Origin of the sequence: Variovorax sp. V35 (assembly GCF_041154465.1) — a bacterium.
GTDB classification, from domain to species: Bacteria; Pseudomonadota; Gammaproteobacteria; order Burkholderiales; family Burkholderiaceae_C; genus Variovorax; species Variovorax boronicumulans.
Window position 1 is genome coordinate 4,450,294 of sequence record NZ_AP028666.1, and the last position, 56,254, is coordinate 4,506,547.

The 56,254-nt window shown below is 69.8% G+C and carries 48 protein-coding genes and 1 riboswitch (2 of these 49 running past the window's edge); of the genes, 19 read left to right on the forward strand and 29 right to left on the reverse strand.

The features are described 5' to 3' along the window. Positions 1-1,052: the 3' portion of a PLP-dependent aminotransferase family protein gene (locus ACAM42_RS20690; RefSeq protein WP_369629212.1), read on the forward strand. The gene continues 370 nt to the left of window position 1, outside the view; the window shows 1,052 of its 1,422 coding nt (coding positions 371-1,422); its start codon lies off the left edge, out of view; its stop codon occupies positions 1,050-1,052. A gap of 3 nt (positions 1,053-1,055) precedes the next feature. On the opposite strand, the gene ACAM42_RS20695 is transcribed toward ACAM42_RS20690, so the two are convergent. Further along, a complete protein-coding gene (locus ACAM42_RS20695; protein ID WP_369629213.1) occupies positions 1,056-1,868 on the reverse strand; it encodes an ankyrin repeat domain-containing protein in 813 nt (270 codons plus the stop codon). A 338-nt stretch (positions 1,869-2,206) separates the two neighbouring features. Between ACAM42_RS20695 and ACAM42_RS20700 the strand changes: the two genes are divergently transcribed. From ACAM42_RS20700 to ACAM42_RS20720, 5 genes are read left to right on the forward strand one after another with little or no spacing between them, the layout of a single operon-like run. Continuing rightward, on the forward strand, positions 2,207-3,307 hold the full coding sequence (locus ACAM42_RS20700; protein WP_307635555.1) for an N-acetyltransferase: 1,101 nt from the start codon (positions 2,207-2,209) through the stop codon (positions 3,305-3,307). Further along, positions 3,304-4,155: a PA4780 family RIO1-like protein kinase gene (locus tag ACAM42_RS20705; protein ID WP_369629214.1), complete on the forward strand. Its 852-nt coding sequence runs from the start codon at positions 3,304-3,306 to the stop codon at positions 4,153-4,155. Before ACAM42_RS20700 ends, ACAM42_RS20705 begins: the two co-directional genes overlap by 4 nt. Before the next feature lie 22 nt (positions 4,156-4,177). After that, on the forward strand, positions 4,178-5,104 hold the full coding sequence (locus ACAM42_RS20710; RefSeq protein ID WP_369629215.1) for an ABC transporter substrate-binding protein: 927 nt from the start codon (positions 4,178-4,180) through the stop codon (positions 5,102-5,104). A 13-nt stretch (positions 5,105-5,117) separates the two neighbouring features. Further along, positions 5,118-5,984, forward strand: a complete 867-nt coding sequence (locus ACAM42_RS20715; protein ID WP_369629216.1) for a GNAT family N-acetyltransferase — start codon at positions 5,118-5,120, stop codon at positions 5,982-5,984. Further along, complete coding sequence (locus tag ACAM42_RS20720; protein ID WP_307693206.1) at positions 5,981-6,535, forward strand: SET domain-containing protein; 555 nt, start codon at positions 5,981-5,983, stop codon at positions 6,533-6,535. The genes ACAM42_RS20715 and ACAM42_RS20720 overlap by 4 nt, the downstream gene beginning before the upstream one ends. A gap of 22 nt (positions 6,536-6,557) precedes the next feature. Here ACAM42_RS20720 and ACAM42_RS20725 read toward each other — a convergent pair whose 3' ends face one another. From ACAM42_RS20725 to ACAM42_RS20770, 10 genes are all read right to left on the reverse strand, one after another. Next, entirely contained in the window at positions 6,558-6,854 is a 297-nt protein-coding gene (locus ACAM42_RS20725; protein ID WP_083259199.1) for a DUF1090 family protein, read from the reverse strand. Positions 6,855-6,944: 90 nt separating this feature from the next. After that, positions 6,945-7,352 (reverse strand): RidA family protein, encoded by a 408-nt coding sequence (locus tag ACAM42_RS20730; RefSeq protein WP_369629217.1) that lies wholly within the window; start codon positions 7,350-7,352, stop codon positions 6,945-6,947. A 133-nt stretch (positions 7,353-7,485) separates the two neighbouring features. After that, positions 7,486-8,040 (reverse strand): VWA domain-containing protein, encoded by a 555-nt coding sequence (locus ACAM42_RS20735; protein ID WP_369629218.1) that lies wholly within the window; start codon positions 8,038-8,040, stop codon positions 7,486-7,488. A gap of 83 nt (positions 8,041-8,123) precedes the next feature. After that, a complete protein-coding gene (locus ACAM42_RS20740) occupies positions 8,124-9,182 on the reverse strand; it encodes an ATP-binding protein (RefSeq protein ID WP_369629219.1) in 1,059 nt (352 codons plus the stop codon). Beyond that, on the reverse strand, positions 9,179-12,991 hold the full coding sequence (gene cobN, locus ACAM42_RS20745; RefSeq protein ID WP_369629220.1) for a cobaltochelatase subunit CobN: 3,813 nt from the start codon (positions 12,989-12,991) through the stop codon (positions 9,179-9,181). The genes ACAM42_RS20740 and cobN overlap by 4 nt, the downstream gene beginning before the upstream one ends. 4 nt (positions 12,992-12,995) lie before the next feature. After that, on the reverse strand, positions 12,996-14,060 hold the full coding sequence (gene cobW / locus ACAM42_RS20750) for a cobalamin biosynthesis protein CobW (protein WP_139703081.1): 1,065 nt from the start codon (positions 14,058-14,060) through the stop codon (positions 12,996-12,998). 113 nt (positions 14,061-14,173) lie between these two features. Continuing rightward, a complete protein-coding gene (locus ACAM42_RS20755; protein ID WP_369629221.1) occupies positions 14,174-14,851 on the reverse strand; it encodes an energy-coupling factor ABC transporter permease in 678 nt (225 codons plus the stop codon). Between the two features lie 73 nt (positions 14,852-14,924). Next, entirely contained in the window at positions 14,925-16,463 is a 1,539-nt protein-coding gene (locus tag ACAM42_RS20760; RefSeq protein ID WP_369629222.1) for a PepSY domain-containing protein, read from the reverse strand. 10 nt (positions 16,464-16,473) lie between these two features. Continuing rightward, complete coding sequence (locus ACAM42_RS20765) at positions 16,474-18,657, reverse strand: TonB-dependent receptor (RefSeq protein WP_369629223.1); 2,184 nt, start codon at positions 18,655-18,657, stop codon at positions 16,474-16,476. Positions 18,658-18,787: 130 nt separating this feature from the next. Continuing rightward, positions 18,788-19,072: riboswitch (cobalamin riboswitch) on the reverse strand. Between the two features lie 80 nt (positions 19,073-19,152). Further along, positions 19,153-19,374 carry a hypothetical protein gene (locus ACAM42_RS20770; protein ID WP_062480886.1) on the reverse strand — a complete coding sequence of 74 codons (222 nt, stop codon included), beginning with the start codon at positions 19,372-19,374 and terminating at the stop codon, positions 19,153-19,155. 151 nt (positions 19,375-19,525) lie between these two features. On the opposite strand from ACAM42_RS20770, the gene ACAM42_RS20775 reads away from it, so the two are divergent. Next, positions 19,526-19,933 (forward strand): hypothetical protein, encoded by a 408-nt coding sequence (locus ACAM42_RS20775; RefSeq protein ID WP_070061115.1) that lies wholly within the window; start codon positions 19,526-19,528, stop codon positions 19,931-19,933. Here ACAM42_RS20775 and ACAM42_RS20780 read toward each other — a convergent pair. After that, positions 19,903-20,781, reverse strand: coding sequence for an EI24 domain-containing protein (locus tag ACAM42_RS20780; RefSeq protein ID WP_369629224.1), 879 nt, complete (start codon positions 20,779-20,781; stop codon positions 19,903-19,905). The genes ACAM42_RS20775 and ACAM42_RS20780 overlap by 31 nt on opposite strands. 105 nt (positions 20,782-20,886) lie before the next feature. After that, positions 20,887-22,590: a YbaL family putative K(+) efflux transporter gene (gene ybaL / locus ACAM42_RS20785; protein WP_369629225.1), complete on the reverse strand. Its 1,704-nt coding sequence runs from the start codon at positions 22,588-22,590 to the stop codon at positions 20,887-20,889. Positions 22,591-22,772: 182 nt separating this feature from the next. Between ybaL and katG the strand changes: the two genes are divergently transcribed. Beyond that, complete coding sequence (gene katG / locus ACAM42_RS20790) at positions 22,773-25,031, forward strand: catalase/peroxidase HPI (RefSeq protein ID WP_369629226.1); 2,259 nt, start codon at positions 22,773-22,775, stop codon at positions 25,029-25,031. A gap of 119 nt (positions 25,032-25,150) precedes the next feature. Beyond that, positions 25,151-25,750, forward strand: a complete 600-nt coding sequence (locus ACAM42_RS20795; protein WP_369629227.1) for a tetratricopeptide repeat protein — start codon at positions 25,151-25,153, stop codon at positions 25,748-25,750. Positions 25,751-25,817: 67 nt separating this feature from the next. On the opposite strand, the gene ACAM42_RS20800 is transcribed toward ACAM42_RS20795, so the two are convergent. Together ACAM42_RS20800 and phbB are read right to left on the reverse strand one after the other, a co-directional pair. Further along, the gene (locus ACAM42_RS20800; RefSeq protein ID WP_369629228.1) at positions 25,818-27,161 is read right to left on the reverse strand and encodes a dicarboxylate/amino acid:cation symporter; all 1,344 of its coding nucleotides are present in this window, start codon (positions 27,159-27,161) and stop codon (positions 25,818-25,820) included. 156 nt (positions 27,162-27,317) lie between these two features. Next, positions 27,318-28,055 carry an acetoacetyl-CoA reductase gene (gene phbB, locus ACAM42_RS20805; protein WP_062480872.1) on the reverse strand — a complete coding sequence of 246 codons (738 nt, stop codon included), beginning with the start codon at positions 28,053-28,055 and terminating at the stop codon, positions 27,318-27,320. A 204-nt stretch (positions 28,056-28,259) separates the two neighbouring features. Between phbB and ACAM42_RS20810 the strand changes: the two genes are divergently transcribed. The 3 genes from ACAM42_RS20810 (at position 28,260) to ACAM42_RS20820 (ending at position 29,943) form a co-directional block, all read left to right on the forward strand. After that, positions 28,260-28,907: a DJ-1/PfpI family protein gene (locus tag ACAM42_RS20810; protein ID WP_369629229.1), complete on the forward strand. Its 648-nt coding sequence runs from the start codon at positions 28,260-28,262 to the stop codon at positions 28,905-28,907. Between the two features lie 80 nt (positions 28,908-28,987). Then, positions 28,988-29,500 carry a CinA family protein gene (locus ACAM42_RS20815; protein ID WP_369629230.1) on the forward strand — a complete coding sequence of 171 codons (513 nt, stop codon included), beginning with the start codon at positions 28,988-28,990 and terminating at the stop codon, positions 29,498-29,500. After that, a complete protein-coding gene (locus ACAM42_RS20820; RefSeq protein ID WP_369629231.1) occupies positions 29,497-29,943 on the forward strand; it encodes a GNAT family N-acetyltransferase in 447 nt (148 codons plus the stop codon). The genes ACAM42_RS20815 and ACAM42_RS20820 overlap by 4 nt, the downstream gene beginning before the upstream one ends. A gap of 27 nt (positions 29,944-29,970) precedes the next feature. Here ACAM42_RS20820 and ACAM42_RS20825 read toward each other — a convergent pair whose 3' ends face one another. From ACAM42_RS20825 to ACAM42_RS20845, 5 genes are read right to left on the reverse strand one after another with little or no spacing between them, the layout of a single operon-like run. Continuing rightward, the gene (locus tag ACAM42_RS20825; protein ID WP_369629232.1) at positions 29,971-30,975 is read right to left on the reverse strand and encodes a tripartite tricarboxylate transporter substrate binding protein BugD; all 1,005 of its coding nucleotides are present in this window, start codon (positions 30,973-30,975) and stop codon (positions 29,971-29,973) included. Between the two features lie 30 nt (positions 30,976-31,005). Further along, the gene (locus ACAM42_RS20830; protein ID WP_369629233.1) at positions 31,006-31,896 is read right to left on the reverse strand and encodes a CoA ester lyase; all 891 of its coding nucleotides are present in this window, start codon (positions 31,894-31,896) and stop codon (positions 31,006-31,008) included. After that, positions 31,893-33,074 carry a CaiB/BaiF CoA transferase family protein gene (locus ACAM42_RS20835; RefSeq protein ID WP_369629234.1) on the reverse strand — a complete coding sequence of 394 codons (1,182 nt, stop codon included), beginning with the start codon at positions 33,072-33,074 and terminating at the stop codon, positions 31,893-31,895. The genes ACAM42_RS20830 and ACAM42_RS20835 overlap by 4 nt, the downstream gene beginning before the upstream one ends. Before the next feature lie 24 nt (positions 33,075-33,098). Continuing rightward, complete coding sequence (locus ACAM42_RS20840; RefSeq protein WP_369629235.1) at positions 33,099-33,989, reverse strand: MaoC family dehydratase N-terminal domain-containing protein; 891 nt, start codon at positions 33,987-33,989, stop codon at positions 33,099-33,101. 35 nt (positions 33,990-34,024) lie between these two features. After that, the gene (locus ACAM42_RS20845) at positions 34,025-35,035 is read right to left on the reverse strand and encodes a tripartite tricarboxylate transporter substrate binding protein (protein WP_369629236.1); all 1,011 of its coding nucleotides are present in this window, start codon (positions 35,033-35,035) and stop codon (positions 34,025-34,027) included. 92 nt (positions 35,036-35,127) lie between these two features. On the opposite strand from ACAM42_RS20845, the gene ACAM42_RS20850 reads away from it, so the two are divergent. Beyond that, positions 35,128-36,039 (forward strand): LysR substrate-binding domain-containing protein, encoded by a 912-nt coding sequence (locus tag ACAM42_RS20850; RefSeq protein ID WP_095745803.1) that lies wholly within the window; start codon positions 35,128-35,130, stop codon positions 36,037-36,039. A gap of 532 nt (positions 36,040-36,571) precedes the next feature. After that, positions 36,572-36,757, forward strand: coding sequence for a hypothetical protein (locus ACAM42_RS20855; RefSeq protein ID WP_369629237.1), 186 nt, complete (start codon positions 36,572-36,574; stop codon positions 36,755-36,757). Between the two features lie 107 nt (positions 36,758-36,864). Here the strand turns inward: ACAM42_RS20855 and ACAM42_RS20860 are convergent, their stop codons facing one another. After that, entirely contained in the window at positions 36,865-38,043 is a 1,179-nt protein-coding gene (locus ACAM42_RS20860; RefSeq protein WP_095745805.1) for an acetyl-CoA C-acetyltransferase, read from the reverse strand. 61 nt (positions 38,044-38,104) lie between these two features. Further along, the gene (gene phaC, locus ACAM42_RS20865) at positions 38,105-39,877 is read right to left on the reverse strand and encodes a class I poly(R)-hydroxyalkanoic acid synthase (protein WP_369629238.1); all 1,773 of its coding nucleotides are present in this window, start codon (positions 39,875-39,877) and stop codon (positions 38,105-38,107) included. Positions 39,878-40,003: 126 nt separating this feature from the next. Here phaC and ACAM42_RS20870 point away from each other — a divergent pair, with 126 nt between their 5' ends. Next, positions 40,004-40,312 (forward strand): hypothetical protein, encoded by a 309-nt coding sequence (locus ACAM42_RS20870; protein WP_095745806.1) that lies wholly within the window; start codon positions 40,004-40,006, stop codon positions 40,310-40,312. Here the strand turns inward: ACAM42_RS20870 and pgeF are convergent. Genes pgeF through ACAM42_RS20885 form a run of 3 tightly spaced genes read right to left on the reverse strand, consistent with a single transcriptional unit; the run spans position 40,244 to position 42,584 of the window. Beyond that, positions 40,244-40,999 carry a peptidoglycan editing factor PgeF gene (pgeF, locus tag ACAM42_RS20875; protein WP_369629239.1) on the reverse strand — a complete coding sequence of 252 codons (756 nt, stop codon included), beginning with the start codon at positions 40,997-40,999 and terminating at the stop codon, positions 40,244-40,246. The genes ACAM42_RS20870 and pgeF overlap by 69 nt on opposite strands. A gap of 14 nt (positions 41,000-41,013) precedes the next feature. After that, on the reverse strand, positions 41,014-41,652 hold the full coding sequence (maiA, locus tag ACAM42_RS20880; RefSeq protein WP_095745808.1) for a maleylacetoacetate isomerase: 639 nt from the start codon (positions 41,650-41,652) through the stop codon (positions 41,014-41,016). 23 nt (positions 41,653-41,675) lie between these two features. Further along, positions 41,676-42,584, reverse strand: coding sequence for a tetratricopeptide repeat protein (locus ACAM42_RS20885; protein WP_369629240.1), 909 nt, complete (start codon positions 42,582-42,584; stop codon positions 41,676-41,678). A 166-nt stretch (positions 42,585-42,750) separates the two neighbouring features. Here ACAM42_RS20885 and ACAM42_RS20890 point away from each other — a divergent pair, with 166 nt between their 5' ends. The 4 genes from ACAM42_RS20890 (at position 42,751) to ACAM42_RS20905 (ending at position 45,144) form a co-directional block, all read left to right on the forward strand. Continuing rightward, on the forward strand, positions 42,751-43,452 hold the full coding sequence (locus ACAM42_RS20890) for a fumarylacetoacetate hydrolase family protein (RefSeq protein ID WP_070061132.1): 702 nt from the start codon (positions 42,751-42,753) through the stop codon (positions 43,450-43,452). 20 nt (positions 43,453-43,472) lie between these two features. Then, positions 43,473-44,024 (forward strand): NUDIX hydrolase, encoded by a 552-nt coding sequence (locus ACAM42_RS20895; protein WP_062480276.1) that lies wholly within the window; start codon positions 43,473-43,475, stop codon positions 44,022-44,024. A gap of 11 nt (positions 44,025-44,035) precedes the next feature. Further along, the gene (locus tag ACAM42_RS20900) at positions 44,036-44,524 is read left to right on the forward strand and encodes a CreA family protein (protein ID WP_062480278.1); all 489 of its coding nucleotides are present in this window, start codon (positions 44,036-44,038) and stop codon (positions 44,522-44,524) included. 113 nt (positions 44,525-44,637) lie between these two features. Further along, entirely contained in the window at positions 44,638-45,144 is a 507-nt protein-coding gene (locus ACAM42_RS20905) for a murein hydrolase activator EnvC (RefSeq protein WP_062480281.1), read from the forward strand. Between the two features lie 12 nt (positions 45,145-45,156). On the opposite strand, the gene ACAM42_RS20910 is transcribed toward ACAM42_RS20905, so the two are convergent. The 4 genes from ACAM42_RS20910 to ACAM42_RS20925 form a co-directional block, all read right to left on the reverse strand. Beyond that, positions 45,157-46,782, reverse strand: a complete 1,626-nt coding sequence (locus tag ACAM42_RS20910; protein WP_369629241.1) for a phospholipase D family protein — start codon at positions 46,780-46,782, stop codon at positions 45,157-45,159. 138 nt (positions 46,783-46,920) lie between these two features. Further along, positions 46,921-47,148, reverse strand: coding sequence for a hypothetical protein (locus ACAM42_RS20915; protein WP_070061133.1), 228 nt, complete (start codon positions 47,146-47,148; stop codon positions 46,921-46,923). Between the two features lie 60 nt (positions 47,149-47,208). Further along, entirely contained in the window at positions 47,209-47,766 is a 558-nt protein-coding gene (locus tag ACAM42_RS20920; RefSeq protein WP_095745813.1) for an RNA polymerase sigma factor, read from the reverse strand. A 13-nt stretch (positions 47,767-47,779) separates the two neighbouring features. Continuing rightward, a protein-coding gene (locus ACAM42_RS20925; RefSeq protein ID WP_369629242.1) for a filamentous haemagglutinin family protein crosses the window boundary here: on the reverse strand, positions 47,780-56,254 show its 3' portion. 4,137 nt of this gene lie beyond the right edge of the window; 8,475 of the gene's 12,612 nt are visible here — the last part of the coding sequence; its start codon lies off the right edge, out of view — the gene reads right to left on this strand; the stop codon is at positions 47,780-47,782.

Below are 56,254 nucleotides of genomic sequence, written 5' to 3' on the forward strand. Positions count from 1 at the left end.
CCTTTCCGCGCAAGCTCTGGGCGCGGCTGATGGCCCGCCGTGCGCGCGCCATGGGCGCGGCCGACCTGTTCTACGGCGACCCCGCAGGCCATGCGCCGCTGCGCGAGGCCATCGCGGCCTACCTGCGGGTGTCGCGTGGCGTGGCCTGCCAGCCGGCGCAGGTCTTCGTCACTGGCGGCTACCGCGCGTCGCTGGCGCTGGTGGCGCGCACCTTGCTCGTCAGGGACGACCGCGTGTGGATCGAAGACCCGGGGTACGCGCCCACGCGCGACGTGCTGCACAGCGCCGGCCACCGCGTGGTGCCCGTGCCGGTGGACGACGAGGGCCTGATGGTCGCGCGGGGCGTGCGCCGCTCGCCGAAGGCGCGCATGGCGGTCGTCACGCCCTCGCACCAGGCGCCGCTGGGGGTGTCGATGTCGCTGGCGCGCCGGCTGCAGCTGCTCGACTGGGCCTCGCGTGCCAAGGCCTGGATCGTCGAGGACGACTACGACGGTGAGTACCGCTATGCCGGCGCGCCGCTGCCCGCGCTCAAGAGCCTCGACGGACACGACCGCGTGCTGTACGCAGGCAGCTTCTCGAAGGTGCTCTACCCGGGCCTCGCGCTGGGCTACCTGGTGGTGCCCGAATCGCTGCGCGAACGCTTCGAGGACGCGTCGCGCATCGCGTCCAACGGCTGCCCGCAGATCACGCAGGCCACGGTGGCCGACTTCATGCGCGACGGCCATTTCTCGCGCCACCTGAAGAAGATGCGCCTGCTCTATGCGCGCCGCCGCGCCCTGCTGGTCGAGGCCTTGCACAAGGCCTTCGGTGACGGCGTGCGCATCGACCTGCAGGCCGGCGGCATGCACCTGATCGCGCGCTTCGAAGGGCACCGCGACAGCGACGTGGTGCTGGCCCGCCGCGCGCAGGCGGCCGGCCTGAACTGCCAGCCGCTGTCGGCCCGGGGCACCACGGCCGTTGAAAGCCAGGGGCTGCTGATGGGCTTCACCAACGTCGCCTCGCCCACCCAGGCGCGACAGCTCGCGACCCGGCTGCGCGCAGCGCTGGGCTGAAGCTCAGGCGCGCAGATCGACTTCGGGCCGCATCGACGACGCGCCGTTCCAGCGCACCTCGAAGCCCGCGCCGCGAAACTGGCCGACCACCAGTTCGCCGACGCGCTGCATGTCGGCATCGCCGCCTTCGGGTGCGCCCCAGAACGCGAGCGAGAGCTGGCTGGTGCGCTTGGCACGGTTCTGGTCCTGCCGCGTGTAGAAGCAGAAGCCGTGCACGCCGGCCTTCTTGCCGCCGCGCTCGCGGAACGCTTCGGAGCAATCGGAGAAGCCGTCGGACTGCGTGTCGCCCGCGTCCTGCAGCGCGACCAGGCCCGCCTGCGTCAGCGCGGCGAACACCTCGGCAATGCGTGCCTCGGCGGCGCGCCACTGCGCGGTGCTCATCTTCACCGGGTCGGGCTCAGGCGGCGGCGGTTCGGGCAGCGCGTGGCCGGTGATGCGCGAGAGCAGCTCGGCCACCTCTTCCTCCATCGCGTTCTCCGTGATGTGGTTGCCGTGGCTGTCGCGCACGTCGGGGTTGGCGCCTGCGTCGATGAGCAGTTGCACCGGCTCCGTGGTCGGCGAGAACTCGGCCGTGAGGTACAGCGCGGTGCGGCCGTCGGTGCCGGTGTATTCGAGCGGGCTGCCGGCCTCGAGCAGCAGTTGCAGCACGGCGAGGATCGGTTCGAGCTCGGATTCGTTCGTGCCCATCGCGGCGCACTGCAGCGCGGTGAAGCCCTGCTTGTTCACGGCGGCCATATCGGCCCCGGCCGCGATGCAGGCGCGCACCGTGTCGACATCGGCTTCGCGCGCCGCGTCGAAGATCTTCTTCGGATTCATGGCATCTCCCTGTTGGTTTTTGGATTCTGCCGCAGGCGCCTTGCACTTCACAGACCGCGCGAACCTCGCTACATTCGACGCCTCGATCAACAAACCGGACTGGAGGTGTGCGATGGAAGACACTGCTATTCACTCTCCCTCCCACGTACGGTTCGTCGGGTCGCATCCGAACTGCTGCTGAAGCGCTTTCCACGCTCCAGGTGCCGCTGAAGGCACCACCAGCCAGCCCGTTCGACCCTCGCGGTGTCCTGCCGCGACACGCCGTCCGATTCAGACAACGCCACGCCGGCACATGAGTGCCGCGCGCGGTCCGTTCCCTTTTCGAATCAAGGCTCACCATGCTTGAAACCCGTGCCGCCGATGCGCGGCAGTTCACGACTTCTTCTTTCGATCCGCAGCGGGCGTCCGCTGAAGAATGGGCGCAGGCGCTGGCCTACTGGCGCCAGCGCCACGACGAAGACTTTCCGGGCGAGCCGCAGCCCGACGACGCCCACACCCAGCAGGACGTGCGCCAGCACACGCCGCTGCATGTGGTGCACCGCGCCTTCGCGCGGGACGCACAGGGGCGCATCGTCGGCAGCCTCAACATGGGCGTGCGCCGCGAAGGCTCGCCCGACTACGCGACCTTCGCGCCTTTCATCGACGTGTGGGGCGGCGTACTGCGATCGCACCAACGCCAGGGCGTGGCCAGCACCTTGCTGCACCGGCTTCTGGCGCTGATGGAAACGCGCGCCCCCACCACCGCGACCTTCAAGGCCCACTTGCCGGAAGGCCGGGCGTTCCTCGCGGCCATCGGTGCGACCGAAAAGCACCGCAGCATCGAGAACCGCATGGCCTTCGCCGGCCTCGACTGGGCGGCGCTCGCGCGCTGGCGCGCCGACGCCCTCGCGCCCACGCACGGGCTGCGCCTGGAGATCCACGCAGGCCGCGTGCCCTTCGATCGGCTGGCCACGCTGATGGCGCCGCTGTCCGCGCTGCTCGAAGACGCGCCCACCAGCGCGCTGGAACGCGCGCCCCTGCGCTTCGAGCTGGAAGGCTTCCACGCCTGGTACGCCGAAATCGACCGGCGCGGCGGCGAGCACTTTCTCGTGCTGCTGCGCGATGCCAATGACGAGGTGGCCGCCGTGTGCGACGCCAGCTGGAACCAGCTGTACCCCGACCGCATGTTCCAGCGCCTCACAGGCGTGGCCCGCCATTGGCGCGGCAAGGGACTTGCCAAGGGCGTGAAGGCGATCATGCTGCAGCTCGTGCGCGAGCGGCATCCCGAGGTGGCGATCGCCGTCACGCAGAACGCGGAGGTCAATGCGCCCATGCTCGCCATCAACCGCCAGCTGGGCTTTGCCCCGCACAGGCATGATGGCGCCTACCAGATCGGCACGGAAAGCCTGAGGGCCTTCCTCTCGACCCGCCCCCTGGCTGTGCCGGAGGCGCGCGCATGAAGACACCCCAAAGACTGCAATCCCTCGTCGACGAAGGGCTGATCGACAGCGTCGTGCGCCAGCTCATGAGCGGCAAGGAGGCCATGGTCTACGTCGTGCGCTGCGGCGAGGAAACGCGCTGCGCCAAGATCTACAAGGAAGCCGACAAGCGCAGCTTCCGCCAGGCCGTCGACTACACCGAGAACCGGCGCGTGAAGAACACCCGCGAGGCGCGCGCCATGGCCAAGGGCACGCGCTTCGGCCGCAAGGTGACCGAGGCCATCTGGCAGAGCGCCGAGGTCGATGCGCTCTACCGCCTGGCCGCGGCCGGCGTGCGCGTGCCCACGCCGCACAACTTCCTCGAAGGCGTGCTGCTGATGGACCTGGTGACCGACGCCCACGGCGACGCCGCCCCGCGCCTGAACGACGTGGCCTTCTCGCCCGACGACGCGCTGCACCACCACGCGAGCCTGCTCAAGGAAGTGATGCGCATGCTCTGCGCGGGCATCGTGCACGGCGACCTGTCGGAGTTCAACGTGCTGCTGGCCGAAGACGGTCCGGTGATCATCGACCTGCCGCAGGCCGTGGACGCGGCGGGCAACAACCACGCCAAGCGCATGCTGCTGCGCGACGTGGAGAACCTGCGCAACTTCTTCGGGCAGTACGCGCCCGCGCTGCTGAAGACGCACTACGGCGACGAGATCTGGCAGCTCTACGAGCGCGGCCTGCTCCGGCCCGAGACCGAGCTCACGGGCACCTTCGTGCGCGAGACCGGCCCGGTCGATCTCCGCAACGTGCTGCGCGAAGTGGACGACGCACGGGCGGAAGAAGCGGCGCGCCAGCTGCGGATGCAAGCGCCGCGACAATAGCGGGCTGACTCCGCCCGCCCCGATGACTTCCAACGCCCTGCCCCAGCGCCCACCCTTTTCAACCGCTTTCCGCCACATCGCCCGCGCCGCGGCCTTCGTGGCACTGGGCCTCGGCCCGGCCGCGCACGCCGGCGCCATCCGGCTGGAAGACGACCGTGGCCGGGTGCTCGAGCTGCAGGCGCCCGCCAGGCGCATCGTGTCGCTGATGCCCTCGCTCACCGAGACGGTCTGCGCGCTCGACGCCTGCGACCGGCTCGTGGGCATCGACCGCCACGCCAACTGGCCGGCGGCGGTGAAGGGCCTGCCGCAGGTGGGCGGCATGGACGACGCGAACATCGAGCGCATCGTCGCGCTCAAGCCCGACCTCGTGCTGCTGCGCCCGCGCAGCCGCGCCGCCGAGGCGCTGGAGCGCCTGGGCATCAAGGTGCTGGCGCTCGACGCCAAGACCCATGCCGACATGCGCCGCGTGATGGAAACCGTGGCCCGCGCCACCGGCAAGCCGGGAGCGGGCGAGGTTTTCTGGCGCAGCCTCGATGCCCGGCTGAACGCGGCGCGCGCCCGCGTGCCTCTGAACTGGCAGGGGCGGCGCGTGTACTTCGAGGTGCACGGCGGCGTGGCGGCGGCGAGCGAAAGCTCCTTCATCGGCGAGACCCTGGCGCGCCTGGGCCTGGCCAACGCGGTGCCGGGCTCGCTCGGCCCCTTCCCCAAGATGAACCCCGAGTTCGTGGTGCGCGCCAACCCCGACGTGCTGATGGTCTCGGCCCTGGGCGAAATCTCGGCCATGGCGGGGCGCCCCGGCTGGTCGGCCATGTCGGCCATCCAGCGTGGGCGCGTCTGCAGCTTTGCCTCGGCGCGCTTCGACCTGATGATGCGGCCGGGCCCCCGGCTCGACGAGGCAGCCGACGCCATCGTGAACTGCCTCGCGTCGCTGGACGCGCCGCGCAACTGATCTTCGGCACGCCATGAACTTCGACATCGTTCCCGCCGCGAACTTCGGCACCGACGAACTCACCGCCCTGTGGAACCGTTCGTACGAAGACTACTTCGTGCCGATCGCGTTCGACCGCGCGATGTTCGAGCGGCATGTGCGGCGCGCCGAAGCCGACCTCGGGCTCTCGCGCGTGATCGTCGCAGGCGGCAACGCCTGCGGCCTCTCGCTCGTCGGCCGGCGCGGACCGCGCGCCTACCTCGCGGGCTTCGGCATCGCGAGCGCACAACGGCGCCAGGGGCTGGCGAAGCAGCTCATCGAGGCACAGCTGCGCGACCTGTCGGCAGCCGGCATCGCGCAGGTGCAGCTCGAAGTGATCGAGCAGAACCCGGCGCGGCAGCTCTACCGGCAGGCGGGTTTTGTTGAAAGCCGCACGCTCGAGGTACTCGAAGGCAGCTTCGAACCTCGTGCCGATGCAGCTTCGACGGCGCCCGATACCGACGCGCTCGCCGCCCTGCATGCGGCCTGCACGGCCGTCTCGCGCCCCACCTGGCGCCGCGAGTGGCCGACCGTGCAAGGCGCGCTCGCCCACGACGGTGCCGCGGCCCTCGGCGCGGCCACGGGCGGCTACGCCATCCTCCTGCCGCCGGCCTTGCCGCTGCACATGCTGCTCGATGCCGCCGCACCCGACGAAGCCTCGGCCCATGCCTTGCTCGACGCGCTCGCGCAGGCACGCCCCGGCGCGCGCTGGCGGCTGGTCGACGAGCCCGAGGGCAGCCCGCTGCACCGCGCCCTGACCGCACGCGGCGCCACCCTTGTCATACGCCAGATCGAGATGACCGCCACACTCCAGCCCCAGCCCACCTTTTCTTCCGATTCCTCGCGCCCCGTCCGTTCATGAAGTCCCCCAAGCGAACCTCGTCCACCCCTTTCATTCGCGTGGGCCCCAGCGGCGTGCATGGCCTCGGCGCCTTCGCCACGCGCGACCTGCCGGCCGAAGCCTTCCTCGGCTTGTACGAAGGCCGCCGCTACACCAAGCAGGAAGTCGCCTCCAAGCTCTGGGATGACCAGCTCACCTACCTGTTCACGCTGACGACCGGCGAGACCATCGACGGCGCCAAGGGCGGCAACGCCACGCGCCACCTGAACCATTCCTGCGAGCCGAACTGCGAGGCGGTCGAGGAGTACGACGAAGCAGGCGAGATGGTGCTGCGCTTCCAGACGATGGAGGCGGTGGAAGCCGGCGACGAGCTCTTCATCGACTACTCGCTCACGGCCGACGACGGCTCGCCGCCCTCGAAGTACCCCTGCCATTGCGGCTCGCCGAACTGCCGCGGGACGATGTTGGCGCCGGTGGAGGCCGTGGCGGAGAAAGACGGGCCGGCCACGGCGGCCGACGTGGCGCCGGCTGCGTCGGACCCGCGCAGGCAACTCAGCGACCTGCCCTGGTGAGGTAGCTGCGAGCCGCCAAGGCTCAGGGCGACTCGCTCTTCACGCTGCGCAGTTGCGCCTCCGCGCGTTCGAGCTCGGTGCGCAGCGTGCGGATCTCGCGCTCCAGTTTCTCGATGCGCGCTTCGCGGCTCATCGGCGCCAGCGCCTGGCAGCGCTGCTGCAGCGCGCTCAAGGTGTCGGCCAGCTCGCGCCGGCGCAGCATCTGGCCGCGCGAACGGGCCAGGGCCATGTCGCGCTCCAGCACGGCTTCCTGCGCCTTGCACTCTTCGGCACTCAACGGCTGCGCGGACGCCTCGGTTTGGGCAAAGGCGGCAGGCATGGCCAGGGTCAACGCAAGGGCCAGGAGACGGGGTTTCGGACGCATGCCATACGGTACCCGAACTGCCTGGCTGAACAGGCCTTCAGCCCTTCAGGCTGCAGCTGTTCTGGCGATGCACTTGATCTCGATCAGCCAATCCGGGCTGCCCAGCCGCGCCACCTGCACCAGCGTCTGCGAGATCTGCGGCTCGCCGCCGAACATCTCGGCGCGCAAGGCGAACAGCGCGTCGGCCTGGCCGAGGAAGCCGTCGATGTCGGTCACGAACAGGGTTTCGTCCACCACGTCGGCCATCGAGGCGCCGAAGGACGCGAGCACGCCGCGCACGTTGGCGTAGGCCTGCCGCACCTGCGCCGCAATGTCGCCGGCGCCCAGGGTGCGGCCCTCGCCGTCCACGCTCACCTGGCCCGAGAGGTAAATGGTGTCGCCGGCCTGCACACCGTCGGCAATGATGTGCTTGAACGCGCCTTCGCGCACCACGCGGCGGGGAGTGACGGACATGGGGTTTCCTGGGGTTCGTTGGGAGCAACGCAGTATCGAAGGCGCCACCTGCAGCGGTGCGCCACGCGGCGGATGCCCCTTCTCGTCCCAAGTCGATCCACGAGCGCCGGGGCGCGCCCCGCGATCCTGTGATTCAGGCGCTTAGGTAGCGTGCGTCCCACTGCGCCGCCAGCTGCCGCGCCCGATGCAGCGGCGTGCGGGCGCGCTCGAAGTCCATCACGCAGGCGACGTCCGCCGCGGCGGGGCGCGCGGGGCTTTCGTTGCTGCGGCCGTCCGTCAGCAGCCAGAGCCAACGCTGGCGGCTCTCGTGCTTTGCCAGCAGCTGCTGCGCGCGCTGCACGCCCAGCGCCAGCGGCGTGCCGCCCCCCGCCGCGATGGGCGCGACCCAGTCGTCGTTCCAGGCACTGGCGCGGCGCGGCGGCAGGCGCAGCTCGACCACGTCGCCGGCAAAGCACAGCAGCGCCACATGGTCGCGCCGCTGGTAGGCCTCCTGCATCAGCGCGAGCAGCTGGCCCTTGGCGCGCGCGAGCTGGCCGTCGTGGCGCATCGAGGCCGAGCAGTCGAGCAGGAAGCAATGCAACGCACCGCTGCGCGCCTCCTGTGGGCGATGGCGCAGGTGCGCGGCCTGCAGGCGGTCCGCGCCGCGGGCGACGAGCGTGCGCGGCCAGTCGAAGGCGGTGCCGGACACAGCGGCGCCGTGCCAGGCGTCCCGTTGCGTGCCCTGCCTCCGGTCACCCTGGCGTGCGCCAGCGGGTGCGGCGTCCCGGAGGCTCAGGCTTTTTTTGGGGCGGCCTGGGACGCGGAGATCAGCGGGCGCAGCGGCTTCACGCGCTCGATGCCGACGGGCTCGGGCGGCATCGCACCCCAATCGCCATCGCCGGCATCGCGTGCAGGCGTGTCACCCGGGTTGCGATGAGGTGCGGGTGACGCCATCGGAGGCGCCACGGCCGCGTCGGCCGCCGGATGGCGCCGATGCAGCAGCACCGCTTCGGCCACGCGCTGCACATGGTCGTCGGTGATCGATGCCGCGCCTTCCCACGCCGCAAGCGCACGCGCCGAGCGCAGCATCACGAGGTCGGCGCGCAGGCCGTCCACGCCGGCCGCGATGCACAGCGCGCCGACGGCTTCGTGCACCGCATCGCCGTACGGCAGAGCCGCCGCGTCCACCACGAGGGCGCGCGCACGCACCAGCGCCGCCGCGAGCTCGGCCTCCTCCTTCGCATGCGCCGCGCGAAAGCCTTGCGGATCGGCATCGAAGGCCAACCGCGCACGCACGATGGCCTGGCGCTCGGCCGCGTCCTGCAGGTTGCGCAGCCGCACGCACAGGCCGAAGCGATCGAGCAGCTGCGGACGCAGCGTGCCCTCTTCCGGGTTCATGGTGCCCACGAGCACGAAGCGCGCGGCATGCCGGTGCGAGATGCCATCGCGCTCCACCACATTGACGCCGCTGGCCGCTGCATCAAGCAGCGAATCGATGAGCGCGTCGGGCAGCAGGTTGATCTCGTCGACGTACAGCACGCCGCCGTGCGCGCGCGCCAGCAGGCCCGGCGCAAACTTGAGTTCGTGGCCGGCCAGCGCCTGCCCGAGGTCGAGCGTGCCCACGAGGCTTTCGAGGCTCGCGCCCAGCGGCAGCGTGACGAAGGGCGCGCCGGGCAGCAGCTCGGCGAGCGCGCGCGCGGCCGTGGTCTTGGCGGTGCCGCGCGGGCCTTCGATGAGCACGCCGCCCAGCGCGGGATCGACCGCGGCCAGCAAGAGCGCCTGGCGCAGCTGCGGCTGGCCGGCGATCGCGGCAAAGGGGAACGGCACCGGCATCGGGGCGGCTGTGGTCATCGGGGGCGTCCTTCCATCTGCTGCTCGTGGTCGAGCAGCAGGTTTTCCAATTGATCCTTGTAGTCGCCGGGCGACTGCCAGAGGCCGCGCTGCATGGCTTCGAGCAGGCGGTTGAGCATGTCCTGCAGCGCGCGCGGATTGTGCGCGTTCACGAAGTCGCGGGTGGCGGCGTCGAGCACGTAGGCGTCGGCCACCATCGCGTACTGGTGGTCGCCCACCACGCGCGCGGTGGCGTCGAAGCCGAAGAGGTAGTCGACCGTGGCGGCCATCTCGAAGGCACCTTTGTAGCCGTGGCGCTTCACGCCGTCGATCCACTTGGGGTTGACCACGCGCGAACGGATCACGCGGCTGATTTCTTCCTTCAGCGTGCGCACGCGCGGGGCCTGCGGGTTGCCGTGGTCGCCGTGGTACATCGCGGGCTGCTGCCCGCTCAGGTGGCGCACGGCGGCGGCCATGCCGCCCTGGAACTGGTAGTAGTCGTTGGAGTCGAGCAGGTCGTGCTCGCGGCTGTCCTGGTTCTGCAGCACGACGTTCATGGCGCGCAGCCGGCGCACCAGCGCATCGCCCGCGGGCACGCCGTCGCTGCCCTGGCCGTAGGCATGGGCGCTGCCGCCGACGTAGGCCTTCGACAGGTCGTCGTCGCTCTGCCAGTCGCCGTGGTCGAACAGCGGCTGCAGGCCCGAGCCGTAGCTGCCGGGCGCGGAGCCGAACACGCGCCAGCCGGCCTGCGTGCGCGCCTCGCCGGGCGCCACGCCCTGTGTTTCGAGCGCGGCAGCCTCGCGCAGGATGCGCGCGCGGATCGGGTTGCGCTCGGCGTCTTCGTCTTCCTGGGCGGCCACGGCCTGCACGGCCGCGTCGAACATCTGCACGGCATTGGGAAAGGCGTCGCGGAAGAAGCCCGAGATGCGCAGCGTGACATCGATGCGCGGACGCCCGAGGCCCACGGTGGGCAGCACCTCGAAATCGACCACGCGCTGGCTGCCCGGCGCCCACTTGGGCCGCACGCCGATGAGCGCGAAGGCCTGCGCCAGGTCGTCGCCGCCGGTGCGCATGGTGGCCGTGCCCCAGACCGACAGGCCCAGCGCCACGGGGTAGTCGCCGTGCTCCTGCAGATGGCGTTCGACCAGCTGCGCGGCCGACTTGAGCCCGAGCATCCAGGCCGTGGGCGTGGGGATGGCGCGCGTGTCGACCGCGTAGAAGTTGCGCCCGGTCGGCAGCACGTCGGGCCGGCCGCGCGAGGGTGAACCGCTCGGGCCCGGCGGCACGAAGCGGCCCTGCAGTGCACGCGACAGCTGACGCAGTTCTTCCCCGCCACACGCATCGAGCGCGGGCGCGAGTCGGTGCGCGATGCGGCCCATCACCGCAGCGGTGTGCGCCAGCCCGGGCGGGCAGGCGTCCGCTTCGAGCAGCTGCTGGGCCAGCAGCTCCAACCGTTCGCGCGTGTCGCCCTGATGGCGCCAAGCCTCGTCGCTCACGGCCGCCAGCAGCGCGGGCCGCGCGCCCTGCCAGGGCTTCGCCGCGTCGATGTCGAGCGGGTCGAAGGCGTCGCCGGGCAGCAGGTCCGCCGCGAGCGCGCCGAGCAGCCCGGCGTTCTCGCCCGCGCCATCGGCGGCCGGGTAGCGCGCGAGCGCGAGCAGCGTGTCGCGCCGCAACCGATCGCGCGGCGAATCGCCGAACACATGCAGGCCATCGCGGATCTGGGTTTCTTTCAGCTCGCACAGGTATGCATCGACGCGTGCGAGCACAGCATCGTCTTCCGCACCCGGCAGGCCCAGTTCTTCGACCAGGTGCTGGGCGCGCACGGTCGCGAGGATCTGTGCGCGCAGCACCTTGGCGCGGCGGGCGTCGACCAGCAGCGCGTCGTAGTACTCGTCGACCTGCCGCTCCAGGTCCTGCAGCGGGCCGTGGTTCTCGGCGCGCGTGAGCGGCGGCATCAGGTGGTCGACGATCACGGCCTGCGTGCGGCGCTTGGCCTGCGCGCCCTCGCCGGGGTCGTTGACGATGAAGGGGTACACGTTGGGCAGCGGCCCGAGGATCGCGTCGGGCCAGCAGGTGGCCGCGAGCGCGAGGCTCTTGCCCGGCAGCCATTCGAGGTTGCCGTGCTTGCCGACGTGGACGACCGCGTCGATGGCGAACACGTCGCGCAGCCAGAAATAGAACGCGAGGTAGCTGTGCGGCGGCACCAGCTCGGCGTCGTGGTAGCTCGCGTAGTCGGCCAGGCCCAACGGTCCCAGCGCGCGCGCGGGCTGGATGCCGACGAACACGCGGCCCAACCGCAGCCCGGCGATCATGAAACGGCCCTGGCGCAGCATCGGGTCGCTTTCGGGCGGGCCCCATTGCGCGTCGATGGCGGCGGCCATGCCCTCGGGCAGCGCCGCGAGGCGTGCGCGGTAGTCGGCGAGCGGGTAGCTCTGCCACGCGGGCCGCGCGGCCCATTGGGCGGAATCGTTGGCGATGCCCTCCTGCAGCGTGCGCATCAGCGCGTCGCCGTCCGCGGGCAGCGTGTCGAGCGTGTAGCCCTCGGCCTGCATCGTGCGCAGGATGGCCATCACCGAGGCCGGCGTGTCCAGCCCCACGCCGCTGCCGATGCGGCCTTCGCTGCCGGGATAGTTCGCGAGGATCAGCGCGACGCGTTTCTCGTCGGCGCGCAGGCGGCGCAGGCTGCACCAGCGGCGCGCGAGTTCGGCCACGAAAGCGATGCGGTCGGGCTCGGGCCGGTAGCCGACCACCTCGGTCTGCGTGAGTTCGCAGCGGTGCGACAGGCCCTTGAAGCTCACGGCGCGCGTGACGATGCGTCCGTCCATCTCGGGCAGGGCAATCTGCATTGCGATGTCGCGTGGGCGCAGGCCCTGGCTGTCGGCGAGCCAGTCTTCGCGGTTGCCGCCGCTCACGATCACCTGCAGCACGGGCGCGTCGCCGGCCAGTGCCATGGGCTCACCACTTTCGTCCGAGGCGCCCTGCCCCAAGGCAGCGAAGGCGGTGGTGTTGAGCACCAGCTGCACGTCGTGCTCTACACACAACGCGCGCAACGCGGACAGGCACAGCGGGTCTTTCAGCGAGTCGAGCGCCACGGGCAGCGGGTTCAGCCCTTGCGCATGCAGCGCGGCGGCCAGCGCATCGAAGGCCTCGGTGTTGCCCGACAACAGGTGCGAGCGGTAGAACACCAGCGCGACCACGGGTGCATCCGCATGCCAGCCCGCACGCAGGTCGTCGATGCCCGCGACCGTGTGCGTCGCGTCCATGCCGCCCGGCACATGCAGCGCCACCTGCGGCAGGCTGCGCGGCGGCAACGGCGCCTCGCCGTGGCCCAGGCCATGGAAGGCCACCGCGCGCAGGAACTGCGACGCGTTGCCCGCGCCGCCCGAGCGCAGGTACTGCCACAGCTGCCGGCTCACGCCGCGCGCCGCGGTGCCGCGCGCGAGCAGGTCTTCGTCCTCCTGCAGGTCGCCCGAGAACATCGCGAGCTGCTGGCCCTGGCGCTTCGCAAGCTTTTCGAGCTGCTGCAGACCGTAGGCCCAGGCCGACTCGGCCCCCAGGTGATCGACCACCACCACGCGCGCATGCCGCAACACCTCGTCGACGTACAGGTCGAGCGACGCGGGCTGGCGCAGGTGCATGAGGTTGGCCAGCCGCAGCGAGGGGTAGCCGGGGTCGGTGGCCGCCAGCGCCGTGCGCGCGGCGGCGAGCAGCGCGAGCGTGGTGTCGGCCGAGCTGAGCACCACGATGTCGCCCGGCGTCTGGTCGAGCCGGGTGACGACGCTCGGGTCGTCCTCGACGAAGCGTCCGGGCTGGGTGCTCAGCAGGTGCATGCGGTCAGGCGGGAACGGCCGCCACGCCTTCCAGTGCCTTGCGCAGTGCGCCTTCGTCCAGGTCTTCGCCGATGAACACGAGCCGCGTGCGCTGCGCCTCGCCGTCGCGCCAGCGGCGGTCGAAGTGGTGGTCGAAGCGGCGGCCCACGCCCTGCACCAGCAGGCGCATCGGCTTGTTCGGCACGGCGACGAAGCCCTTCACGCGGTAGATGGTGTGCCGCTCGACCAGCGCGGCCAGCACGGCGATGAGACCGTCGCGGTCCACGGGCGGCAGCTCGATCACGAGCGAGTCGAACTCGTCGTGGTCGTGGTCCTCCTCGTGGTCGTGGTGGCTCTCGCGCAGGTGGATGGTGCTTTCGGCGGCGCGGCCCTGGCCCAGCAGCAGCGCGAGCGGCAACTTGCCTTCGGTGGCGCCGACAATCTTCACTTCGGGCGGCAACTCTTCGCGCACCAGCGCCTCGACCTGCGCGCGCGCAGCGGCGTCCATGAGGTCGGTCTTGTTGAGAACGACGAGGTCGGCGGCCGAGAGCTGGTCTTCGAACAGTTCGTGCAGCGGCGATTCGTGGTCCAGGTTGGGGTCGGCGCGGCGCTGCACGTCGACCTGCGCGGGGTTCGCCGCGAACTGGCCCGAGGCAGCAGCGGGGCCGTCGACCACGGTGACCACCGAATCGACGGTGAAGATGTTCGCGATGTCGGGCCACTGGAAGGCCTGCACCAGCGGCTTGGGCAGCGCCAGGCCCGAGGTCTCGATGAGCACGGCGTCGATCTGGTCGCGCCGCTCGGCCAGCTGCAGCATCACGGGCAGGAACTCTTCCTGCACGGTGCAGCAGACGCAACCGTTGGCGAGTTCGTAGAGCGCGCCTTCGCGCTCGTTGCCCTCGTCGTCGCAGCCGATGCCGCAACCGCGCAGGATGTCACCGTCGATGCCGAGTTCGCCGAACTCGTTGACCACCACCGCGATGCGGCGGCCCTCGGCATTGCCGAGGATGTGGCGCAGCAGCGTGGTCTTGCCGCTGCCGAGGAAACCCGTGACGATGGTGACGGGGATCTTGGCGTTGCTTTGTGTCATGGAATGAATACTTTCAGGCGCCGAAGGCGCACAGGGAATCGGGCGCCCGGCGCGTGCATGGCGCACGCGCCGGCGAGCGGCGCCCCGTCGTCAAAGAGGGAGGCTTGCGCGAATCAGACGGCGCTGTACAGGCGGCGCTCAACGAGGGCCGTGCCCTGCAGGCGGCGCCAGGCCTTGGCCGCGGCCAGCACGCCCAGGTCGACCAGCGGCTCGACCAGCACGACCGTCATGTAGGCCGCGCCGAAGGTGGCGATCTGGCCCAGGTTCTCCAGGCCCGTGCCGCGACCGTAGAGCGCCCAGAAGCCGACCCACACCACGATGCCGCCCTGGTAGGCCACCGACAGCTTGAAGGCCTGCTGGTAGCTGATGTCCACGTAGGCCATGTTCGCGGGAATGATGCGGCGTGCCAGCGCGGCGGTCGCGAACAGCGGCACGAGCAAGGTCGTGACGTTCATGCCGTACTGCGGCAGGTCGGGCGGTGCGAAGAACAGGCTCTGGATGAGCAAGCCACCGGCGAGGCCGATGGCCGCGGGCGCAAGCCCGAAGAGCAGCATCAGCGTGGTGCCCAGAATCAGGTGCACCTCGGACACGCCCACAGGATGGTGCGGGAACACCTCGAAGAAGCAGAACACGAGCATCACGGTGAAGACCGAGCGCAGCAGCAGGCCGATGGGGCCGTCCTTGCGCAAGGTGTCGAAGGCGACCTTGCCTGCGTAAGCCAGTGCAGCGGCCCCCGTGGCATAGCTGAGGAAGATCTTGGATCCGTCGACGAGTCCGGGTTCGATGTGCATCGCGCACCTCCTGAAATGCACCGCAGTGCGAAAGTTGATTGTTGGGGGATGGACTGGCTTGCGCAAGTCCCCGTCATGAAACCCGGGAGCCTTGCAGCCCCCGTTGAACAGGCGAAGGCTGTGGCTTGCGCCGCAGCCGCCGCCAGCCGATCACCACGCCGCTCGCCGAAGCGACGACGCCGATGATCGACAGGAACCACACCACCAGGTCCCAGGCCGGCCGGTACTGGATGAGCCAGGGAAAGTCGAGGCTGTGCGCGGCGTTGAAGAGCCAGCGGCGCAGCCGCGCGTTGCGGTCGTTGCCGCCGGCCACCTGGCCGCTCGTCGGGTCGATGTAGAGCCAGCTGCGCGCGGCGTCGTCGAGTTCGAGCCGCCACACGGGCAGCACGCGCGTGCGGTGGTGGCCGTACCAGTGGAAGTCTTCCTGCGTCTGCAAGGTGGCCTGCGTGATCGCGGCACCGGGGCGCAGGCGTACGGCGGCGCGTTCGATGTCGTCGCGAGCGATGACGACCGGCGCGCCGGTCGCTGCATCAATCACCTGCACGCGGGCCTGCGCATCACGCAGTTGCAGCAGCGGCTTCCCGTCGAACCACATCAGCAGCGCCTCACGCGGTGCGGCAGCGCCCTCACCTGCCGGCACCACGGTCGGTGGCCAGGGGAACGGCGACACGCCGGTGCCCGTGTAGCGCGCCATCGCGGCCGCATCGGCCGGTGCGCGCTGAAACCACCCGTTCGGGTTCATCGAGAGCCAGCCGCTCACGATCCAGGTCAGCACGAAGAAGCCGCCGATGAGCCCGGCGATGTGGTGCCAGGCCATCCAGCCGGTGTACGGCGTGACCGCGCCGCTGCGAAAGCGCCGCCGCAGTCGAAGGCGCAGGATGCCGATGACGATGCCCGTCACGGTCGAGACGATGCACGCGGCCGACAGCCACACGACCACGTCGTGCCACAGCGGCGGGTCGGCGCGTAGCGGCGTGAAGTAGATCCAGTGCGGCACGGCGCCCAGCCAGTTCCAGAAGCGCTCGGCGCGCGTGGTGTCGCGCACCACCTCGCCGGTGCGCGAGGACACGTACAGCTCGGTGCCCGCCGCGTCGCCGATTTCGATGCGGTGCAGCGGGCGCAGCGGGTTCAGGCCCTGCGGCACGGTCCACTGGTCGCGCTCCAGCGTCTCGGCCCAGCGTGCGCCAGGCTGCGCGGAGAAGTCGCGCGCGATGGCCTCGGCCTGCGCCGCATCGACAGGGCCGAGCGCGCGGCCGTCGCGCGCGGACACGGCATGCCGCCCGCCGCGCGCATCGACGATGCGCCACACGGGCTGCGCATCAGTGCCGGCCTGCATTTCGAGCGCCATGCGCCTGGGCTGCTGCGCACGCACCGCGAGCGGCAGCGCATCGAGCGCGGCAGCCGGCGCGACCACCGCCTGTTCGAAGCGCACCGGGGCGAGCCCCGCGAGCCGCTCTTCGTCCGTGAGGTTCGGGTACCCCACGTACATCATGACCACGCCCGAGACGAACCACATGACGAACAGCAGGCAGCCGCCGATGCCCAGCCATCGGTGCGTCCAGTACAGCGCCCGCCGCAGCGGGGGCCATGCGCATTGCCATGCGGTGCTCATGATCCCGTGCTCAGAAGGTCACGAACGCCGACAGCTCGAACGAGCGCGGCCGGCCCAGCAGCCACTGGTTGCCTCCGTTCGAGAACGAGACCGGGTACTTGCGGTCGGCCAGATTGAAGGCGCGCAGCGCGAGCTTGAGCGACGGGTTCGCCTGCCAGCTCACGCCCGCGTCGGCCACGGTGTACGAACCGATCTGCCGCGTGTTGGCCGCATCGACCTGCCGCGCGCCGACGTGGCGCACGCCCAGCTCGGCCTCCCACTGCGGCAGGAAGCGCCAGTGCAGCCACAGGTTGGCCGCCACCTCGGGCACGCCGGCCGGCGTGTTGCCCGCGCGCGAGACCAGCGACTTGCCGACCGCCTCGTTGAAGTCGTCATAGCGCGCGCGCAGCCGCGCGGCGTTGGCTTCGAGGCGCAGCGTGGAGGTCAGCGCCAGGTCGAGCGTGGCTTCGATGCCTTCGGACGACTGCTTGCCGATCTGCTGCACGACGGTCGGATCGTTCGCGTCGCGCGACAGCAGCTTGGTCTTCTCGATGCGGTAGGCGGCCACGCTCCAGGCGCCGCGGCCCTCGGCCAGCTGGCGCTTGTAGCCGACCTCGACCTGCTTGCCGACGCTGAGCTCGAACGGCACCTGCGTGGCCGAGGTGCTGATGAGCCCGGTGAGCGGATCGGCCGCGCGCGCCACCTGCGCATAGAACGACTGCGCGGCGTCGGGCGCGTAGACCACGCCGAGGCGGCCGGTGGCGTACTCGAAGGTCTTGTCCAGGCGCGGGGCGCGGTTCTGCGGGTCGGTGCGCACGATCTTCGCGCGGTCCCAGCGCAGGCTGCCGACCACCGACCAGTGTTCGTTGAAGGCCAGCTTGTCTTCGGCGAAGAAGGCGTAGGTGCGGGTCTTGGTCTTGTAGCGCGGCAGGTAGGGCGTGGGCGAGACGTAGTAGCCGGGGTTGAAGACGAAGGCATCGACCACCGAGCGCCCACCGTAGGGCGTGTCGCTCGAATTCAGGAAGTCGATGCGATTCACATCGAAGCCCACCAGCACCTGGTTCTTCAGGCCGAACAGCGCGTGCTTGAAGGTGGCGTCGGTGCGATTGCCGATCTGCTCCTGGTCATGGCCGATCTCCAGGTAGTCGCCACGCGTCACGCGGTTCGTGGTGGCGCTGTAGGTGTAGGTTTCGCTGTCGCGCCAGTGGCGCTTGCTGTCCAGGCGATAGAGCTGGTTGCGCACGGTGACGGCGTCGTTGGGCGTCCACTGCGCATCGAGGCGGGTCCAGCGGTCGCGGTACTTGACCTCGGCGTCGTCGAGGTTGTAGTTCTGTTCGCGGTTCAGGCTGCTCAGGCGGCCGTTGATGAGCGGCACGCCGAAATAGCGCTGCGGCGTCTGGCGGCCCTCGTCGTGCGAGAGCGTGAACTGCAGCCGCGGCGACACGTCCAGCCGCACCGCGCCGCCCACAGCCAGGCTCTCGGCCTCGCCGCGCCGCATGAAGCCGTCGGTTTTCCGGTGGCTGATGTCGAAGCGGTACGAGAGCATGTCGTTGATCGCCCCGCCGCTGCCGAAGGCGACCTGGCGCGTGGCGTCGGAGCCCACGGTCACGAGTGCTTCGTTGCGAATCGGGCCGCGCGTGGGCTTCTTGGGCACCACGTTGATCGCGCCGCCGATGGCGCCTTCGCCGAACATCACCGAGGCGGCGCCGCGCAGCACCTCGATGCGGTCGGTCGACCAGGTGTCGAACGGGAAGGTGACGGTGCCTGCGCCCACGTACAGGCGCGTGCCGTCGTACAGCTGCATCACCGAGCCATGGCCGTTGAAGCCGCGCGCCGACAGCGACGAGCCGCCGTTGCCCGGCGCGGGCGAGCCCGTGATGCCGGTGGCGCGGCTCGCGGCCTCGACCACCGACACGTCGCCGCGCGCGCGGATCGTGTCGCCGGTGAGCACCTCGATGCTGGCGGGCGTTTCGAGCGGCGTGAGGCCCAGGCGGCTGCCGGTCTGCGTGGGCTCGTCCAGGGCCAGCGGCGTGTGGCGGCTGGCTTCGATCTGCACGGGGGCCAGGCTGGGGCGGCCTGCGGTGTCACCCGACTGGGCGAAGGCTGGCCCGCAAGCGAGGCCGAGCCCCAGCGAAAGACCTGAAAGACCCGAAAGGCGCGCCCGTTGCAGGGGCGGGCCCGAGCGATCGCGCGGCGGCGATGCAATGCGATTCATCCGACTTCTCCTCCGGCCTGCGTCCCCGCAGGCTCCTGACCGATCGCGGACGCCGAGGGAGAAGAGACGAGGGGCGGTGCCGTTTCGCGCGAGGGAAAAGCGGCAGGCCCGGACACGCACTCCCGCAGCATCCGAAGGCGGTTGCGAAGGCCGGTATCCGGGCTCGCGGAGTGCGTCGGGATGCAATGCATGCACCTCGGCGCCGAAGCCCTCGCCTTCCCACGCCGAAGCGCAGTGGCTGCCCGGGCGAAGAATCGCCGGGGCCTGAGGGTGTCGATGTCCGCTGACCGTTGCGGGGGCAGCGCAGGAATGGAAGGGTCGTTCGAAAAAACGACGCCTCGCACCTGCTTCCCGTTTAACCCCGCCGCCAATCCTGTGACTGGTCGTGCAGGGCACCTTCGAACCGTGGGGTGTTGGACGACACCGGTGTGAACCAATGTTTCCAACCGCCGGGATTATAGGGAGCGCCCTGCGGCGGCGCCCTTGCGGGCCCCGTCAGACGGGCTTGCCGTCGGGCCCGAACAGCCGCCGCAGCACCGCCACGCCGGCCACCAGTGCATTCGAATACGTGGCGTAGGGCTCGTGGGCTGCTTCGAGCGGCACGTACACATGGGTGGAGTCGCCGGGCGAGCCGTCCACGGCCTCCATCAGCACCCAGTAGAACTCCCCTTCTTCCAGTTCGTGGACGGTGAGTGCGATGTCTCTCGGCGAAGGCATGACGATCAGAGAAATGAAACAGGGAATGAACTCGCCTTTGAACGGGCAAGGGGCCGGCGCGGTTGTCAGTACTAGGGCTTCTCCTACAGTGCATGGACGCCGCGCGGCCTAATGTTAGGGGTGGGGAGTTGCATCAGAACAAGGAGTCAGCATGAAACATTTCACGCTTGAACCCAACATGCGCGCCGCCTTCGGTGGCGCGTTCTACCCGACCGGTTACTCCCTGGTGATGTTTCCGAGCGTCGAAGACGCCAGCCGCATCGGCCACGGGCTGATCGCGAAAGGCATCGTGAGCGGCGACGAGGTCTACCTGATACCGGCCGAAACCGTCCTGGCGGAAATCGCGCCGACCGTGCATGCCTCGCACAGTCCCCTGCCCTCCGCCGGCACCGACGGCGACACGGTGCGCGCCTTCATCCAGCTCGCCCACGAAGGCCACACGGGCCTGCTGATCCGCACCAAGGACGGCGCCATCGCCGAGCGCGTGATGGAACTGGTGCGTACCGTGCCCTACTCGATCGCCGAGCGTTATCGCACGCTGGTGATCGAGGATCTTTGAGCGCTGGCCGAAGCGTCGGTCAAGGCGTCGGTGTCAGCCCGGCGCTGTGCTTCCATACCTCGGCAGCCGAGGTGGGAGGTGCCTGCGCCCAGCAAGGCGGGCAGCAGCAGATTCACCACCGGCACGAGCGCCAGCAGCAGGATCAGAACGCCGAACGCCACCATCGCACCGCGCTGGCGACGCACGACCTGCATGCGCTCCTCGCCGTTCGCAATGCCGGCGAGCGCGGGCGCCAGCAGGAAGCGCACGTTGAGGTAGGCGAGCAGCAGGAACAGCAGCACGCCGTTGATCACCGGCACCAGCAGGCACAGCAGCATCCCCAGGCTCGCGCCCAGCCAGGGCCCCAGCCATCCGCGCACGCCGACCAGCAAGCCCGAGGACTCGGGCCGTGACTGCAGCAGCGCCGGGTAGCGCGCCTGCACGCGCTCGCGCACCGGGCCCAACACCACCCAGCGCAACGCCAGCCGGATGGTGGCGACGATGACGCCGACGTACATCACCACCAGCACCACGACCGTGAGCAGCGCCGCATAGAGCAGCAACATCGCCAGCGCAGGGGCGATGCCCGCCATGCCCGCGATGCTCCCCCCACTGCCTCCCGTGCCGGGCAGCAGGCCGAGCACCGCCCCGCCCATCACGATGAAGACCGACACCACCCCGGCCGCCGTTCCGATCGGCTGGAAGTGGCGGTAGAGCACCCAGCTCCACACCGTGAAGACCAGCAGGCACAGGCCCGCGGAACGCAGCGCGATGCCGGGGCGCAGGCTGGAGCGGAAGGCCAGCGCGAGGCAGACCAGGGACTCGCGCACCCCGCCGAGCAACGAATGCCATCGGGCTTTCAGTGACATGGGATCAAAAAAAGGAGAAATCGATGAAATATGCGGGCGCATACCTTGGCCGAGGAACGGGCTCCTCGGCCGACGCGACCTGCAACAGGAGGAATCGACCGGCCCTCAGGCCGGCACTGCCATCGCGGCGGCGCGCTGCACCACATCGCGGGCCATGGCCTGGGCGAGTTCCTGTTCGCCCAGGAACACCTTCGCGTCGGTTTCGGCGGCCAGCAGGCGGGCTTCCTGCTCGTTGTGGCTGCGCACCACGGTCTGGATGGTGGGGTTCAGCGTGCGCGCGGTTTCGATCATCTGGCGCACGTTCATGGCGTCGGGCGTGGCCACCACGAGCACGCGGGCGCGCGCCACGTGCGCCTGGATCAGCACCGCCGGGTCGGCCGCGTCGCCCCACACGGCGGGGATGCCGGCCTCGCGCAGCTTCTCGACCAGCTCGCGGTTCTGTTCGGCCACCACGTAGGGGATGTCGTTCGTCTCGAGTTCGGCGGCGATGCGCCGGCCCACCCGTCCGTAGCCGACCAGCACCACCTGCCGCGACAGGTACTTGGCTTCGGTGGTCATGGGCAGCTCGGCCAGCGGGTCGCTGCGCGCGTCCAGCTCGCGTGCGAACTTCGAATGCGCGCGCAGCCATTTCTGCAGCGGCGCGATGAGGCTGAACCACAGCGGGTTGGTGGCGATGGAGATCAGCGCGCCCGCCAGCACCAGGCTCTGGCCTTCCACCGGCAGCAGGCCGAGCGACACGCCCAGCCCGGCCAGGATGAACGAGAACTCGCCGATCTGCGCCAGGCTCGCGCTCACGGTGAGCGCCGTGGCCAGCGGGTAGCGGAACACCAGCACCAGCGCACAGGCCGCGAGCGACTTGCCCAGCACGATCACCAGCACCACGGCCAGCACCTGCAGCGGGCGCTCCAGCAGCACCGACGGGTCGAACAGCATGCCGACCGACACGAAGAACAGCACGGCGAACGCATCGCGCAGCGGCAGCGACTCCTGCGCCGCGCGGTGGCTGAACTGCGACTCGCGCATCACCATGCCGGCGAAGAAGGCGCCCAGCGCGAACGACACGCCGAACAGCGCCGCCGAGGCGAAGGCGATGCTCACGGCCGCCGCCACCACGCACAGCGTGAACAGCTCGCGCGAGCCGGTGCGCGTGACCTGCCAGAGGATCCACGGGAACACGCGCCGCCCCACCACCAGCATCAGCACCACGAAGCCGCCGACCTGCAGCAGCGTGAGGCCCAGCGTCTGCCAGACGGGGTCGCCGCTGGTGTCGATCTTGGTGCTGCCCAACGCGCCCGCCAGCGGCGGCAGCAGCACGAGCACCAGCACCATCGCGAGGTCTTCGACCACCAGCCAGCCCACCGCGATGCGACCGGTGAAGGAATCGAGGATACCCAGGCTCTCGAGCGCGCGCAGCAGCACCACCGTGCTCGCCACCGACAGCGCCAGCCCGAACACCAGCGCCGCGCCCCAGCTCCAGCCCCACCACATGGCCAGCCCGCCGCCGAGCAGCGTGGCGACCGCGATCTGCGCGATGGCGCCGGGCAGCGCGATCTTGCGCACCGCGAGCAGGTCGGCCAGCGAAAAATGCAGGCCCACGCCGAACATCAGCAGCATCACGCCGATCTCGGCCAGTTGTGCGGCAATGCCCGCGTCGGCCACAAAGCCGGGCGTGAACGGGCCGATGATCACGCCCGCCAGGAGGTACCCCACCAGCGCTGGCAGCCGCAGCCGCGCCGCGAGAAAGCCGAACACCAGCGCCAACCCCAGGCCGGCGGCAATCGTATTGATGAGGGAGACGCTGTGGGGCATCGGTCCATTTTGCAGGAACGGCCCTCAACCTTTGAAGCCCGCAGGCTTCTACGGGCCTGCGTCTACACCCCTACGGAAGCGACGCGAACTATCGTAGGCATAAAGCACTTCTATTCGCATCGACACCTTTCTCATCCAGAATTTGAGCGGTCCCCCGTCCCCCCAACAACAGGAGCCTCCCCATGAGCAACGAGAAAACCGAAGCGAAGTGCCCGTTCAGCCAGGCCACCGGCGCCGGCACCACGAACCGCGACTGGTGGCCCGAGCAGCTGCGCCTGGACCTGCTGCACCAGCACTCCTCCAAATCCGATCCCCTGGGCGCCGGTTTCGACTACGCCAAGGCCTTCCAGAGTCTCGACCTCGCCGCGGTGAAGAAAGACCTCGCCGCGCTGATGACCGACTCGCAGGACTGGTGGCCCGCCGACTTCGGCCACTACGGCCCGCTCTTCATCCGCATGGCCTGGCACAGCGCCGGCACCTACCGCATCGGCGACGGCCGCGGCGGCGCCGGCCGCGGGCAGCAGCGCTTCGCGCCGCTCAACAGCTGGCCCGACAACGTGAGCCTGGACAAGGCGCGCCGCCTGCTCTGGCCGATCAAGCAGAAGTACGGCCAGAAGATCTCCTGGGCCGACCTGTTGATCCTCACCGGCAACGTCGCGCTCGAGACCATGGGCTTCAAGACCTTCGGCTTCGGCGGTGGCCGCCCCGACGTGTGGGAGCCCGACCAGGACGTGTACTGGGGCCGCGAGAAGACCTGGCTGGGCGGCGACGTGCGCTACGCACAGGGCTCGCCCGGCGTCGAGAAAGACCGCGGCGTGCTCGTGAAGGACGACGACAGCAAGGTGCCGCACAGCCGCAACCTCGAGAACCCGCTGGGCGCCGTGCAGATGGGCCTGATCTACGTGAACCCCGAGGGCCCGGACGGCAACCCCGACCCGATCGCCGCGGCCCACGACATCCGCGACACCTTCGCCCGCATGGCCATGAACGACGAGGAAACCGTGGCGCTCATCGCCGGCGGCCACACCTTCGGCAAGACCCACGGCGCGGGGCCGGCCTCGAACGTCGGCAAGGAACCCGAAGCCGCCGGCCTCGAAGACCAGGGCTTCGGCTGGAAGAACAGCTTCGGCACCGGCAAGGGCGGCGACGCCATCACCAGCGGCCTCGAAGTGACGTGGACCACCACGCCCACGAAGTGGAGCAACAACTTCTTCGAGAACCTGTTCGGCTACGAATGGGAGCTGACCAAGAGCCCCGCCGGCGCGCACCAGTGGGTGGCCAAGGGCGGCGCCGGTGCCGGCACCATCCCCGACGCGCACGACGCCTCCAAGCGCCACGCGCCGACCATGCTCACGACCGACCTGTCGCTGCGCCTGGACCCGGCCTACGAAAAGATCTCGCGCCGCTTCCTGGCCAATCCCGACCAGCTCGCCGACGCCTTCGCGCGCGCCTGGTTCAAGCTCACGCACCGCGACATGGGCCCGCGCGCCCGCTACCTCGGGCCCGAGGTGCCGGCCGAAGAGCTGATCTGGCAAGACCCGATCCCGGCCGTCGACCATCCGCTGGTCGACGCCAACGACGTCGCGGCGCTGACGAAGAAGGTGCTGGCCTCGGGCCTCACGCCCGCGCAGCTGGTGTCGACGGCATGGGCCTCGGCCTCCACCTTCCGTGGCTCCGACATGCGCGGCGGCGCCAACGGTGCCCGCGTGCGGCTGGCACCGCAGAAGGACTGGGCCGTCAACCAGCCCGCGCAGCTGGCCCAGGTACTGAAGGTGCTCGAAGGCATCCAGAGCGAGTTCAACGCGGCGCAGACCGGCGGCAAGAAGATCTCGCTGGCCGACCTGATCGTGCTGGCCGGCGGCGCGGGCGTGGAACAGGCCGCGCGCAATGGCGGGCGTGAAGTGAAGGTGCCCTTCTCGCCGGGCCGTGCCGACGCCTCGCAGGAACAGACCGACGTGCCCTCGTTCGAGCCGCTGGAGCCCGCGGCCGACGGCTTCCGCAACTACCTGAAGGGCCGCTACAGCGTGCCCGGCGAAGCGCTGCTGATCGACAAGGCGCAGTTGCTCACGCTCACGGCGCCCGAGATGACCGTGCTGGTCGGCGGCCTGCGCGTGCTCGACACCAACGTCGGCCAGACGCGCCACGGCGTCTTCACGAAGACGCCCGGCACGCTGAGCAACGACTACTTCGTCAACCTGCTCGACATGGGCACGGAGTGGAAGGCCGTGTCGGACGCCAAGGAAGAGTACGAAGGCCGCGACCGCAAGACCGGCACCCTCAAGTGGACCGGCACGCGCGTCGACCTGGTGTTCGGCTCCAACGCGCAGCTGCGCGCCATCGCCGAGGTCTACGGCGCTTCCGACAGCCAGCAGAAGTTCATCGACGACTTCGTGGCCGCCTGGACCAAGGTGATGAACCTGGACCGCTTCGATCTCGCCTGAGGCGGGGCGCCTTCGGGCGCTTGCACCGTCCGCGCCTCTGGGGGGGTCCGCCCCCCGCGGGCGCGGACTCCCATGAACGAGGTATTCGGTTTTCAGGCCGGGGCACTAGATTCGGCCCCATGAAATTCGCGAAGGCATGGCTTGCCGCCGGCGTCGTCCTGGCGGCCTCGCAGTTCGGCGCGCTGTACGCGCAGGACGGCAACCCCGAATGGCGCGCGCAGCGCCAGGAACTCGTGCAACGCATCAACGCCAACCGCTACGACGTCGGCACGCTCGAGCTGGCGCAGCAGGTGCTGCAGACGGCGCAACGCACGGGCGGGCCCGAGTCCGCCGACGCAGCCCTCAGCCTCGTGCTGCTGGCCCATGTCCACCAGCGACAGGGGCAGCTGACCCGGGCCGCGCAGTCGTACACGGCCGCGCTCGCCATCCAGGAAAAGACCGCCGGGCCGGACAGCCCGCGGGTGGCGTTCACGCTGAGCGCGCTGGCCGGCCTGCACTACCGCCGCGAGGCCTTCGACCAGGCCATTGCGCTGTACGAACGCGCCCTGGCGATCCACGAGAAGCAGCGGCGCCCCGACGCACACGCGGTGCTGTACAGCCGGCAAAACCTGGCCGCGGCCCATCGCGCCCAAGGCGCCTACGCCAAGGCCGTCCCGCTGTACGAACGCGAGCTCGACGCCAGGGCGCAGCCGCTGCTCGCGGTGGCCCTGGTGCACTGACGCGCACTGAAGCGCACCGAAACGCGCCGCACCGCACCCAAACGCGCGGGCCGGCGCCCTGCGCCGGCTACTGCGCCATCTTCGATTCGCGCGCGTTCACCAGCTCCTCGGGCTCCTGCGACTCGACCCAGCTCTCGTTGTTGAGCCCGGCCTGCAGCCGCTCGGTGTCCAGTTCGTTGGTCCACTTGGCGACCACGATGGTGGCCACGCCGTTGCCGATCAGGTTGGTGAGCGCGCGGGCTTCCGACATGAAGCGGTCGATGCCCAGGATGAGCGCCAGCCCCGCCACCGGCACATGCCCCACCGCCGACAGCGTGGCCGCCAGCACGATGAAGCCGCTGCCCGTGACGCCAGCCGCCCCCTTCGAGGTGAGCAGCAGCACGGCCAGCAGCGTGATCTCCTGCGTGAGCGTCATCGGCGTGTTGGTGGCCTGCGCGATGAACACCGCCGCCATCGTCAGGTAGATCGAGGTGCCGTCCAGGTTGAACGAGTAGCCCGTGGGAATCACCAGCCCCACGCAGGTCTTGTGGGCGCCCAGGTTCTCCATCTTCTCCATCATGCGCGGCAGCACCGATTCGCTGGACGAGGTGCCCAGCACGATCAGCAGCTCTTCCTTGATGTACTTGATGAACTTCCAGATGCTGAAGCCGTGAAAGCGCGCAATGAGCCCCAGCACCACGAAGATGAACAGCAGGCAGGTCAGGTAGAAGGTGCCCATGAGCTTGCCCAGCGACAGCAGGCTGCCCAGCCCGTACTTGCCGATGGTGAAGGCCATGGCGCCGAAGGCGCCGATGGGCGCGAGCTTCATGATGTAGTTGACGATCACGAACAGCACGTGCGAGCCCTTCTCGATCACGTCGAACACCAGCGTGCCGCGCCCGCCGAAGCGGTGCAGCGCAAAGCCGAACAGCACCGCGATCAAGAGCACCTGCAGGATCTCGCCCTTGGCGAAGGCGTCGACCACGGTGGAGGGAATCACGTTGAGCAGGAAGTCGACCGTGCCGGTCATCTTGCCGGGGCCGGTGTAGGCCGCGATGGCCTTGGTGTCGAGCGTGGAGGCGTCGATGTTCATGCCCGCACCGGGCTTGAGCAGGTTCACCAGCACGAGGCCGACCACCAGCGCGATGCTGCTCACGATCTCGAAGTACAAGAGCGCCAGCCCGCCGGTCTTGCCGACCTTCTTCATGTCTTCCATGCCGGCGATGCCGACCACCACCGTGCAGAAGATGATCGGCGCGATGATCATCTTGATGAGCTTGATGAAGCCGTCGCCCAAGGGCTTCATCGACTCGCCGAGCGAGGGGTAGAAGTACCCCAGGAGCACGCCGACGATCACCGCGGTGATCACCTGCGCGTACAGGGAACGGTAAAGGGGGAGCTTCCTGGGTACTGTGCTTGTTGTATGTGCCATGACTGCCTCCTGAAAAGATGAGGGAAAACGCAGAAGAAAGGGTTCGTGCCGGGTTGCTTTCGATGGTTGAAGTCGTGTGTCCTGTGGGAGTGGTTCCGGCCCAAATGAAAAAACCCGCCGAAGCGGGTTTTTGTTTTCAGGGCGTGGCGCGCATGCTCAGTGCATGTGGAGGCCGCCGTTGACCGAGAAGTCGGCCCCGGTGCTGTAGCCGCCTTCGTCGGTGGCGAGCCACGCGATGATGGAAGCGATTTCGCTCGGCTCGCCCAGGCGCTTGACCGGGATCGTGGCCACGATCTTGTCGAGCACTTCCTGGCGGATGGCCTTGACCATGTCGGTGCCGATGTAGCCCGGGCTCACCGTGTTCACGGTGACGCCCTTGTTGGCCAGCTCCTGCGCCAGCGCCATCGTGAAGCCGTGCATGCCGGCCTTGGCCGCCGAGTAGTTGGTCTGGCCGGCCTGGCCCTTGGCGCCGTTGACCGAGCTGATGTTGATGATGCGGCCCCAGCCCTTTTCGACCATGTCGCCCACCACCTGCTTGGTGACGTTGAACATGCTGTTGAGGTTGGTTTCGATCACCGCGCTCCAGTCCTCGGGCGTCATCTTGAGGAACATGCGGTCCCGCGTGATGCCGGCGTTGTTGACGAGCACGTCAATCGCCCCGTGGGCCGCCTTGGCGGCGGAGAAGGCCTCGACGGTGGATTGCCAGTCGCCGACATTGCCGACCGACGCGTGGAACTCGAAGCCTTCGGCTTTCTGTTCGGCCAGCCACTTGGCGTAGTCCCGCGTGGGGCCGCAACCTGCGACCACGGTGAACCCGTCCTTGTACAGACGCTGGCAGATGGCTGTTCCGATGCCACCCATGCCTCCGGTGACATATGCAACTTTCTTGCTCATGAGATTTCCTTGATTGAAGCTAGCAAAAAGCCTGAACGGCCGCCTTCACTCTAGCCATTTTCAGGCCACACAACTCTGAGGGAGAACACTGAGCCAAGCTTGCAACCAGCTGTCACGGACATCACCTCGGCGGCACTCTATATGCTTGCGGCTTCGCGCCCGTGACAGGGCCCCTGCCGGCCACCCCACCAGGAGTTCGCACGCATGAATTTCGCAATCGTCGTCTTCCCCGAGGTCGAGGAGCTCGATTTCGTCGGTCCCTGGGAAATGCTCACCATGTGGAGCAAGCTGGCTGGCGGCCCCGCCAACTGCCTCGTGGTGGCGCAAACGCATGGCCCGGTCGTCTGCGCCAAGGGGCTGTCGATCAACCCGCATGTCTCGTTTGCCGACTGCCCGCCGCTCGATTTCGTGCTCGTGCCCGGCGGCATGGGTACGCGGCGCGAGGTCGACAACCCCGCCATGGCGCAGTTCCTGGCCGCGCAGGCTCCCGGCTGCAAGGCGCTGCTGTCGGTGTGCACCGGCGCCTTCGTGCTGCATGCGGCCGGCCTGCTCTCGGGCCGCACCGCGACCACGCACTGGGGATCGCTCGACCGCCTGCGCGCGCTCGGCGACGTGAAGGTGGTCGAGCAGCGCTTCGTGCAGGACGGCCACGTCTGGACCTCGGCCGGCGTCTCGGCCGGCACCGACCTGATGCTCGCCTTCATCGCCCATGTGGCGGGCGAGGAAGCCGCGGCCAAGGTGCAGCTGCAGGCCGAGTACTACCCGGCCGACACGGTGTACGGCCACACCTCGAGCCACGAGCGCGCGCCGTCGTATGTGCGGCGGCCGGGCTCGCGCGCGGGCCTCGCCTGACCGTTCGTTCGTTCGTTCACGCGTTCCCTTGATCGATCGAACGGTCGGTCATTTCTTCTTTCTTACTTCTTTCGACCTCCATGCCCACGCCCGACCTCACCGACCTCGAACCGCTTTCCGTGCTCGCCGCCCGCGTGGGGGCGACGCTGCGCGAGCGGCGCCAGACGGTGGCAGTGGCCGAATCGTCGGCCGGCGGCCTGGTCTCGGCCGCCCTGCTCGCGCTGCCGGGCGCCTCGGCCTACTTCCTGGGCGGCGCGGTCATCTACTCGCGCCGCGCCGGCAAGGCCCTGCTCGGCCTCACGCCCGAGGACATGGGCGACATGCGCGGCGAGACCGAGCCCTATGCGCGCTTCATCTCGGGCCGCATCCGCGACGCCCATCGTTCGAAGTGGGGCATCTGCGAGAGCGGCGCGGCGGGACCGTCGGGCAGCCCGTACGGCGATGCGCCGGGGCATGTCTGCATCGCCGTGACCGGCGCGGACGGCCTCGTGGTCAGCCGTACGATCGAGACCGGCGCAACCGACCGGCCATGGAACATGGATGTGTTCGCTCGGCTGTTGCTGAAGTTGTTCGAGGAGACCTTGCTGGCATGAGCAAGGCCGTGCCGGCCTTTCGGCGCGTGGGCGCCGGAGATGCGGACTTCCTCTTCGACCTCTGCGAGGCCACGATGCGCGGCTACGTTGAACAGGTATGGGGCAGCTGGAACGCGGCGGGCGTCCGGGCCCATCTTGCCGAACAGGCGCGCGCCGGCGCCTTCTTCGCACTGGACCTCGACGGCATGCGCGTGGGCGCTGTCGCATTCGAGCAGCACGACACGCACATCCAGATCGAAGAGATGTACATCGTCCCCTCGTGGCAGAACCGGGGCATCGGAAGCGCGGTCGTGACGCACATCGTCAGCCTGGCCTCGCGAGAGCAGGTGCCGGTCCGGCTTCGGGTGCTGGCGTCGAACCCCGCACGCCTTTTCTATGAGCGGCTCGGCTTTCAGGTGACCGTTTCAACACCGGAACGGTATTTCATGGAGCGCCCCCACTGAGCGAGAGCCCGAGGGGCCGCGCCGCTCTCAATCCGCCTGCACCCCCGCAGCCCGGATCACCTTCCCCCACTTCTCGATCTCCGCCGCCAGGTGGCTGCGCAGCGCCTCGGGCGTGACCTTCTCCATCGGCACGGCCTCGGTGCTCAGCTCGGCGAAGCGCTTCTTCACGTTGTCGTCCTGCAGCGCGGCGCGCAGGGCCACGTTGAGCTTCTCGATCACGGCCGGCGGCGTGCCCTTGGGCGCGTACACGCCGTGCCACACCTTCACGTCGAAGCCCTTGAGGCCCTGCTCGTCGAGCGTGGGGATGTCGGGCATGCTCGACAGGCGCTTGGGCGTGGTCACGCCGAACACCTTCACGCGCTGGCCGTCCTTGATGACGGGCGCGGTCTGCGTGGTCTGGTCGCACAGCAGGTCGACCTGCCCGCCCATGAGGTCGTTGAGTGCCGGGCCTGCGCCCTTGTAGGGCACGGTCGTCAGCTGCACGCCGATCTGGTGCGCGAAGAGCATGCCGCACAGCTGCGAGACGGCGCCGATGCCGGCGTTGGCAAGCGAGACCTTGTCCTTGTTCGTCTTCACGTAGGCCAGCAGCTCCTTGAAGTTGTTGGCCGGGAAGTCCTTGCGCGACAGCAGGGTCATCGGCACGTCCATAACCTGGCCGACGTACTCGAAGTCTTTCAGCGGGTCGTAGTTGAGCTTCTTGTACAGCGCGGGCGCGGTGGCCATGCCCATGTGGTGGATGAGGATGGTGTAGCCGTTGGGCGCGGCCTTGGCCACGCGGGTCGGCGCGATGGTGCCGCCCGCGCCCACGGTGTTCTCGACCACCACGGTCTGCCCCAGCGACTTGCCCATGGGCACGGCGAGCATGCGCGCCACCACGTCGGTGGGACCGCCGGCCGAGTACGGCACGACCATCACGATGGGCTTGTCGGGCCACGCAGCCTGCGCGGCGGCAGGCGATGCGGCGGCGAGCAGGCAGGCGCCCGCCGATGCGGCGATGAGGGCTTTCAGTTTCCAGGTCTTCGTTGCGTTCACTTCTTTGTCTCCTTGTGGTTTGTCTGTGGATCAGTGCGTCACGGATGAATCGCCCGGGCCGTGAGATGCGGCCAGCGCCAGCCAGCGCTCGGCCAGCCGCACCACGGGCCCGTCGACCATGCGGCCGTCGAGGCTCACGACGCCGCCGCCGGCCGCGCGCACGGCCTCGGTCACGCGGTGCGCCCAGGCCACCTCGTCGGCCGTGGGCCCGAGCGCGGCCTGCACGGGCGCGACCTGTTCGGGATGGATGCACAGCTTGGCGCCGAAGCCGCCGCGCCGGGCGCGCGCCGTGTCGGCGGCGAGCCGCTGCGCATCGCGCCAGTCGGGCGACACACCGTCGATGGGCGTGGCCAGCCCGGCGCGGCGCGATGCCAGCACCAGCGCGAGGCGCACGGGCACCAGCTCGGCCTCGTCGGCGTCGCAGGCCATGCCGAGGTCGGCCTGGAAATCGAGATGGCCGAAGGCCAGCCGCAGCACCTGCGGCGCGCCCGCGATGGCATCGAGCGCCGCGAGCCCCGCGGCCGATTCGATGAGCGGCACCAGCACGGCCTTCGGTCCGGCCGTGGCGGCCAGCCGATGCAGTTCGTCGGCGTGCTCGGCCTTGGGCAGCACGATGCCGGCGATGAGGCCCTCGGCGATCCAGCCGGCCGCGCGCGCGCAGTCGTCGTCATGCCATGGCGTGCCGCTGGCGTTCACGCGCACCAGAAGTCGCTCTCGCCCTTCGGCGGGCAGCGCCGCCAGCGAGGCGCCAAGCGCGTCGCGCGACTCGGCCTTGCGCGCGGGGGCCACGGCGTCTTCGAGGTCGATGATCACGCCGCCCGCGCCCGTCACCAGTGCGCGTGCATGGCGCTCGGGCCGGTCGGCCGGCACGAAGAGAAAGGCGCGCGCCAAAGCGAGCGCTTGATTGGCGGGTCCGCTCATACCGCGCCGGCCGCGCGCAGCGTCGCGATCGCGTCGTCGCCGCGGCCCAGGCTGCGCAGGATGGCATCGGTGTGCTGGCCGACCGCGGGCACCGGGTCCATGCGGTAGTCGAAGGCGCTCTGGCGACCGGCGGGCAGCAGCGCCGGGATGTCGCCGGCCGGCGAGCCCACCTGGCGCCAGCGCTCGCGTGCCTGCAGTTGCGGATGCGCCCACAGCCCGGCCATGTCGTTCATGCGCGCATTGGCGATCTGCGCGGTGTCGAGCCGCTCGAGCACCTGCGCCGCGCTGAGCGCACCGAAGGTGTCGACGATGAGCGTACGCAGCGCCTCGCGGTGCTCGTTGCGCCGCGCGTTGCTGTCGAAGCGCGGGTCGCTCGCAAGTTCGGGGCGCAGCAGCACCTTGTCGCAGAAGGCGCGCCACTCGCGCTCGTTCTGCAGGCCCAGCATCACGGTGCCGCCGTCGCCGGCGGGGAACGGGCCGTAGGGATAGATGGTGGCGTGCGAGGCGGCGCTGCGCGGCGGCGGCGGCGCACCGTCGTAGGCGTAGTACATCGGGTAGCCCATCCACTCGGCAAGCGATTCGAGCATCGACACGTCGATGTGCGAGCCCTTGCCCGTCTTGCCGCGCTGCATCAGCGCCGCCAGGATGCCGGTGTAGGCGTACATGCCCGCCGCGATGTCGGCGATGGAGTTACCCGACTTGCACGGGTCGTCGGGCGTGCCCGTCACCGAAAGAAAGCCGGCCTCGCTCTGGATCAGCAGGTCGTAGGCCTTCTTGTCGCGGTACGGGCCGTCTTCGCCGTAGCCCGAGATGTCGCAGACGATGAGCGCGGGGTGCTTCTCCTGCAGCACCTGCGCGCCCAGGCCCATGCGCGCGGCGGCGCCGGGCGCGAGGTTCTGCACCAGCACGTCGGCGCCGGCCACCAGCTCCTGCAGCACGGCGAGCGCGGCGGGCTGCTTCAGGTCGAGCGTGAGGCTTTCCTTCGAGCGGTTGACCCACACGAAGTGCGAGGCCTCGCCGTTCACGCGCTCGTCGTAGGCGCGCGCAAAGTCGCCGCCGCCGGGGCGCTCGACCTTGATGACGCGCGCGCCGAGGTCGGCAAGCTGGCGGGTGCAGAACGGCGCCGCGATGGCGTGTTCGAGCGAGATGACGGTGATGCCGTCCAGGGGTCTGGTCATGGGCTTCTTCTTTCTTTCCTTGCGTCAGGCGAGCACGGCCGTGGCCTGCATCGTGAGCCAGCCGTCGGCGTCTTCGCCCCACAGGCTGAAGGTCTTGCCGTCGGTGCTGCCTTCGGCGGGCTTGCCGTGCACGCGGAACGGCGCGATGTCGAAGGTCGGGCGCACGGCGCGGAACTCGAAGCGCGCGAGCTGCGCATCGGCCGGCGCGTTGCGGCGCAGCAGGTCGACCAGCAGCGTCGCGATCAGCGGGCCGTGCACGATGAGGCCCGGGTAGCCCTCGACCTGCGTCACGTAGCGGCGGTCGTAGTGGATGCGGTGGCCGTTGAAGGTCAGCGCCGAGTAGCGGAACAGCAGCACGTCGTCGGGCACGAGGTCGCGGCTGAAGGCGGCGTCTTTCGGTGCGGGCGTGGGCGGCGGCGCAGGCTCAGCGGGTGCGGCGGCGGCGCGGTAGACGATGTCGTGCTCTTCGGTCAGCGCGAGGCCGCGCGCGTTGCGCACCTCGTGGCGCACCAGCACGAACACCAGCTCGCCCGTGCGGCCGGCCTTGTGCGTGACCGAGGCGATGGTCGAGGTGCGCTCGACCGCATCGCCCACCTGCAGCGGATTGCCCGGCTCCCACGTCAGCCGGCCGCCGGCCCACATGCGGCGCGGCAGCGGCACGGGCGGCAGGAAGCCGCCGCGCTTGGCATGGCCGTCTTCGCCGATCTCCGACTGGCGGTGGTGCGGCAGGAAGTACAGCCAGTGCCACAGCGCAGGCAGGCGCGTGCCCGCCTCGGGCAGCGGGTCGTCGCGGTCGAGCGTGGCGGACAGCCCGCGCACGGGCGCGGCGGTGAGGTCGTCGCGCAGCGTTTCGCTGCGGCCCTGCCAGGCCTGCAGGTGCGCGAGGGCTTCGGCGTCGATCAGGGGAGAAGTCATGTCGTGTGTGTCGGGAAGAAAGATGAGTGGCGAGGTCAGTCGACCGCGGCGCCCGAGGCCTTGACGATGCGCGCCCACTTGGCGAGGTCGGTGCGCAGCAGCGCCGAGAACTGTTCGGGCGAGGTGGCCGCGGCGATCTCGACGCCCTGCTGGTCGAGCTTGTCGCGCAGGTCCTTGGCCGCGAGCGCCTTGCGCGTGGCGTCCTGCAAGGTGGCGAGTACGTCGGCGGGCACGCCCGCGGGCGCGAACAGGCCGATCCACAGCGTGCCGTTGTAGCCCGGCACCTGCTCGGCGATGGCGGGCACGTCGGGCAGCACGGGCGAGCGTTTCTCGCCGCTCACGGCCAGCGCGCGCAGCTTGCCGGCCTTGATGTGCGCCAGCGCCGAAGGCAGGCTCGCGAACACGATCGGCAACTGCCCGCCCAGCACGTCGTTGATGGCAGGCGCCACGCCCTTGTACGGCACGTGCTGCAAAGAGATGCCGCCCATGCTGTTGAGCATTTCACCCAGCAGGTGGTTGAGCGTGCCGTTGCCCGCCGAGGCGTACTGGTAGTTGGCGCCCTTCTCGCGCGCCAGTTTCAAAAATTCGGCGAAGTTCTTCGCGGGGAACGACGGGTTCACCAGCAGCACGTTGGGCACGGCGCCGATCAGGCCCACGGGCTTGAAGTCTTTCTCGGGGTCGAAGCCCGGGTTCTTGTACAGCGCGGGGTTGATGGCCTGGCTGCTGCTGATCGTCATGAGCAGCGTGTAGCCGTCCTTCGAGCCCTTGGCGACCAGCTGCGTGCCGATGTTGCCGCCCGCGCCGGGGCGGTTGTCGACCACCACGCTGGCGTTGTTCAGCACCTCGCCGAGCTTCTGGCCGACGAGGCGGCCGACGATGTCGTTGGTGCCGCCCGCGGCCTGCGGCACGACGAGCGTGATGGGGCGCGAGGGGTAGGTCTGGGCGGTGGCCGGGTTGGCGGCCAGCAAGGTGGCGGCGGCGAGGCCGAAGGCGATCAGCGCCTTGGCGCGAAGCCGCAACGCGGGGGTGGTGTCGTGTGTCTCCATCGCCGCATGGTCTTCTGCCCGCCCCGTCGGCGCAATCTGCGATTTCGGAACCCAGGCTTCTGAAATTCCGAAGGCTTGACTACCATCGCCCCATGCTCTTCGACCTCACCGACCTGCGCCTGTTCGTGGCCACGGCCGAGCTCGGCAACCTCACGCGGGCGGCCGAGCGCCAGCACCTGTCGCTGGCCGCGGCCAGCGCGCGCATCAAGGCGCTCGAAACCCAGGCCGGCCTGCAGCTGCTGCAGCGCGAGGCCCGCGGCGTGCGCCTGCTGCCGCCGGGCGAGGCCTTCCTGCACCACGCCCGCTTGGTGCTGCACCAGGCCGACCAGCTGCGCGCCGACCTGCTCGAGTACGGCGGCGGCCTGCGCGGCCACCTGCGCGTGTTCGCCAACACCACGGCGGTGACCGATTTCCTGCCCGAGATCCTGCCCGGCTTCCTGGCCGCCAACCCGCGCATCAACGTCGACCTTCAGGAAAAACCGAATGCTCAGATCCCGCGCGGCGTGCGCGACGGGCGCGCCGACATCGGCATCGTCGCGGGCCAGATGGACACGCTGGGCCTGGACACCATCCACTTCAGCACCGACCGGCTGGTGCTCGTCACGGCGCGCCAGCACCGCTTTGCGCGGCGCCGCCGCATCTCGTTTGCCGAGACGCTCGACGAAGACGCCATCGGCATGCAGCAAGGCAGCACGCTGCAGGCGTTCCTCGGGCAGATCACCGACCACCTGGGCAAGCGCCAGAAGCTGCGCATCCAGCTCGGCAGCTTCGACGCCATGTGCCGGATGATCGGCAGCGGCGTGGGCATCGGCGTGGTGCCGGAGTCGGCCGCGCGGCGCAACCAGGAGAGCATGGGGCTCGCGCTGGTCGAACTCAGCGACCCGTGGTGCGTGCGCGAGCGCTACCTGCTCGTGCGCGACCGCGCCGCCCTGCCCGTGTACGCCCAGGCGCTGGTCGAGACCTTGTGCAAGCACTACGCCGACGCGCAGGCCGAAACCGGCTGACGGCCCGATTTCCGGCCAAAAACAGGCACTTGCAGGCGGCTTGTGAGAAACCCGATGTCTTCCCCATTTTCTGTGCACAACTTTGGGGGTAAGTCAGGGGCAGCGTTGTAAAGCGATTGCAAGTTGTTGTTTTATAAGGGGAATAGTTAGTCTGCTTAAAATTTTTGCAGTGCACAAGTCAGGACGCCGAGGGGCCTGAAAATCGCTCGAAAACAGGAAAGTCAAGCGAAAAAACAGGGGGTTGCCTGTGCTAGGCCGCCCTTTGAAACCAACGACTTGCGGCGGGTTGTGAAGAAGTCCGCTGCAATCCCCACTTTCTGTGGGCAACTTTGGGGGTAACTCGGGTGGAGCTTTGTAAAACGAATGCAAATTGTTGTTTTACAAGGGGATTTCACACTTTGCTCAATTTTTGAGCGGTGAACAAGAGCGTCAGCCAGTCGGGTGACCGTCGCCCAAATGTATCCAAAGGTTCTCAGAACGCCGAATCGGGTCGATGCGAGGCGAGAAAGAGGGCCGCTACAGTCGCCCTGACATGCTCGAAGCCCTCAGCTCCCCCTGGTCCTGCATCGGCGCCGTCGCCGGGCTGTTGATCGCCCTGCTGGTTCATTGGCTGGCCCCGGCCGACATCGACACGGTGCACGCCGGCGCGTGGCTGGTGGGCATCGGCTGGCTCGCGGGCTTGGCCTGGGACCTCGTGAATTCGGACCGGTCGAAGTAATCCGCAGGCGGGCCCCGCGCACAGCGGGCACAAAAAAGAGAGGGGAGGCAGCAGCCCTTGCGAGCCCCTGCCTCCCCTCCCCGTACCGGTTCACCCGGTGATCAGGCTCAGCGCTCGATCGTCAGCGCCACGCCCATGCCGCCGCCGATGCACAGCGAAGCGATGCCCTTCTTGGCGTTCTGGCGTTGCATTTCGTGCAGCAGCGTCACCAGGATGCGGCAGCCCGACGCGCCGATGGGGTGGCCGATGGCGATGGCGCCGCCGTTCACGTTCACCTTGTTCACGTCCCAGCCCATTTCGCGGTTCACGGCGCAGGCTTGCGCGGCAAAGGCTTCGTTGATCTCGAGCAGGTCGAGGTCGGCGGCCTTCCAGCCGGCGCGCTGCAGCGCCTTCTGCGATGCGGGCACGGGGCCCATGCCCATGATGGTCGGGTCCAGGCCGGCGGTGGCGTAGCTGGCGATGCGGCCCAGCGGCTTCAGGCCCAGGGCCGCGGCCTTCTTGGCCGTCATGACCATCACGGCGGCTGCGCCGTCGTTCAGGCCCGAGGCATTGCCCGCGGTCACGCCGCCGGCCTTGTCGAAGGCGGGACGCAGGCCGGCCAGCACTTCGGCGTTGGTCTTGCGGTTGATGAACTCGTCCTGGTTGAAGACGAGCGGGTCGCCCTTCTTCTGCGGAATGCTCACGCCGACGATTTCGTCCTTGAACTTGCCGGCGTCCTGCGCGGCGGCAGCCTTGGTCTGGCTGGCCAGGGCCAGTTCGTCCTGCGAGGCGCGGTCGATGTTGTACTTCTTGGCCACGTTCTCGGCCGTGATGCCCATGTGGTACTGGTTGTACACGTCCCACAGGCCGTCGACGATCATGGTGTCGACCAGCTTCCAGTCGCCCATGCGCTGGCCGTTGCGCGAGTTGGGCAGCACGTGCGGCGCCATGCTCATGTTTTCCTGGCCGCCGGCGATCACGATTTCGCTGTCACCCGTGGCCACGGCCTGCGCCGCCAGCATCACGGCCTTCAGGCCCGAGCCGCACACGGCGTTGATGGTGAGCGCCGGCGTTTCCTTGGTGCCGCCGCCCTTGAGCCAGGCCTGGCGCGCGGGGTTCTGGCCGGCACCGGCCGCGAGCACCTGGCCCATGATGGCCTCGCCCACCTGGTCGGCCGTGAGGTTGGCGCGCGCGATCACTTCCTTGATCACGAGGGCGCCCAGCTCGGTGGCGGGAATGCCGGCGAGCGAGCCGCCGAATTTGCCGACCGCCGTACGCGCAGCCGAAACGATGACGATGTCTTCCATGAGGTTCTCTCCGTTGAGGTGATTTGAAATCGGTTGCGATCTTGCGGAAGCTGGCGCCCGTTCAGGCCTTGGCCTTCACGTAGCGTCCCGGCGCCGGTTCGATGGCCTTGTAGGCCTTGCCGTTGCCGTAGCCCTTGGGCGCGGGGATCTGCTTGCCCGCGTGGCCCTTGAGCCATTGTGCCCAGTCGGTCCACCAGCTGCCCGGCTGCTCCTGCGCGCCGGCCAGCCATTCGGGCTGGGTCTTGGGAAACTTGCCGTCCTCGCGCAGCCAGTGGCTGCGCTTTTTCTTGGCGGGCGGGTTGATCACGCCGGCGATGTGGCCCGAAGCGCCCATCACGAAGCGCTTCTTGCCCGTGAGCAACTGCGTGGAGGTGTAGGCGCCGCCGATGGGCACGATGTGGTCTTCACGCGAGCCGTAGATGTAGGCCGGAATGTCGATCTTGCCGAGGTCGACCTTCTCGCCGCACACCGTGAGCGCGCCGGGCTTGGCCAGCTTGTTCTCGTGGTACGTGTTGCGCAGGTACCAGGCGTAGAACGGGCCCGGCAGGTTGGTCGCGTCGCTGTTCCAGTACAGCAGGTCGAAGGCCGGCGGCGTCTCGCCCTTGAGGTAGTTGCCGACCACGTAGTTCCACACCAGGTCGTTCGGGCGCAGGAAGCTGAAGGTCGAGGCCAGGTCGCCGCCGGGCAGCAGGCCGCCCTTGCCCAGCTGCATCTCGCGGTACTGCACCATCGGCTCGTCCACGAAGATGTCCAGGATGCCGGTGTCGCTGAAATCGAGAAACGTGGTCAGCAGCGTGACCGACGCGGCCGGCTTCTCGCCGCGCGCCGCGAGCACGGCCAGCGCGGTGCTCAGGATGGTGCCGCCCACGCAGAAGCCCAGCGTGTTGATCTGCTTGCTGCCGCTGATCTCCTGCACGGTGTGGATGGCCTTGATGGCCGCGTTCTCGATGTAGTCGTCCCAGGTGGCCTGGGCCAGCGACTCGTCGGGGTTGCGCCAGCTCACCACGAACACGCGGTGGCCCTGCTCGTTCGCATAGCGGATGAGCGAGTTGTCGGGCTGCAGGTCGAGGATGTAGAACTTGTTGATGCACGGCGGCACCAGCAGGAACGGCCGCTCGTACACCTTGGCGGTGAGCGGCTTGTATTCGAGCAGCTGGAAATAGTCGTTCTCGAACACCACGGCGCCTTCGGTGGTGGCCACGTTGCGCCCCACTTCGAAGGCGCTCTCGTCGGTCATGCTGACGTGGCCCTGCTTCATGTCGTGCAGCAGGTTCCGGATGCCCTTGGCGATGCTCTCGCCCTGCGTGTCGATGGCTTTCTTCTGCGCCTCGGCGTTGAAGGCGAGCGAGTTGCTGGGCGAGGCCGCGGCCATCCACTGCTCGACCGCGAAGCGCAGGCGCGCCTTGGTCTTGTCGTCGGCGTCAATGGCCTCGGCCATGCGCATCATGGTGCGGCCGTTGAGCAGGTACACCGCAGCCGAGAAGGCCGCCAGCGGGTTGCTGCCCCAGGCCTCGGCGGCAAAGCGCTTGTCGCCCTCGGGCCGGGCACCGAAGCCGCGGCGCCAGAGGTCGGTGGCGTCGCTCAGGTACTGCTGCTGGATGGACTGGAGCTGCTCGGGATCGATGGAGAACTTCGGCAGCTCGGGCATGGCGGCTGCGCCCGGGAATTGCGCCATTTGTGGCAATTGCCATAGCGGCGTGCCGCCGACGTCGAAAGCGGCGGAACCTCCTGGACCTGCAGCTTTCTGGAAAGCCTCCATGGCCTGGGTCCAGCCCTGCGTGAGGGCTTTTTGAAAGGGCGCGAACGCATCGGCCCCCGTGTCTTGTTGCTTCATCATGTCTCCTGGCCGTGGCCTGGGTCGATACGAACGGATGGCTTGCGTGTTTTGAGTATGCTGCATTCGCAAGGCACTCACAACGCCGCGCTTTCACTAATCCCTTGAAACAAAACGTCTGCGCCTGTGTTCATCCATTTGATCGTGATCGGCTGGCTCTACGTGGCCGTGATGATGGCGGTGGCCGAAGCCACCAACACCACGGGCACGGTGCTGGGCGCCATCTTCACATTTCTTCTTTACGGCCTCGCGCCGGTGGCGCTGGTGATCTACCTGATGGCCACGCCGGCGCGCCGGCGGGCGATCAAGGAACGCGAGGCGCAGGCCCAGGAGGCCGCGCGCCGCGCTGCCGCGGAGGCTGCGGCTTCAGACCTTCCAGACCAGCGCGGCGAAGCGCCCGCTGACGCCGTCGCGCCGGTGCGAAAAGAACCGTGACGGCTGCGCGACGGTGCACCACGCATCGCCGCTGTCGTTGCCGTGAAGCGACGCGACACCCACCGCACGCAGCCGCTGACGCGCGAGCGCAGGCAGGTCGGCCAGCCACTTGCCTTCGGCCGCCGCGGGCGTGAAGCACGACGCCGCCTCGGGCGACTGCGCCTCGAAGGCGGCCTTGACTTCCGCCCCCACCTCGAAGGCCTTCGGGCCGATGCAAGGGCCGAGCCAGGCCATGAGGCGCGGCGCACCACCGTCGACCTGCGCAAAGGCGCGCACGGTCTGCTCGAGCACGCCGCCGGCCAGCCCGCGCCAGCCCGCATGCGCGGCGGCCACGCGGTGGCCGCGTTCGTCGGTGAAGAGCACGGGCAGGCAGTCGGCCACCATGACCGTGCAGGCGCGTGCGGAGGTCGCGGCCGTGCAGGCATCGGCGACGGTGCCGTCGGGCACGGCCTCGTCGAGCGACACGAGCCCCGTGCCATGCACCTGCTGCAGGAACACCGGCCGCGTGCCGATCGCCTGCTGCAGCCGGCGGCGGTTCTCGGCGACGTGCGCGGCGTCGTCGGCCACGTGGTCGCCGAGGTTCAGGCTCTCATAGCGCCCGGTCGACACGCCGCCGTCGCGCGTGGTGCACAGCGCGCGCACGTTCGGCGGCGCGGGCCACTCGGGCACCAGCCATTGCGGATTCATCGCGACGTGCCGGCTCAGGGTTCCGCGTCGGGCGACTGCGAGGGCTGCGCGCGCTGGAAGGCGTCGAGCTTCATGCAAGCGTCGAAGGCGGCCATGGTGCGCGGCAGGCCGCTGAAGTCGCAGTCGAAGCGGCGGCCGTTGAAGATCTGCGGCACGAGGCAGCAGTCGGCAATGGTGGGCGTGTCGCCCCAGCAGTAGGTGCCGCCCGGGTGCTGCGCGAGCTGGCGCTCGAACGACAGCAGGCCGTCGCGCACCCAGTGGCGGTACCAGGTGTTCTTGGCTTCGTCATCGACCTTCAGTTCCTTCACGAGGTACTTGAGCACGCGCAGGTTGTTCAGCGGATGGATCTCGCAGGCGATCGACTGCGCCAGCGCACGCACGTGGGCGCGGCCCACGGGATCGGTCGGCAGCAGCGCCGGCTCGGGGTGCGTTTCGTCCAGGTACTCGATGATGGCCATCGACTGCGAGAAGCGCTCGCCCTCGTCCTCGAGCAGCGGCACGAGCATGTCGGCCGAGATCGCCGAGTACGGGCCGGTGCGGTGTTCGCCGCGCGCGATGTGCACGGGCACGTAGTCGTAGTCCAGGCCCTTGAGGTTCAGGGCGATGCGGACACGGAACGAGGCGGAGGAGCGGAAATAGTTATGCAGCTTCATGATTTCTCGAGGATAGCGCCCTCTCAGGAGCGTGGTGTGGCCGGCAATGCGCAGCGAAAGTCGCGCAGCCGGGCTTCGGGGTGTTCTTGCTGCCACGCATCGAGCAGGCCGCGCGCCGCGGCTTCTTCGCGTGCGGCGATGCCCAGGTGCCACGGCCCTTCGGCCGCGGGTGGCTCGCCGGGCGCGTGGTTGTGCTGGTCGTCGGGGCGGCCTTCGGAGCAGGCCTTGCACAGCACCTGCATGCTCGAGGTCCAGTTCTCGGCGCTGAGGCCCGCTTCCTCGAAGCGGCGCACCAGCGCATCGATCGCCTCGGCCTGCACGTCTTCGACGAAGACTTCGTAGGTCGCGTGGTCCGACGGCGCGATCAGCGCGAGCGCGTCGAACACCGGCACCTCGCGTTCGCCGCGGCGGCGGTAGCCGTTGGCGGCGCCGTCGTGCAGCACCAGGTCGCCGTAGCGGTGGCCGCTGGCGGGCGTCGGCACGTTGCGCAGGATGGCGCGCGCCGGGTCGATGCGGTCGGCCCAGACCACCTCGCTGGCCTCGTCGCCGTGCACGCGGATGGGCGTGAGGCCGACGAAATAGTCGACCGGTCCTTCACCGTCCGGGATGCCGATGCCGTACTGGCGCCACGCGCGCCGCGCCGTGGGCCAGTCGCCCAGCGCGGTGGCCGCGATGCCCAGGTTCCACAGCGCGCCTTCGTTGCCCGGCTCGCACTGCACGGCGCGGGCATTGGCCTGCAACGACGCGGCCCAGTCGCCGCGGTACTTGTGGATGAGCCCGGCGTTGTACCAGGGCGCCGACCAGTACGGATGGATGGCGCTGGCCTGCGCATAGGCGGCCAGGGCGCCGTCCTGGTCGCCGGCCTCGTCGCGTTCGCGGCCGAGTTCGTTGAAGGTGGTGGCCTTGCCGGCTTTGCCGAGTCGGATGGGCATGGTGGAGCGAGGGAGAGAAGAGGTCGGGAAAGGGGTCGGGGAAACGCGCAGAAGCGCCTATTGTGGGCCGCCGCAAAATCCCGAGTCCGGCGTGCCGGCAAGCCCGTGCCGCCTCTGGCACACTGCCGGTCTCCCCTCCCGCTTCGCTGAAAAAGGACACCTTCCCATGGCTTCCGAGTTTGTTTTCGCCCCGCCGGCCACCGTTTCGGTGCCGGTGGCCGGTCAGCCCGCACGCTTCCCGGTGCACCGCATCTACTGCGTGGGCCGCAACTACGAAGATCACGCCAAGGAAATGGGTTTCACCGGCCGCGAGCCGCCCTTCTTCTTCATGAAGCCGGCCGATGCGCTGGTGACGGTCGATGCGGGCCAGACCGGCACCATGGCCTACCCCACGCTCACGAAGAACCTGCACCACGAGATCGAGCTCGTGGTGGCCATCGGCACCGGCGGCAAGAACATCAAAGCCGCCGACGCGCACAAGCACATCTACGGCTACGCCGTGGGCCTGGACATGACGCGCCGCGACCTGCAGAACGACATGAAGAAGCAGGGCCGCCCCTGGGACATCGGCAAGAGCTTCGAGCAGAGCGCGCCCATCGGCCCGATCGTGCCCGTGGCGCAGGCTGGCAACGCCGAGCAGGCCGAGATCTCGCTGCAGGTGAACGGCGAAGACCGCCAGCGCAGCACCGTGAGCAAGCTGATCTGGAACGTGGCCGAGACCATCGAGCACCTGTCGGCGGCCTGGGAGCTGCAGCCCGGCGACCTGATCTTCACGGGCACGCCCGAAGGCGTCGCGGCCGTGGTGGCCGGCGACACGCTGGTGGGCCAGGTCGCAGGCCTGCCCGCGCTGACCGTCAAGATCGTCTGACGCCCGCGCGGTCCCGCTTCATGCTCCTTCGCGTACCCATCAAGCATTGCAAGAACTGCGGCACGGCGGTGGTCTACCGCGTGCCGGACGACGGCGACACCAAGCAGCGCGCGGTGTGCCCGGCCTGCCACACGATCCATTACGAGAACCCGCTGAACGTGGTGGGCACCATCCCCGTGCTGGGCGACAAGGTGCTGCTGTGCAAGCGCAACATCGAGCCGCGCTGGGGCAAGTGGACGCTGCCCGCGGGCTTCATGGAGCTCGAGGAAACCACCGCCGAGGGCGCGGCCCGCGAGACCGACGAGGAGGCCGGCGCGAACTTCGAGATCGAGGGCCTGTTCGCCGTGATCAGCGTGGTGCGCGTGGGCCAGGTCCACATGTTCTACCGCGCCCGCCTGCTCGACGACCGCTTCGACCCGGGCCACGAAACCATCGAAGCGCGCCTGTTCACCGAGGACGAGATTCCCTGGGACGAGATCGCCTTTCGCACCGTGCGCCAGGCGCTCGAACATTACTTCGAAGACCGCAAGCGCGGCAGCTTCGACCGCGTCCACGAACTCAGCATCGTTTGAAAAATTTCCCCATGCTCAAGACCCTGCGCGCCACCCTCCTCTGTGGCGCCAGCCTCGGCTTCGCCCTCGCGGCTTCGGCGGCCAAGGCCGACACGGTCGGCGAGGTCGACACCGCCTTCAAGCTCATCGGCCCGGACCACAAGATCGTGGTCGAGGCCTACGACGACCCCAAGGTCAGCGGCGTCACCTGCTATGTCTCGCGCGCGCGGACCGGCGGCATTGCCGGCGCCTTCGGCGTGGCCGAGGACAAGGCCGAGGCCTCCATCGCCTGCCGCCAGGTCGGCCCGGTGAGCATCACGCAGCCGCTGCCCAAGCGCGAAGAGGTCTACAGCGAACGCCTGTCGGTGCTCTTCAAGCGCCTGCGCGTGGTGCGCATGGTCGACCCCAAGCGCAACACGCTGGTCTACCTGACCTACTCCGACCTGCTCATCGACGGCTCGCCCAAGAACAGCGTGACGGCCGTGCCGGTCGATCGCGGCACGCCGATTCCGCTCAAGTGAAGGGGCTGCTGAAGGGCTCGGCGATGCGAGTTTGCTAGCATCGTCCGAGCGGCCGACACCGAGATGTCGGCCTTCGACGGAACCCTCCGCAACGAATCCGTTCCAACAGCGTCATGCACCTTCAGACTTTTGTTTTCCGAACCGCCGCCACGCTGCTCGTGGCTGGGGGCATTGCCGCCTGCACCACGCCCGGCCCCACGCCGCCGCAGCAGCCTGTTCCAGGCGCCACGCCGCCGCCGCCGCGCCAGGCGCTGTTCATCCGCCCCGCCGCCGGCACCACCGTGGGCCGCTTCGACGGCGTGCGCAACAAGGGCCTGGACATCGCGGGCAACCTGGGCGACCCCATCGTGGCCTCGGCCGACGGCCGCGTGGTGTACGTGGGCGGCGAGCTGCGCTCCTACGGCAACATGGTCATCGTGAAACACAACGAAACCTTCCTCACGGCCTACGCCCACGCGAAGACCATCCTCGTGAAGGAAGGCGCCGTGGTGCGCCAGGGCCAGAAGATCGCCGAAATGGGCAACAGCGAATCCGACCGCGTGAAGCTGCATTTCGAGATCCGCAAGAACGGCACCGCCGTCGATCCCGAGCCGTACCTCAACGGCCGTTTGCAGCAGTAAACGTAAAAGCCGTTACAGCAGGCTTTCGGGCACCAGGGGCGCCAGCAGCTCCAGCCGCCAGCGGGCCCAGAAATGGGTTTCGGGCTCGGTGTGCAGGATGGTGTCCGCCCCGTCGCCCGACGCCGGGCTCACCCACTCGATGCCGCCGCGCGGCCCCAGCTGCAGCTGGTAGGCGCCGTCCAGCCGCATGAAACCGATCAGGCTCGTGAGCTGCTGCGCGATCTGCGGGCTGAAGATGAAGAGGCCAATCTCGGTGTTGTGCAGCGCCGAGCGCGGGTCGAAGTTCATCGAGCCGACGAACACCACCTGCCCGTCGATCACGGCCGACTTGCCGTGCAGCCGCCCGCTGGCCGAGCCGTAGATGCCGAAGCGCTTGGTCTGCTCCACGCGCTTGGGGCTCAGCTCGTACAGCTCCACGCCCAGGCGCAGCATCTGCGCGCGGTAGCGGCGGTAGCCGATGTGCACCAGCGACTCGTCGGTGGCCGCCAGCGAGTTGGTGACGATGGTGTAGCCCACGCCGTTGCCGCGCACGATCTGCATCGTCTCCATGCCGCCGCGCCCGGGGATCAGGTACGGCGTGGTCAGCAGCACCCCGTGCTGCGCGCCGCGCAGGTAGCGCTGCACGTTGTAGAGCACGCTGTCGGCGGCCTGGTCGGCCGGCAGCCCGCGCCCTTCGTCGGTGGGCGCCAGCGCCTTGGCGGGCGCGTCGGCGTACGCCTCGGCGCGCGCCCAGCTCAGCGCGAGCTTGCCGGCGTTGAGGTCCTTGGCCAGCGGGTTGTGGCCCAGCAGGTCGGTCGATTCAGGTTCTTCGGGGTGCAGCGTCTCGGGGCCCGTGGTGAGCCGGTCGAAGCGCTCGCGCAGCGCCTGCGCCGACTCGCCGCCGCGCGGCACCAGCGACTCGATGGGGTACACGTACAGGCTGTTCCAGTACATGTCGAACAGCGACGACAGCCGGGGTACCACGGCGCCGGCCACCAGCGTGTCGATGTCGATGAAGTTGGAGCCGCCGTCGCGCAGGAAATACTCGTTGGCGATGTTGCGCCCGCCCATGACCGCCATCGTGTTGTCGACCACGAACAGCTTGTTGTGCATGCGGCGGTGCACGCGGTCGAAGTCCAGGATCGACCACGCCCAGCGCGTGCCGAAGCGCGAGCGCCCGGCCGGGAACGGGTTGAACAGGCGCACCTCGACGTTCGGGTGCGACGCAAAGCTGGTGAACAGCGGGTCGGCGCCCGCCGTGTACAGGTCGTCCACCAGCAGGCGCACGCGCACGCCGCGGTCGGCCGCGTCGCGCAGCGTGCGCAGCAGGTAGCGGCCGGTCTCGTCGTTCTGCACGAGGTAGTACTGCACGTCGATGGAGCGCTGCGCGCGGCGCGCCAGCTCGATGCGCGCGTGCAGCGAGAACTGCGGCATCGGCAGCAGGCGAAAGCCGCTGAGCGGCTCGCCCGGCGGCGCGGCGGCACGCACGAGGCGGCCCAGCGCGGTGTCCGCGCCGTCGGTGATGGCGCTCGAGGGCTTGCGCACCACCTCGGTCGGCAGGCCGGCGCAACCGGCGAGCACGAGCATCGCCAGGCTGCACAGCAGCCAGGCGAACCACCGGGCGCGCGGCACGTCAGCCCGGGGGGACAGGTTGCGCATGAACGACAGAAAAGAGGGAGGGCAAGGGCACGGGAGCGAAGGAGAAAAAACGCCGCTGCCGCGCGGCGCGGTGCACGACCGCGCCCACGGGTGGCGGTTTCTACCACGCGCGGCGCGAGCGCGCAGCCAATGCCTTCGTCAGTGCGCGCGCTCGGACCACTGCCGCACGAAGTGCTCCGCGCGCACGTTCGCGCGCGCCACGGCTGAGTCCCACGACAGCTGCTGGGTGATGACCAGCGCGCAGCGCGGAATGCCGTCCAGGCTCAGCGCCGCGATGCCGGCGTAGGTGCCCTTCGGGGTGCGCGTGAGTTCGAACCATCCCGTCCAGCCACCTGGCACGTGAAGGTCGAGTCGGGCGGAGTCCATGATGAATTCATCATAGGCCTTTAGTTTTCATTTGCAAACATTGCATACAAAAGCAACGGCTCAGGCATGCATGTCCGAGCGGCGACCGGTCGGCAGGCGCTGCAGCGCCTGGCGCAGCGTGGAATCCACCCGCCGCAGCGACAGCCCGTGCCGCACCGCCACCTCGTGCCGCGTCAGCTCGTGCACGCGCAGGGCGACGAAGATGTCCTGGTGGCGGTGCGGCAGGCCCTGCATCGCGCGTTCGACCGCCTTCAGGTCGGAGCGCGCCTCGGCGATCAGCTCGGGCCCCGGTGCGTGATCGGCCACCTGGGCCAGCGTGTCGTCCGCCTCGCCGGTGTACTGCCAGGGACGCTCGGCGCGCAGGCGGTCCATGGCGGCATTGCAGGCCACGCGGAAGATGTAGGCCACGGGGTTGTGCAAGGCATCCGTGAAGGCGGCCTCGGCCAGGCGCAGCCAGGCATCGTGCAGGCTTTCGGTGGCGGCGTCGGCACACCCCAGGTGCAGCGACAGCCGCCGGTGCAGTTGCGCGTAGTGCGCCACCAGCAGTTGCTGGACGTCCGGCGGCGCAGGGGCGGTCCCCGCGGCATCGCCGCGGGGCAGCAGGCAGGCGTGCGACATGGTGCGTCGCCGCCTAGCGGCCGCGCGGCAAGCCGCGCCGTTCGGGCTCGTTCAGGCGCGTCAGCTGCGCGTCGGTGAGCGCACCGTGCCCCACCATCTGGACGAAGCCCGACGGGTCGTAGCTCACCTGCTCCGCCGGCCTGCGCCGCACCTCGGGGGCCTCGGGCGCGCCGGACGCGGGCTCGTTGCCGAAGCCCAGCACGCGCACCGAGAACACCGACGGCAGGCTCTGACGCGCCGCCGCGCGTTCGCGCTGCATCACGTCCTGCGCCGCCGCCGTGGCCTGCGAGGCCGCGGCGCTGGCATTGGTCAGTGCACCGACATTCACCGACGCCACCACCGGCAGCCCCGTGCTCTTGCCCTGCACCGCCATGTTGTCGGCATTCACGATCTGCAGCGCCGCCAGGTTCACGTTGCCCGACACGCGAATGCCCGCCTCGCCCGCGTCGATGGTGCCCAGCGGCGCGATCAGGTCGATGTCGCCGGCCGGCACCTCCGGAATCGGGTTCAGCGTGGCAATGCCCGCGCCCGTGCTCGGCACGTCCGACGACAGCACCACGTTGCCCCAACGGTCGTACACGCGCTTGGGCGGCGTGTAGACCACGGTGGTCTTCGAGCCCCGGCCCGCGTTGATGTCGCCTTCGGCCGACCAGCCCAGCACGCTGCCGCCGAAGGTGGTCATGATCCGGCTCTGGCCCAGCAGGATACTGCCCAGCGCATACAGGGAGATGTCGCCCGCCCCCTGCGTGATGACGCCCGGAATCAACGTGCCCACGGCCTGCGGCGCCGCGCCCTCGATGCCGAACACCTGGCGTCCGCCCGGCGTGAGCAGCGCGATGTCGCCGCCGAACAGCGTGTTGATGCCGGCCGCGCCGAACATCGTGATGTCGCCCCTGTAGCTCGTTCCCGGGAACAGCGACGCGATGGCGTTGCGCCCGCGCAGGTAGCTGCCATAGCGCACGCCGCTCTCGTCGTTGTATTCGCGCCCGCCCTCCTTCAGCTCCGCGAAGTACACGCCGCGCAGGTAGCTGCGCTGCTGTTCCGGCGGCAGTGCGTTGAAGAAGGCCAGCGCCTCCTGTGCGCCGCCCTTGCCGCCGTAGCCCTGCGAGGCTTCGAGCCAGTTCACGAGGTACAGCTGGCTCGCCTGCCGGTAGTCGTTGGCGAGCACGCGGCGCGGCGTGCCGGTATCCGCGTCGAGGCGGGCTTGCCGCTGCGCCATCCAGGCCGCCGCGCCGTTGTCGTCGCCGCTGTAGCCATGCTCGGCGCGCAGCCAGTCGCCCAGCGTGAGCTGGCGGTTGTAGTTCTTCACCACCTTGCCGGCCTGGTCGGCCAGCGGCTGGCCGCTCTGCATCAGGTGGGTCGGATCGAGGTAGCGCTGCGCAAAGCCCGCGTAGTCGGGCCCGTGGGCGCCCACGCCGGCCAACATCGCGATGCCCGCACCGGGCCGGCTGTCGCCCGGCACCACCGCGCCGAGGCTGCTGACCGAGGCCCTGTTCTCCATGCGGATGTCGCGCCCGGCCGTGATCTCCAGCGTGCCGGGGCCGGCCACGTTGAAGGTGCTGAACAGGATGTCGCGGCCCGCCGAGACCACCGAGATGTCGCCCGGCCTTGCGTGCGCGAACAGGTTGCCGCTGCTCTCGAAGTAGGCCTGTGCCAGGCCGTTCGAGGGCTCGGTCTGGCCGACAGGCGTGCCGCTCGCGACGATGTCGCGCCCGGCCCGCATCCACACCGGTTGCGCGCCCTCGTACCAGGTCTGGCCGGCACGCGTCGCATCGTCAGGCCCGAAGCGCAGGATGCGCCCGCTGCTCACGCCGACCAGGTCGCCATGCACGGCGTAGAAGCGCGCCGGCTGCGTGCCCACCGCTTCACCCGACACCGTGTTGGGGCCGAAGGCGAACAGCGGACGCACGCCGCCGCCGGCCAGGTTGTTGCCACCCGACAGGTTGCCTAGCACCGTGCCGTCGCTGGCGGTGCCCTGGAACGCCGGACGCAGCGGCGTCGCCAGCGCAGAGGCCGCCGCGCCCGACTGGCTCACGGTGTTGCCTCCCGCATAGATCGAGTCGCTGGCCAGGAACTCCAGCGTGCCGTGGGCCGAGGGTGCCAGTACCAGCGGCCTGCCTGTGCCGGTGCTCTCGAAGGTCGCCGCGTCGCCGTAGAACAGGCTGCCGCTTGCGGCCACCGCACTCAGGATCGAGGGGTACACGAAGGCCGAGTCGGTCACGGGCACGCCCGCGCCACCCGTTACCGGCACCAGGTTGCCGCCTGCGCCGAAGAGGCGGATGGCCGTGTGCGGCGTCCACAGGGTGAACCAGCTCTGGCCCTGTCCTGCCAGGCCGTTGGCGCTGAACGGCGTGGCGTTGGCGAGGTCCACGCGCGTCGGATCGATCACGCCCTTGACCACCAAGTCGCCACGCGTGGCGAGCGTGTAGTTCGCATCGCCCGGCGCCAGCACGATGCCGCCTTGCGCCATGCCGCGGGTTGCCGTGTAGAGGTCGTAGGCGCGGGTCTCACGGGGCGACTGCGCCCGTTCGGAGAGACCATAGACCAGGGGCAGGCTGCCGAGGGTGCCGGCCTGCAACTGCACGTCGCCCCGAAGGTTGACGATCGCCCCGTTGAGCCCGGCGTCGATGTCGCCACCGGCACCCTCCACATAGGGCGTGTTGTGCGGATTGAAGGCGCCTCCCACGCGCACGAGCACGTCGCCACCGCCCGTCAGGCTCAGGCTGCCATCGGCCAGCACACGGCCGGTGCCGCCCACCGCCAGCACCAGGCCCTGGCTGCGCCGACTGTCGCTGTATGAATCGATCTTGGCGCCGCGCCGTCCCTGCAGGCCCGCGTTGCCGCCCACGTCCACGCGCAGGTCGCCGCCGCCCAGCGTGCCGAAGCCGGTGAAGCCGAGCAACTTGTCGGCCGCCCCGGTCGTGCCGACATACGAGCCGAAGTTGATCCACCACGCCGTGGGCTGGTCCTGCGCGCCGCCGAAGCTGTCGCCCGTGCCCTGGCGCCACAGCCAGTTGCCGATGGCGCCGCTGTTGAAGCCCTTATCGGCCGGATTCGGCCGCCCCAAGCCGCTTCCCCCGGAGATCAGCATCATGTCGCCGGTCAGGTCGCCGCCGGCCTTGAGCGTCAGGTTGCCGCCGGAGGCCGGGTACCAGGCGCGTGCCAGGCTCTGCGCGCCGCCATCGACGAACTTCTCGTAGCCACCGCTCGCGTCGTTGAGCACCGTGCCCTTGGCGCCCACCGCGCGCGGCAGGTTGTAGGGGTCGCCGGCCCGCGTGGCCTGCGACGAGGCGCCGGCGGTGTACACGCCGAACAGCGAATCCATGCGCAGGTTGCCGGCGGCCAGCAGGTCGAGATCGGCCGCGCCGGTGCGCACCACGCTGAAGCGCGTGCTGCCCGGCAGGTAGCTGTACTCCGGGGCGGCGATGACGCAATAGCTGGGAAGGTCCACGCAAAGCTCCGGGTACTGGATGTCCGCGAAATCGATGGGCTTGCCAGCCATGCTCTCGTCGCCCACGAAGTTGATGGACCCTTCCACGCTCCACAACGCGCCGCCGGGCTTCAGCTTGCCGAACATCCCGTAGTGGCTGTCCGCCAGCCGCAGGTCGCCCCGGCCCGCCGCCGGATGCACCTGCACGATGCGGTTGTCCGCCGCGTTCAGGTCCGCACCCGCGGCCAGCCGCACCGACCACGACTGCGAACCTTCGGGCAGCATCGCCGCCGCGGCCCACAGCCTGCCGGCGCCGTCCGGGCGCAGGTTCACCGAAGTCACCCCGCCGGGCAGCCTGATGTTGGTCGCGGCCGGGAGCAGCGCGCCCAGCGGCAGCGTGAGGGCGCCGTTCAGCACGAACTTCTTGCCGTTGCCGGGCAGCGGCACGCCCTTGGGCCACACCACGCCCGACAGCGTGGCTGCCGACGGCAGGCGCATGCCGGCCCCCAGGCGCGTGCCCACCGGCAGCGTCACGTCGGCGCCGCTGACGATGCTGCCCGCCGCGAACAGCAGCGCGCCCGACGCGTTGCGCACGTCGGCACTCAGCACCGTGCCCACCTTCAGTTCGAGCGCCTGGGCCAGCACGCCGGCCACCGGCATCACTTGCCCGGCCACGAAGAGCGTCGACTTGAGCGGCAGGTCGTAGTTGAGCGTGCCGGCGCCGCCTTCGAAGGTCGTGCCGTCGGCCAGCACCACGCCGCCCCGCGGCAGCACGGTGTCGCCGCGCAGCAGGTTGACGCCAGGCAGCAGCAGCCAGCCGCCGTCGTCCGGCGTGGCGGGCGGCGGCGCAAAGCCGTCGTTGATGCTGCCGAAGATGTCGAGGTTGCCGCCCGCGCGAAGGGCCAGCGTGCCGACCTCGCCCGAGCCGTACACGCCGGTCTTTGGTGTGTGCGGGTTGGCGCTCGCATAGCGGTAGCCCGACAGGTCGATGTCGCCCTGCACCACCAGGTCGCCGTCGGGCGTCTTGCTGACGATCTGCACGCCGGGGCGCAGGTGGAAGGCGTCGGCATAGCGCGCGTTGTTCAGGCCCGCGAGCTTGCCGTTCATCAGCGCGCCGTTGGCCAGCGCGTGGTCGATGAAGGCCGTGCTCTGCAGGTGTTTGGCGTCGAGGTACGCCTGGTCGATGACCTGGTAGGGCCGGCCGGTGGCCGCCGCATCGGTGCCGAAGCGTGCATCGTCGTAGCGCCACATGCCGTTCACGGCGATGGAGCGCGCGCCCTCGATGGCGAGGGTGCCGCTGGCGTCGATGCGGATGTCACCCACGGTCTCGCCGGTGCGGCCCGCGTTGAGTTCCAGCGTGCCGCGCGCCCTGCCGTCGTTCTGGCCCGGTTCGCCGCCCACCTGGGCGTCGGTGCCGTGGCGCAGGTCGATGCGCGAACCCGAGGCCAGCGTGAGCTGGCCGTCGTTCGACGTGAGTTCGGCCATCGCGCGGTTCGGCGAATCGATGATCTGGCCGTGGCTGTCCACGCGCAGCGTGCGGCCGTGCGCATCGAGCACCGCGCTGCCGGCCAGCGTGAGGTTGTGCTTCGCGGCCAGGCTGATGCGGCCCACGCGCTCGCCGCTCGCGTCGATGGTGCCGTTCACGGTGAGGCTGCCGTTGTCGAGCGACACGTTCACCTCGCCGGCCTTCAAACCGTCGCCGATGACAAGGTCGCCCTGGCGCAACTGGAAGCTGCGCGCGCCGAACACGCCGCCGTCGTTGAGCCGCTGGTTGAGCGCCGCGAACTCGGCGTCGCCGAGCTGCCGCGCGCGCACGTCCACGCTGCCCGCCGCGAACGGCACCCGCGTGCCGCCCGCGTCGTAGTGGCCGCTGCTCGCGCCGAGGATGCGGCCCTGCAGATCGACGGCGCCGGCCGCATCGTCGAGCGCCATCGCCTTCAGCGTGCCCGCACGGTTGTTCTGCGCCGAGATGTCGATCACCGACCCCGCCGCCTGCCGCAGGTTGCCGTGCAGGCTTTCGAGCACCACGTCGCCGCCGGCGCTGTACTTGCTCACGTCGTTGAACACCACCTCGCGGCTCGACAGATCGAGCACCGCGCGGTCGGTCAGCGTGAGGTCGCGTTCGGCGCCCAGCGTGAGCTTGCCGCTGGGCAGCGCCACGGCGGTGTCCAGCGGCACGTCGCGTCCGCGCAGGCTCAGCTCGGCGCCCAGCGCCGCATCGCCGGTGGCCGCCGCCGGCGCACCGGCCGGTGCGGCCACGCGCAGCGTGCCGCCCGCCGTGATGCGGTTCACCGAGCCCGCCTCGCCCGTCAGCAGCGGCGCCACGATGCGCAGGTTGCCGCCGCTGTACGCGTAGCCCTTGCCCGCTTCGTACGCGCCCTGCGACTGGTAGACCGAGAGGCTGCCCTTGTGGTTGGCGCTCACGCGCTCGGAGGCCTTGAGGTTCACGTCGGCAAAGCCCAACACCAGGCGACCCGCGTCTTCCAGGCCGCTCGGCTGGCTGTTGGGGCCGTAGCCGAACTCGATGTGCTCGGCCTCGATGTTCAGCGTGCCGCTGCCGGTGCCCGCGCCGTCGCGCACCACGGCAGCAGGCGCCGTGGTCGCGCCCTGCCACACCAGGCGGCCGGTGCGGATGGTGGCCACGTCGTCCGCGCCGCCCTGCCCATAGATGGCAGGCGTGGCCAGCACCAGCTGCGCCATCGTCGCCTTGCCGGTGGCGGGGTCGATGGTGTCCAGCGCCGCGGTGCCGAAGAAGTTGACGCCGCCGCTGGCGCTCAACTCCAGCGTTTCGAGCGCGGGCGCGCCGTACTGCCGGTCGCCGCGCAGCAGGCGGTCAAGCAAGGCCTGGCTCATGGCCAGTCCCGGAGGCAGCGTGTGGTTCTGCGCGGCGGCGGCCAGCGCGGCGCTGTCGCCCACGTTGATGCCGCGCACCGCCAGCGTGAGGTGGCGCGTGCCGTAGCGCACCGCCTCGTTCATCTCGAAGCGGTCGGGTGTCACCATGGCGATGGTGCCTTCGGAATACAGCTCGGTCTGCCCGCTGCACGACGCGCTGGCACACACGCCGATCTGCAGACTCCGGTTGTCCGACGTGGCCTGGGTCTGCGGCACCGGCAGCGTGCTCACCCGGCCGTTGGAGACCATCAGCATCTGGCCGGTCGCGGCGTAGACGAAGCCGTCGCCGGCATCGTAGGCGGCCTTGCCACGGCCCAGGGTGTGGATGCGCGCGCCCTGCTCGACGACCACGCTGAGCGGCGTGCCCTCGGTCACGCCCACCGCGGCCAGGAACACCTCGGGTGCGGACAGCACCGCCCCCTGGCGCAGCACCACGCTCTGCCCACCGTCGCCGGTCTGGATGACGTTGCCGCTCTGCCCGTAGTCGGCGCCCTGCAAGCCGCCGATGACCAGGCGCGACGCGCCCATGCCACTGAGCGCGCCCGCATCCAGCGTGACGCCCTGGAAGCCCGCCGTCGCCGGCGCGCCGGCCGCGACGATCTCGAGACCGAGCTGCTCCTCGCTGCTCGTGGCCACCACGGAACCGCCCCGGCCGCCCTCGCCCACCCGGAAGCGCGCCGTGCCGTCGAAGCGCAAGGCCTCGGCGCCCGCACCGGGCGCGAGCTTCAGGTGCAGGTTGCGCGCGTCCGCCGGCAGCATGGCCCGAGGCACGCCCACGCGCAACGCATCGGCGCGCACGAAGTCGGCGTAGCCCATCTCGTTGTATTGCGAGTAGCTGCGCAGCACCTCGCCCGACGTCACGATCGCCTGACGGAACAGCGTGTCGCCGATGCCGGTGCGGCCCACGCCCAGCTGCGCGGCCGTGAGCCACGAACCGTTGCGCATCGCCAGCGTGCCGGTGGGCGCGCCCAGGCCGGCCGCGCCGTTCAGCTCCACGCGGAAGGCGCCTTGCTGCAGCGCATAGGTCGAGGGCATCAGTGTGTAGGTGCCCGCGGGCAGGCCCGGCACGCCAGCGCCGATGGTGATGTGCTGACCCACGAGCGGATCGACCGCGCCCTTCTCCGCGCCCGTGGGCGCCACCGCCGGCTGCACGCCGGGCACGATGGCATACACGGGGTTCGTCGCGAGCCCCGGCAGCGTGAAGCCGCCGCGGGCGCCCACCTGCATCAGCGGGCTGAAGCGCGCGTCGGTCGAGCCGCCGCGTCCGCTCACGAAGCCCGCGCCCCTGAGGTTGCCGCCGCCCGACAGGTCGAGCGTGGCGCCTTCCTGGCCCTGCACGCTGGCCCCCATGAACGTGAGGCCGATCGTCTGGTTGCGCTTGTAGGTGTCGCCCGCGCCCACGCCGGTGAGCTTGACCTGCTTGCCGTCGTACAGGTAGTTGATGCCGTCGACCGTGCCGCCATAGGGCATGTCCAGCCCCTCGCCGCTCACGGACGTGAGGCTGCCGGGCAGCAGCCTGACCTGCGTGGTGAGCGCATCGCCGAGCGTCAGCTGCCCGAGCGGCACCCGCACCACGCCGCCCTGCTCGATCACGCCGGCGCGCAGCGACAGGTCGCCGAAGGCCGAGTACGGCACCTGCGGGGTCGCGCCCGTGCCCTCGATGCGCAGCGCCGTGTCGGGCCGGTAGGTGCCGTCCGGCGCCAGGCCCGCGGACACCAGCGCCACCACGCCCGTGGCCGGGTAGATCTGCGCGGCGCGCAGGGTCAGGCTGCCGGGCACGACGAGGCTCGTGGAAACGCCGACGTCTTGCCGGCCTTGCAGAAAGCGCAGGTCGCCGCTGCTGGCCAGCGTGACATGGCCGAAGGCGGCCAGGTCGACCACGGGCGACTCGCTCGCGCTGTCGAGCACGGGGACCTTGCCGTTGACGCCGAAGCCCATGCCGTCGCGGATGTCGATCAGGTCGCCGGCCACATCGAGGCGGGCGCCGGACGGCACGCGCACCACACCGCCTTCGGCGACGGGCGCCCTCAGCACTTCACGCGTGAACGACGGCATCGCGCCGGCCAGCCGCACGTGCGCGGCCGACAGTGCCACGTGCGCGTCGTCGGGCGCATCCTTGGCGAGCGCAAGGCCGCCGGCATAGATCTGCAGGCCCTGCCGCATGCG

Excerpts from the sequence above, each read along its gene's own strand:
- ACAM42_RS20850 (WP_095745803.1), top strand. The coding sequence starts at position 35,128 with ATGCTCTTCGACCTCACCGACCTGCGCCTGTTCGTGGCCACGGCCGAG.
- ACAM42_RS20715 (WP_369629216.1), top strand. The coding sequence starts at position 5,118 with ATGAACTTCGACATCGTTCCCGCCGCGAACTTCGGCACCGACGAACTC.
- cobW (WP_139703081.1), bottom strand. The coding sequence starts at position 14,060 with ATGACACAAAGCAACGCCAAGATCCCCGTCACCATCGTCACGGGTTTC.
- ACAM42_RS20765 (WP_369629223.1), bottom strand. The coding sequence starts at position 18,657 with ATGAATCGCATTGCATCGCCGCCGCGCGATCGCTCGGGCCCGCCCCTG.
- ACAM42_RS20695 (WP_369629213.1), bottom strand. The coding sequence starts at position 1,868 with ATGAATCCGAAGAAGATCTTCGACGCGGCGCGCGAAGCCGATGTCGAC.
- maiA (WP_095745808.1), bottom strand. The coding sequence starts at position 41,652 with ATGAAGCTGCATAACTATTTCCGCTCCTCCGCCTCGTTCCGTGTCCGC.
- ACAM42_RS20910 (WP_369629241.1), bottom strand. The coding sequence starts at position 46,782 with ATGCGCAACCTGTCCCCCCGGGCTGACGTGCCGCGCGCCCGGTGGTTC.
- ACAM42_RS20755 (WP_369629221.1), bottom strand. The coding sequence starts at position 14,851 with ATGCACATCGAACCCGGACTCGTCGACGGATCCAAGATCTTCCTCAGC.
- ACAM42_RS20835 (WP_369629234.1), bottom strand. The coding sequence starts at position 33,074 with ATGACCAGACCCCTGGACGGCATCACCGTCATCTCGCTCGAACACGCC.
- ACAM42_RS20780 (WP_369629224.1), bottom strand. The coding sequence starts at position 20,781 with ATGTCACTGAAAGCCCGATGGCATTCGTTGCTCGGCGGGGTGCGCGAG.
- ACAM42_RS20900 (WP_062480278.1), top strand. The coding sequence starts at position 44,036 with ATGCTCAAGACCCTGCGCGCCACCCTCCTCTGTGGCGCCAGCCTCGGC.
- ACAM42_RS20730 (WP_369629217.1), bottom strand. The coding sequence starts at position 7,352 with ATGTCCGTCACTCCCCGCCGCGTGGTGCGCGAAGGCGCGTTCAAGCAC.
- ACAM42_RS20905 (WP_062480281.1), top strand. The coding sequence starts at position 44,638 with ATGCACCTTCAGACTTTTGTTTTCCGAACCGCCGCCACGCTGCTCGTG.
- ACAM42_RS20895 (WP_062480276.1), top strand. The coding sequence starts at position 43,473 with ATGCTCCTTCGCGTACCCATCAAGCATTGCAAGAACTGCGGCACGGCG.
- cobN (WP_369629220.1), bottom strand. The coding sequence starts at position 12,991 with ATGCACCTGCTGAGCACCCAGCCCGGACGCTTCGTCGAGGACGACCCG.
- katG (WP_369629226.1), top strand. The coding sequence starts at position 22,773 with ATGAGCAACGAGAAAACCGAAGCGAAGTGCCCGTTCAGCCAGGCCACC.
- ACAM42_RS20720 (WP_307693206.1), top strand. The coding sequence starts at position 5,981 with ATGAAGTCCCCCAAGCGAACCTCGTCCACCCCTTTCATTCGCGTGGGC.
- ACAM42_RS20860 (WP_095745805.1), bottom strand. The coding sequence starts at position 38,043 with ATGGAAGACATCGTCATCGTTTCGGCTGCGCGTACGGCGGTCGGCAAA.
- ACAM42_RS20920 (WP_095745813.1), bottom strand. The coding sequence starts at position 47,766 with ATGTCGCACGCCTGCCTGCTGCCCCGCGGCGATGCCGCGGGGACCGCC.
- ACAM42_RS20800 (WP_369629228.1), bottom strand. The coding sequence starts at position 27,161 with ATGGCACATACAACAAGCACAGTACCCAGGAAGCTCCCCCTTTACCGT.
- ACAM42_RS20770 (WP_062480886.1), bottom strand. The coding sequence starts at position 19,374 with ATGCCTTCGCCGAGAGACATCGCACTCACCGTCCACGAACTGGAAGAA.
- ybaL (WP_369629225.1), bottom strand. The coding sequence starts at position 22,590 with ATGCCCCACAGCGTCTCCCTCATCAATACGATTGCCGCCGGCCTGGGG.
- ACAM42_RS20890 (WP_070061132.1), top strand. The coding sequence starts at position 42,751 with ATGGCTTCCGAGTTTGTTTTCGCCCCGCCGGCCACCGTTTCGGTGCCG.
- ACAM42_RS20820 (WP_369629231.1), top strand. The coding sequence starts at position 29,497 with ATGAGCAAGGCCGTGCCGGCCTTTCGGCGCGTGGGCGCCGGAGATGCG.
- ACAM42_RS20845 (WP_369629236.1), bottom strand. The coding sequence starts at position 35,035 with ATGGAGACACACGACACCACCCCCGCGTTGCGGCTTCGCGCCAAGGCG.
- ACAM42_RS20700 (WP_307635555.1), top strand. The coding sequence starts at position 2,207 with ATGCTTGAAACCCGTGCCGCCGATGCGCGGCAGTTCACGACTTCTTCT.
- phbB (WP_062480872.1), bottom strand. The coding sequence starts at position 28,055 with ATGAGCAAGAAAGTTGCATATGTCACCGGAGGCATGGGTGGCATCGGA.
- phaC (WP_369629238.1), bottom strand. The coding sequence starts at position 39,877 with ATGAAGCAACAAGACACGGGGGCCGATGCGTTCGCGCCCTTTCAAAAA.
- ACAM42_RS20725 (WP_083259199.1), bottom strand. The coding sequence starts at position 6,854 with ATGCCTGCCGCCTTTGCCCAAACCGAGGCGTCCGCGCAGCCGTTGAGT.
- ACAM42_RS20810 (WP_369629229.1), top strand. The coding sequence starts at position 28,260 with ATGAATTTCGCAATCGTCGTCTTCCCCGAGGTCGAGGAGCTCGATTTC.
- ACAM42_RS20885 (WP_369629240.1), bottom strand. The coding sequence starts at position 42,584 with ATGCCCATCCGACTCGGCAAAGCCGGCAAGGCCACCACCTTCAACGAA.
- ACAM42_RS20710 (WP_369629215.1), top strand. The coding sequence starts at position 4,178 with ATGACTTCCAACGCCCTGCCCCAGCGCCCACCCTTTTCAACCGCTTTC.
- ACAM42_RS20915 (WP_070061133.1), bottom strand. The coding sequence starts at position 47,148 with ATGGACTCCGCCCGACTCGACCTTCACGTGCCAGGTGGCTGGACGGGA.
- ACAM42_RS20760 (WP_369629222.1), bottom strand. The coding sequence starts at position 16,463 with ATGAGCACCGCATGGCAATGCGCATGGCCCCCGCTGCGGCGGGCGCTG.
- ACAM42_RS20775 (WP_070061115.1), top strand. The coding sequence starts at position 19,526 with ATGAAACATTTCACGCTTGAACCCAACATGCGCGCCGCCTTCGGTGGC.
- ACAM42_RS20855 (WP_369629237.1), top strand. The coding sequence starts at position 36,572 with ATGCTCGAAGCCCTCAGCTCCCCCTGGTCCTGCATCGGCGCCGTCGCC.
- ACAM42_RS20815 (WP_369629230.1), top strand. The coding sequence starts at position 28,988 with ATGCCCACGCCCGACCTCACCGACCTCGAACCGCTTTCCGTGCTCGCC.
- pgeF (WP_369629239.1), bottom strand. The coding sequence starts at position 40,999 with ATGAATCCGCAATGGCTGGTGCCCGAGTGGCCCGCGCCGCCGAACGTG.
- ACAM42_RS20705 (WP_369629214.1), top strand. The coding sequence starts at position 3,304 with ATGAAGACACCCCAAAGACTGCAATCCCTCGTCGACGAAGGGCTGATC.
- ACAM42_RS20830 (WP_369629233.1), bottom strand. The coding sequence starts at position 31,896 with ATGAGCGGACCCGCCAATCAAGCGCTCGCTTTGGCGCGCGCCTTTCTC.
- ACAM42_RS20740 (WP_369629219.1), bottom strand. The coding sequence starts at position 9,182 with ATGACCACAGCCGCCCCGATGCCGGTGCCGTTCCCCTTTGCCGCGATC.
- ACAM42_RS20840 (WP_369629235.1), bottom strand. The coding sequence starts at position 33,989 with ATGACTTCTCCCCTGATCGACGCCGAAGCCCTCGCGCACCTGCAGGCC.
- ACAM42_RS20795 (WP_369629227.1), top strand. The coding sequence starts at position 25,151 with ATGAAATTCGCGAAGGCATGGCTTGCCGCCGGCGTCGTCCTGGCGGCC.